We start from the raw sequence: 56,773 nt of genomic DNA, 5'->3' as shown, positions 1-56,773 counted from the left end.
CAGCTTGTCCGTCGGCCCGCAGTCTGCCGACGCCGACGGCTTGCTGGTCACGACCGGGACGCCGTCGCCGCTCTCGCCGCCGTCGCCGGAGCAACCGGCGGCCACCGCCAGGAGCAGCACCCCGCCGGCGGCCAGCAGCCTGGCACGCAGCCGCCCGCCGCGCGCTCGCTCGACCCCCGGCTGTCCGGCGTTTCCTGCTGACAAGGCCCGGTGCCTCCACTCCGCGTACGGATGCTGCCGGCGCCCACCCGGGACGAGCCGGGGGAGTCACACGCCGATGACGTCGACGGCGCCCGCTGTACGACCCCGTCGATGACGACTATAGGAGCACGAAGCCGCAGCCTTGGACCGTGCCACCTGCGGGGTTCCTGTGAATCGGCGGGCGGCCCCGCCGGCCCCCGGCCGCGCCCCGCCGCGTGTGGCCTGCGTGAACCGCCGCAAGCCGGCATCAAACGGCGACCTGCCCGCGCGGCCGCCGGGGACACGTTTTACTGGCCCACGGAACCAGCCCCCGACGTTGATCGTTCAGCGGGTGGCTGACATATGCCATCGACGGAAGCAACAGGGAGAACATGCCGTGGTCTTCAAACGGATGCTGGGCGCGCTCGGTGTGGGGGCGCCTTCGGTGGACACCGTCCTGGCCACTTCGCGAACCCGGCCGGGCGGCACGCTGACCGGCGAGGTGCGACTCAAGGGCGGCGACTTCGACGCCGAGATCGAGCACATCACCCTCGGCCTGGTGGCCAGGGTGGAGGTCGAGTACGGCGACGGCGAGGGCGCGGGGATCGGCGAGTTCGCCCGCGCCCAGGTCTCCGGGCCGTTCACCCTGCGCAAGGGCGAGGACCGGGTGATCGACTTCCGGATCGACGTGCCATGGGAGGCGCCGATCAGCGAGATCGCCGGCCGGGGCCTGACCGGCATGGCCCTCGGCGTGCGCACCGAGCTGGCCATCGCCAAGGCTGTCGACAAGGGCGACCTCGACGCGTTCGCCGTGGAGCCGCTGCCGTCCCAGCTGCGCATCCTGGACGCCTTCCCGCAGCTCGGGTTCCAGTTCAAGTCGGCCGACCTGGAGGCGGGCCACATCCACGGCTCGCGCCAGGAGCTGCCGTTCTACCAGGAGATCGAGTTCTACCCGCCGCCGCAGTACGCGGGGTCGGTCGGGGAGGTCGAGGTGACCTTCGTGACCAACCCGGGTGGGCTGGAGGTGATCCTGGAGGCCGACAAGAGCTCCGGGCGCTACTCCGGTGACGCCGTCGGGCGTTTCACGATCAGCCACGACGACGCGATGCGCACCGACTGGGCCGGCGAGATCGGCCGCTGGCTGTCCGGCCTCGCCCAGTACGGCGGCGGCTTCCAGGGCGGTGGCTTCCACGGCGGCGGTCACGAGTACCACGGCGGGCATCACGGCGGGCATCACGGCGGACATCACGGCGGACACGGCGGGCCGGGGCTGGGCATGGTGGCCGCCGCCGGGGCTGCGGGCGTCGTCGGCGGGCTCGTGGCGGGCGAGATCGTGGAAGAGGTCTTCGAGGACGTCTTCGAGGGCGACGAGGAGTGACGGCGGCCCGCCGGCCGGTCCGCCATCCCAGCGGGCGGGCCGGTCCGGCGGGCGCAGCATCGGCGGTCCGCTCCGGCGGGTGCGGGTCAGCGGGCCGTCCCGTGGCCGTGCGGGAGCGGGTCGCCGGCCGCGAGGGCGGCGAACAGCTCCTCCCACATCGGCATGACCGCCTGCGGTGTGTAGTCGCCCGCCGTGCGGGCGGCGCCGGCCCCCAGCCGGAGCCGCAGCTCGCGGTCGGCCATCAGCCGCCGCAGCGCCCCGGCCAACGCGTTCACGTCGCGCGGGGGCACCAGCAGGCCGTCCTCGCCGGGGGTCAGCACGTCGCCGGGCCCGGTCGGGCAGTCGAAGGCGGCCACGGCCAGGGCGTGGCCCATCGCCTCGATCATGGCCATCGGCAGCCCCTCGATCCGCGAGCTGAGCGCGTACACGGATGCCTCGGCGAGCTCCTCGTGGACGCGGTCGCTGCGCCCCATCAGCCGGGCCCGCCCGTCCAGCCCGTGCTCCGTGATGAGGCGACGCAGCCGCTCCTTCGACGGACCGGTGCCGAAGACGCGCAGCCGCCAGTCGGGGAACTCCGGCGCGACCGCCGCGAAGGCGGCGAGCAGCATGTCGAAGCCCTTCTGCGGCACCAGCCGGCCCACGGCGACCACCACGGGCCGAGTCTGGTCCGAGTGCCGGCGGCCGGCCAGGTGGACCGCGTTGGGGATGCGGACGATCGGCGTGTCGTCGAGCAGCGCGCGGTACTCGGCCCGGCTCGTCTCGGTCAGCACCGCCACCGCGTCGAAGCACCCGTAGTGGCGGGCGATCTCGTCGCGCACGGTGTGCGGGTACGCGGCCAGGTTCATGTGCTCCTGCGCTACGCGCACCACGCCCTCGGCGGCGCGGCGGGCGGAGATGAGGTTCAGCGCCGGCCGGGTGGTGACGAGGATGCCGCCGTCGAGCGAGGACACGTACTCGATGACGGCCCGTTCGACCCGCATGGTGAAGTAGCCGGCGGCGAACTCCCCGTACGGGACGATCTTGCCGCGTGCCCGGCGCCACACCTTGCGGGCCAGCGAGTCGGTCGCGATCCCGTCGCGCTGGTCCACCAGCGTGGCCAGGCGGACCCTGCCGTCGATGCCGAACTGCGGCGTGTCCCGGCGCCGGACCACGCTGACGATCTCGACGTCGTGCCCGGCCTCGGCCATCGCGTTGGCCTGGTTGACCACCGTCCGGATGGTGCCGCCCATCCCGTACGCGTGCAGCAGCATGTACCGGATCTTCACGGCAGGTACTCCCACGTGCGGCACATGGCCCGGAGCGGTTCGGGGACCTCCTCCTCCGAGGGGAGGTCGCGTCCCGGCTGGACGGCGCCGGAGCGGATCTTGTCCTTCCAGTCGCCGAGGCCCTTGGTCACCACGTCGGGGGTGCCGTAGCGGAGCATCTGGGGCGTCCAGTCGACGCCGAGGAACTCGCAGATGCGGCGGCAGGTCGTCTCAGGTTCGGCCGTCAGCTCCTCGTAGCGCACGGTCAGGCCGGGCAGTGCCTTCCTGGCGCGCTCGACCGCCTTCATGTAGCGCAGGGCGTCGAGGGCCGCCTCCTCGGGGGTGCGCTTGTCCGGGCTCGCCTCGTGCCAGGACGCCGCGATGGAGGCTGGGTGGCGCAGCAGGAAGACGTAGCGCGCGTCGGGCCAGCAGGCGGCGATCCGCTCGTGGGCGAACGCGTTCGCCGGTGTCTTGTCCACGATGTATTTCTTGCCGCTGCGGACGAGCTCCCGGTGCAGGACCCTGTCCCACAGCAGGTGTTCCAGGTCGGCCCGGTTGTGCCCGAGCGCCTCCATCGCCTTCTCGGCCAGCGAGGTACCGAATTCCACGGTGAGGCGGCGAACGTGCAGTTCGTGGGGAGCGTGCAGGTCGGGATGGGCGTTCAGCACCGACCGCAGCAACGTCGAGCCCGATCGGACCGGTGACATCACGAACACCGGAGCCGTCAGCAGGCGGTCGGCCGCCGGATCCGCCGGTGGCCGGAACGCCGTCTCCGCGCGCTTGCGCGGTTGCGGCGTCCGTTTCTCCGATTTTCCTACTCGCTCAATATGGAATCCTGTGTACCTGGCCAGCGCTCCGTTGATCCTGCGCTGCCATGCCATGCCGTGGGAGGCTACACACCTTTTCTTGGAGTTCTCTGGGAGCCGGCCACAGCGCGGTGACCGGTTGCTCGGGCTGGTGGTGTGGCGCGTCGGACCGGTGTCGTAGAGTCTCCCGGCGCCGCTCTCCGTGTCCATCGGCGGAGGGCTCACGTCACAGGAGGCTGACCCGACATGCCCAAGCGCGTCGTCAACACCCCCGAGGCCGCCCCGCCCGGCGGCCCGTACTCGCAGGCCGTGGTCGCCGGCGACCACGTCTACCTGGCCGGCGCCTGCCCGGTGCTGCCCGACGGCACGTGGGTGCGCGGCTCGTTCGCCGAGCAGGCCCGTCAGGCGTTCACGAACCTCGCCAAGGTCGCCGAGGCCGCCGGCGCCGATCTGTCGCAGGCCGTCCGGGTGGGGATCTACGTGAGCGACTTCGCCCACTTCGCGGAGCTGAACGAGATCTACGTGGAGTTCTTCGGCACCGAGAACCTGCCGGCCCGCACCACGATCCCGGTGGCGCTGAGCGGGTTCGACATCGAGATCGACGCCGTCCTCTACACCGGCTGAGCGGCGAGGGGCGCCAGGGAAGCAGGGTGAGCGGCGGGGGAGCGTTCTGACCGGAATCGCTTGCGCGGTTGTCAGAAATGATTAACTCTTAGGAAGGTTTCCTTTTTATTCCCGTACACCCCCCAGGGAGTAACAGGTGCGCAAGACGACGATCGCCGCGGCCATGGCCGCCGGCGGCGTGCTGGCCCTGCTTCCCGCCTCGGCGGCGAGCGCCCACGGCACGATGTCCAACCCGCCCAGCCGCGTCTACGTCTGCAAGAACGAGGGCCCCGAGGCGCCCAGGTCGGCCGCCTGCAAGGCCGCCGTCGCGGCCGCCGGCTCGCAGCCGTTCTACGACTGGAACGAGGTTTCGCTCCTCGAAGCGGGCGGGCGGCACCGCGAGCTGATCCCCGACGGCAAGCTGTGCAGCGCCGGGCGCGACAAGTATCGCGGCCTGGACCTGCAGCGGGCCGACTGGCCGGCCACCCAGGTCAGGCCGGGCGACTTCACGCTGACCTACCACGCCTCGGCCCCGCACGCCAACAGCAACTTCGAGTTCTACCTCACCCGTGAGGGCTGGAACCCGACCATGCCGCTCAGGTGGTCGGACCTGGTCCACATCAGGACCTTCAACAACCAGAACCCCACCACGTTCACCAACTGGACGATCAACCTGCCACAGCGCAGCGGCCGGCACGTCCTCTACTCGATCTGGCAACGCGTCGTCGGCAGCAACGAGGCGTTCTACACCTGCTCCGACGTGGACTTCGGCGGCGGAGGCGGCAACCCCATCCCCACACCGACCCCCACCCCCACAGCCACACCGACCCCCACGCCGACCCCGACCCCGACCCCGACGTCACAGCCGGGCGGCACCTGGAAGGCCGGCACCGCCTACGGGCCGGGCGACCAGGTGACGTACGGCGGCGTGAGCTACACCTGCCAGCAGGCGCACACCGCCCTGGCCGGATGGGAGCCGCCGAACGTGCCCGCTCTCTGGAAGCGCGCCTGACGCTGTGCGGCGCGTAGCGGCGCTGCTCGGCCTTTTCGCGGCAGCCCTGCTGGCCGCCTGCGGGCCCGCCGAGCCTGCGGGCGGCGACCCCGTCAACGCGCAGGACGTGATGTTCGTGCAGATGATGGTGCAGCACCACCGGCAGGGCATCGAGATCGCCCGGGTGGGCGCCGACCGGGGCGCGACGCCCGAGGTGCGGACGCTGGCCTCGGCCGTGGCGGCCACGCAGCAGAGCGAGGTCGAGATGATGCTGCGCTGGCTGCACGCCTGGGACCAGCCGCTGACACCCGCCTCGGACGCGCACGACCACCACGGCGGCATGCCCGAGACCGACAGGGAGCGCATCGCCGCGCTCAGGAGGTCGAAGGACGTGGAGCGCGACTTCCTCAACCTGCTCATCGCCCACCAGGACGACGCCGTCCAGATGGCCGGGTCCGAGGTGGCCGGCGGGGCCAGCCCGGAGGTGACGCGCTGGGCGGCCCAGGTTCAGGCGTCGCGCCGGGCGCAGATCCAGCAGATGCTCGACCTCCTGGAGCGGGCGGGCCGCTGACGGCCGGCCGACTTCCGCATCACTCCGGGCATAGACGGGCGTGCCGGTAAGTGATTAGATGACTTGATATGTCCGAGGTAACGCGGCCGACCCTTTCCGACGCCCTGACCGAGCGCATGCTCGACCTCATCCGCACGGGCGGGCACCGACCGGGCGACCGCCTGCCCTCGACCAGGGAGCTGTCCCAGCGCTTCGCCGTCACCACCCCGACGCTGCGCGAGGCGCTGCGCCGGCTGGAGGCGACCGGCGCCATCGAGATGCGGCACGGGTCGGGCATCTACGTCGGCCCCGCCATCGAACGCATCGTGCTGCCCAACCCCAACATGCGCGAGATGGCGGGCGCCCAGCTCCTCGAACTGCTGGACGCCCGCATCGTCATCGAGCCGCCGCTGGCCGCCATGGCCGCCCGGCGGGCGCGGGGCGACGACCTCGCGGCGCTGGAACGGGTGCTCGCCGAGGCCGCCACCCACCTGCGTGGCGAGGACGCCGAGCTGCACGAGGCGAACATGACCTTCCACCGGGCCACCGCCCGGCTGGCCGGCAACAGCGTCCTGCACGAGGTCGTCGACTCGCTGCTCACCGTGCACGGGCCCGAGCAGCGGGAGATCCTGCAGATCTTCGACGACCGGCGCCGCGACCACGACGAACACCACGCGATCCTGCGGGCCATCGTGGCGGGCGACGCCACGGCGGCCGAGGAGCGTATGCGGGCTCACCTGGCGGACGTCAAGACGGTCATCGAACAGAGGTTGCACCACCCCCCCAAGTGAAACAAGGAGGCCGGGGCATGATCCGGTCACGCATGGCCACGTTCGGCGTGCTCGCCCTGCTGGTAGCCGCCTGCGGCGGCAACGGAGCCGCCACCCAGCAGAAGAAGACCGAGCTGACGCTCTACAACGACAAGGGCGCCTGGACCGCGTTCTTCGACGAGATGGGCGCGCTGTCCAAGCAGAAGATCGGCCTGGGCATGAAGCCGACGGGCTACACCGACTCCGCCCAGTACCAGGCGTTCATCAAGGCGTCGTTCCGGACGAACGTCAAGCCGGACCTGTTCACCTGGCAGACCGGGGGCATGCTGGAGGAGGTCGTCAAGCAGGGGCAGGTGGCCGAGACCACGGCAGTCTGGCAGCAGGCGATCAAGGGCGGTGACCTGTCGCCCGACCTGATGCCCTACTACACGATCGGCGGCAAGCAGTACTGCGTGCCGATGAACGTCGCGTACTGGGGCATGTTCTACAACAAGAAGATCTTCGACGAGCACGGCCTGCAACCGCCCGCCACCTGGGAGGACCTCGTCAAGGCCGCCGCCACGCTGAAGAAGGCCGGTGTCACGCCCTTCTACCACACCAGCGTGCTGTTCTCCTTCGTCTGGTTCGAGCAGCTCATGGCCGGCATGGACCCCGACCTGTACGACCGGCTGTCCACGGGCAAGGCCAAGTACACCGATCCGGGCGTGGTCCAGGTGATGGAGAAATGGAAGGAGCTCATCGACGCCGGATATTTCATGAACCCGGGTGACAAGACGGACCCGGGCGACGTGATGAAGACCGGCAAGGCCGCGATGGTCTCGTTCGGCACCTGGTTCAACACCAGCATGACCCAGCGCGACCTCAAGGCCGGCGCCGACTACGGCTTCTTCGTGATCCCCAACGTCAACCCCGCCCTGCCCAAGACCTCCGTCATCTTCGAGAGCGGCCCGCTGTGCTCGCTCACCAAGGCCGCCGACCCCGAGGCGAGCGCGAAGTACCTCGCGTGGTGGACCACCGCCGAGGCCCAGGACAAGTGGGCCAGCACCCGCGGGGACGTCAGCGCCAACCCCAAGGTCACCATCAAGGACGAGGCGCTCGGCCAGATCACCAAGGACGCGGGCGGCGGCAAGTACCGCCTCGTCAACCGGTACTTCGAGGCCACCCCGCCGCCCATCCTGACGGCCGCGCTCGACGGCTTCGGCAAGTTCGTCACCGAGCCCGGCACCTACAAGGAGGTCCTGGAGACGATCCAGAAGGAGGCCGACGAGTACTGGAGCACGCACCAGTGACCCGTGCGCCGATGCTGGGCCGGTTCCGGTACGGGTACGTCGCTCCCGCCGCGCTGCTGGTCGCGGTGCTGCTGTACGCGCCGTTCGTGTGGACGGCGTACCTGAGCCTGACCCGCTACGACGGGCTGGCCGCGCCCGAGTGGGCCGGCCTGGCCAACTTCGCCAAGCTGCTCGACGACCCGGCGCTGCTCACCTCCACCCGCAACACCCTGCTCTGGGTGGCCGGCACCATGATCCTGCCGGTCGGCCTGGGCCTGCTGGTGGCGGTGCTGTCCTACGACATCAGGGGCGGCGCGTGGTACCGGGTGCCGTTCATGCTGCCGTACGCGCTGAGCGGCGCCGGGCTCGCCATGGTGTGGAGCCCGGTCCTGTCGCACGGCGGCGTCGCCAACGCGCTGCTCGGCGTCGACACCGCGTTCCTGCAGGAGGCGCCGGCCAACACGCTGTCCATGCTGCTGGTGTGGACCTGGCAGCAGCTCGGCGTCAACACGCTGCTGTTCGTGGTGGGCCTCCAGTCGATCCCCAAGGAGCCCATCGAGGCGGCCCGGCTCGACGGCGCGGGCGGGTGGCGGCTGTTCCGGCACGTCATCTGGCCGCTGATGAGGCCGCTGACCGCCGTCGTGGTCGGGCTGGCGCTGGTGGCGAGCCTGAAGACGTTCGACATCGTCTGGGTGATGACGCAGGGCGGGCCGGGCCGCAACTCCGAGACGCTCGCGGTGACCATGTACAAGGAGACGTTCGTGGCCAGCGACTACGGCTACGGCTCGGCGGTCGCGGTGCTGCTGACGGTCGTCACCGGGCTCGCCTCCTACCTCTACCTCAGGAGGCAGGTGCGATGATCCGGCGTGCCGTGCTGATCGTGCTCGGGCTGGTCTGGCTCGGGCCCACCTACCTGCTGCTCGTCAACGCCTCCCGGCCGGCGGCGTCCTACGACCCGTCCCGGGCGTGGGCGCCGCCGGGGGACTTCGCGCTGTTCACCAACTTCGCCACCGCCCTGGACCGCGCGGACCTGGGTGACAGCCTGGCCAGCACCGCCCTCTACAGCGTCGTCTCGCCGCTGCTCGGGGTCATGATCGGGGCGCTGGCCGGGTACACCATCGTGGTGCTGCGGCTGCGCCACGGCTTCTGGTGGTTCCTGCTCCTCTTCGGCGGCACCGTCTTCCCGTCGCAGATGCTGCTCGTGCCGCTGTTCGTCGGCTACAGCGACGCCGGCCTGTACGACACGCGCCTCGGCATGATCCTCGTCTACACGGCGATCAACGTGCCGCTGGCCGCGTTCGTGCTGCGCAACTTCTACAGCGGGGTCGCGTTCTCGATCTTCGAGGCGGCGCGGATGGACGGCGCCTCCACCTGGCGGATCTTCTGGCGCGTCTACCTGCCGATCTCCACCAGCGCGCTCGCCGCCGTGTTCATCCTGGAGTTCACCTTCATCTGGAACGACCTGATCTTCGGCCTGACGCTGACCACGACCGCGGACGTGCGGCCGGTCATGACGGCGCTGGCCGGCCTGATGACCGACGTGTACGCGGGCACCCCGGTGCCCGTCGGGCTGGCCGCGGGGCTCGTCTGCTCGCTGCCCACGGTCGTGCTGTTCCTCGCCACCCAGCGCCTCTTCGCCAGGGGCCTGTCCCTAGGGAGTGTCTGAATTGACCAGCCGGTTGCTGCAGCGGAGCCTGGGCTCCCCCGACTACGACGGGATCAGGCAGGCGCTGCGCGACGACACCTCGACCCCCGTGATCCGCCTGCGCGGGCTGGAGGTACGGGTCGCGGTGCTGCCGCTGTTCACCCACGACGGCCGCCAGGCGGTCCGGGTGTCCAGCACGCGGCCGCTGACGCACGTGCTGGTCGGCGTGGACAGCGCCACCGGCGACGACGTCACGCTGCTCGTGCCGGAGGTGACGGCGCCGCGCACGTACACGCTGGAGTCGCGCGACGACGAGGGGCTGGTCGGCACCGCCCAGGTCACGGTGACGCCGCAGCGCAAGTGGAACGTGTTCGTCGTCCACCACTCGCACCTCGACATCGGCTACACCGACCCGCAGGGCACGGTGCTGCGCCACCACCTCGACTACCTCGACGCCGCCGTCCGGCTCGCGGGGGAGACGGCCTCCTGGCCGGACGACGCGAGGTTCCGCTGGACGGTCGAGTCGTCGATGCCCGCGCTGCGCTGGCTCGCCGCCCGGCCCGCCGAGCAGGTGGCGGCGTTCGCCGCGCTGGCCCGCGAGGGGGTCATCGAGGTGACCGCGCTGCCGTTCCAGTTGCACACCGAGGCGTGCTCGACCGAGGAGCTCTACCGCCAGCTCCGCTTCACCACCGAGCTGCTCGACCGGCACGGCTTCGCCACCACCTCGGCCATGCACACCGACGTGCCCGGCGCCGTCGTCGGGCTGGTGGACGCGCTCGACGCGGCCGGGGTGCGCTACCTCGCCGCCGCGCACAACTGGGCCGGCCGGTCGGTGCCCTACCTGCACGGGGGCGACAAGCTGACCCGGCCGTTCCGGTGGCGGGCGCCCAGCGGCAACGAGCTGCTGGTGTGGTTCACCGACACGCCGCACGGCATGGCGTACATGGAGGGCAACACGGTCGGCCTGACCGACTCCTACGAGCTGGCCGACGACCTGCTGCCGCGCTACCTGGCCGCCCTGGCCACGCGCGGTTACCCGTACGGGCCGGGCACGTTCGGCTGGCAGGGGCCGGACGCGCCGCGCGAGCCGTACGAGCTGGACGCGCTGCACCTGCGGGTGCAGGGCGCGCACGCCGACAACGCCGGGCCGTCGATCATGCCCGCCTCGATCGTCCGCACCTGGAACGAGCGGTGGGCCTACCCGCGGCTGCGCTCGGCGGTCAACAGCGACTTCTTCCGGCACGTCGAGGAGCACCACCTCGACCGGCTGGCCGTGCACGAGGGCGACTGGACCGACTGGTGGGCCGACGGGCTCGGCTCGGGCGCCCGCCCGCTCGGCTACGTGCGGCGCGCGCAGTCGGCGCTGCGGGCCGCCGAGACGCTGCACACGCTGGCCGGAGCCGACGCCACCGGGCCGATCGACGCGGCCTACGACAAGGTGGCGCTGTTCAACGAGCACACCTGGGGCGCCGCGAACCCGTGGGAGGACGCCGAGGAGGCCGGCGACTCCGGCGGCCTGCAGTGGACCCGCAAGTCGTCGGGCGCCTACGACGCCCAGGACGACGCGGCCGACCTGCTGCACGCCGCCGCCCGGCGGTTCGGCGCGGCGCTGTCGGGAGAGCCGGTGGACGGGACGCTCGCGTCGTTCGCCGTGTTCAACCCGGGCACGGGCGGGCGGACCGACGTGGTCAGGGCGTTCCTGCCGCGGGACGTGGTGCCGGCCGACGTGCCGATCACGCTGGTGGACGCCCGGACGGGCCGGACCCTGGCCCACCACGAGGAGTACGTGCACCCCGACGACTGGCCGACCCGCCCGATCGGGCGGCACCTGCACGCCGTCGTGCCGGACGTGCCGGGCCACGGCCATGTCCGGGTGGACGTGGTGCCGGGCGAGCGCCGGGCCCCCGAGCCGGTCGCGCTCGACCTCGGCGGAGTGATCGAGAACGAGTTCTACCGGGTGACGTACGACGTCGGGGAGGGCTGCGTCGGCTCGGTCTTCGACAAGCGGGCCGGCCGCGAGCTGGTCAACGGCGAGGCGGCGGCCGGGTTCGGCCAGTACGTCTACGACCGCTACGCCACCGCCCCGCACTTCAACCACCTGTCCGGCCACGTCGGCGCGCACGACAGGACCCTGCTCGGCGACCGGGCCGTCGGCACCCACGCCACGATCGTCAAGGCCCAGCGCACGGCCGTCAGCGAGCGGCTCGTCGTCGAGCTGCGCGGCAAGGGGGTCGACTGGCTGCGCACCACCATCGAGCTGCACCGCGGCGTCCCCCGCGTCGATCTCACCTACCAGCTCGCCAAGCAGGGCACCCCGGCCAAGGAGGCCGTCTTCCTCGCCTTCCCCTTCGCCACCGGCCCGGCGACCGCGTGGGAACTGACCGGCGGCGTCGGCGGGCCCGACGTGCCCCAGGTGCCGGGGTCGGCCGCGTACATGCTGCCGATCCGGCACTGGATCGCCTTCGACGACCCGGAGCTGACCATCGCCTGGGCCACGCTGGAGGCGCCGCTGGTGCAGCTCGGCACCATCCACATGCCGTACGCGCCGTTCCCGCCGACGCTCGACCAGGAGGACGGCACGGTCTACTCGTGGGCGCTGAACAACATCTGGGACACCAACTTCCCGGCGCAGCAGCAGGGCGAGACGACGTTCCGCTACGCGGTCACATCGGCGGCCGGCGCCGACGGCAGGCGGCTCGGCGTCCAGGCTGCCGCCGGGCTGACCGACCCGTTCGCGGGTGTCCTGCTCCGCGGCCCGGCCGCCGACCCCACCCGGACCTACGCCTCCGTCGACCACCCCGACGTGCTGATCACCTCGATCGGCCGGGCCGGGGAGGAACGGGTGGTGCGGCTCCAGTCGCTGGCCGCCGAGCCCGTCGAGGCGACGGTGACCGTCCCCGGCCTGCGTTCGGCCGAGGTCAGCCCGGGACTGCACCGCGGCCGCCGGCCGGTCGAGGTGGCCGGCGAGACGGTCACCGTACGGCTGCCCGCGTGCGGCGTGGCCGCGATCTGGGGGACGTGCCAGTGAAGATCGTCGACATCCGGGCCACCACGGTCGCCGTCCCGCTGGAGGCGCCGCTGCGGCACAGCAACGGCGCCCACTGGGGCCGGTTCATCCGCACGCTCGTCGAGGTCGAGGCGGACAACGGGCTCGTCGGCCTGGGGGAGATGGGCGGCGGCGGCGAGAGCGCCGAGGCGGCCTTCCGGGCACTCGTGCCGTACCTGAAGGGCCACGACCCGGTCCAGCTCGAAACGCTCCGCTTCAAGATCGCCAACCCGACGGCGTCGCTGTACAACAACCGCACCCAGCTCCTGGCCGCCGTCGAGTTCGCCTGCATCGACCTCGTGGGGCAGCACCTCGGCGTGCCCGCCTGCGACCTGCTCGGCGGACGCGTCCGGGACGCCGTGCCGTTCGCGTCCTACCTGTTCTTCCGCTACCCGGCCGACGGGCAGGCCGAGATCCGCACCCCCGGCCAGCTCGTCGAGCACGCCCGGACGCTGAAGCGGGAGCACGGATTCACCGTGCACAAACTGAAGGGCGGCGTGTTCCCGCCGGACTACGAGCTGGAGTGCTACCGGGCGCTGGCCGACGCCTTTCCCGGCGACCGGCTGCGCTACGACCCCAACGCGGTGCTGTCGCTGGCCGAGGGGCTGCGGTTCGGCCGGGCGATCGAGGGGCTCGACAACGACTACCTGGAGGACCCCGTCTGGGGGCTCGAAGGGCTGCGCGCGGTGCGCGAGCAGGTGCGGGTGCCGCTCGCCACCAACACCGTCGTCGTCAACTTCGAGCAGCTCGCCTCCAACGTGCTGCGCCGCGCCGCCGACGTGGTGCTGCTGGACACCACCTTCTGGGGCGGCATCCGACCGTGCGTGAAGGCGGCCGGGGTGTGCGAGACGTTCCAGCTCGGGGTGGCCGTGCACTCCTCCGGCGAGCTGGGCGTCCAGCTCGCCACCATGCTGCACCTCGGCGCGGTGCTGCCCAACCTCACCTACGCGGCCGACGCCCACTACCACCAGCTCCGCGACGACGTGATCCAGGGCGGCAAGCTGGCCTACACGGACGGCGCCATCCCGGTGCCCACGGGGCCGGGGCTCGGCGTGCGGCTCGACCCCGACCGGGTGGCCCGCTACGCCGAGCTGTACAAGGAGGTGGGCGGCTACCCCTACGACCGCGACCCGGGGCGGCCCGGCTGGTACGCCGGCGTCCCCAACGAGCGCTTCGCCGACCCCACGGTCAGCGGCGAGGTGTAGGCGGTCACTCCGGGAGGGCGGCCGGGTTGCGCGCCAGCAGCCCGCCGTCCACCCGGTGCTCCGCTCCGGTGATGAACGACGAGCGGGGCCCCGCCAGGAACGCCACCAGCTCGGCCACCTCCGCCGCCCTGGCCACCCGGCCCAGCGGATGGGCGGCGCCCCACCGCGCCACCTGCTCCTCCTGCGACAGCGGCCCCCGCCACAGGTCGGCCGCCCAGCGCAGCATCGGCGTGTCCACCGAGCCGGGACACACCACGTTCACCCGGATGCCGTCGGCCGCGTGGTCGAGGGCCATGGCCCGGGTCAGGCCGTTCAGCGCCGCCTTGCTCGCGGTGTAGGCGGCCACCCGTGCCTGCGAGGCGAACGCCTGCACCGACGACATCAGCACGACGGACCCGCCGCCGCGCGCCCGCAGATGCGGGACGGCCGCCTTGCAGGCCAGGTAGACGCCCTTGAGGTTGATGTCGAGCACCTCGTCCCAGACGTCCTCCGGGGTGTCCTCGACCGTGCCGTACCGCTGCACGCCGGCGCACGTCACCACGATGTCCAGCCCGCCGTACCTGGTGACGGCCAGGTCGGCCAGGTCGCGCATGTCGCCCGCCCGCCGCACGTCGGCGACGACGCCCGCCACGTGCTCGCTGTCGAACGCCGCCTCCGCGTCGGCGCCGCAGAACACCACGGACGCCCCGCCGCCCGCCAGCCGGTCCACCACCGCGCGCCCGATCCCCATCGAACCGCCTGTGACCAGCGCCACCTTCCCGGCGAACTCCGTCATGCCAGCACCTCCGCCCTCAGCCACATCCGTCTCGTCCCGCGCGGGCCCAGGGTGAGCGCGGTGCCGTTGGCGACCGCCTCCGCCAGGCCGTTCGTCGGCATGCCGGCGAACGGCTCCAGCCCCACCGTCCAGGCCCGCCCCCACCAGGGGTGGCCGGTGGAGGCGCCCAGCTCCTGCCACATCCACAGCCAGGGCATGACCGTGGCGTCCCACTCCACCCGCAGGCCGGGGCCGTCTCCGGTGACCTCGTACCAGCCCTCGGCGGCGAACCCCGTCAGGTAGACGATGTCACTCGGCGTCCCCGGCTCGGGCACCACGCTCAGGTCCACCTCGCCGCCGCCGTGGGCGGGCACGACCGGCCACCGCCACGGCCCGCCGGCCAGGACCCTGCGCTCCGGCGGGGTGATCGCGCCGTCGTGCGGGACGACGGTGAGGCCCTCGGGCAGCCGGATGCGCGCGCCCGGCCGCAGGAACGGCCGGCCGTACACGAGGTGCTGCCCCCACATGGCGTGCAGCGGGACGTCCGACTCGTTCGTGGCGCGTCCCTCCACCTCCAGCACGGCCGTGCCCGACCGCAGCCGGAACGTCTTCTCCAGCAGGTACGGCATCCGCCGGGTGCGGACGCTCAGCCGGACCGCCACCTCGTCCTCGCGGTCGGCCACCACCTCGGCCGCCCAGGGCAGCCCCGCCACCTCGCCGTGCTGCGCCAGCCGCGCGCCCCGGTACTCGCTGGGCGCGCCGCCGTTGGGGAAGCACTCCTGCCAGCCGCCCTCGTAGTCGTCGGTGAACAGCGCCACGTCGTCGCCGGCGCCCCGCAGGTGCCCGGCCGGGTCGCGCAGGCCCTGCGGGGAGAGCCAGACGAAGTCGGTGTCGCTCCGCTTGTCCAGGAACTCGACGACGTCGCCGCCCTTGCCCGGCACGACGGTGACCCGCAGCCGCTCGTTCTCCAGCACGACCGCCCGCAGCCCGTCGAGCACGACGGGCCGCAGGCGGGCCGCCCAGTTGCGGCTCACTCGAACGTCACGTCGAGGAAACGCGGCCGGTAGATGGAGACGTCACGGTAGTGGTCGGTGTTGACGAAGCTGTTGACGTTGTAGGACACGACCAGCCCGGCGCCCGAGATCTGCGGGTGGGCGTGGGCGTTGTAGGTGAAGATGTTCCCGCCCGTCTCCGGGGTGGTGTAGACGTGCTGCTTGCCGGTGAACGGCCCGGCCGGGGAGCACGAGAAGTAGGCCACGATCTTCGCGCTCAGCGGCTCGGTCGTGTCATGGGTGATGAGCACGTAGCCGCCGCCCATCCTGGTCACGCTGTATTCGTTGGCCACGCCGCTCATGACGCGGGCCGAGTCGGTCTCGTTCGCCGACCAGGTGCCGTCGGCCTTCAGATACTCCCACCGGCCGAGCAGGCTGCGCCCCTTGACCCGGGCGACGTGCATGTACTTGGGCGAGCCGTGGTCCTCGACGCCGTACACGTAGGTGTGGCCCCGGTGCTCCAGAATGCCGGAGCCCCAGGCCACGCCGTGCCCGGAGGGCAGCGGGTGCACGCCGATCGGCCGTTCGAGCCGGCCGGGCGCGAACCTGGCCACCACGTTGCGGTGCCAGCGCCAGTCCCACGCGCCGGTGCCGAAGCGCTCGTACTCCTGGTAGGTGACCTCCACGACGTTGCCGGCCAGTGTGGCGTCGCCGGCCCAGTACCAGTGGTCACGGTCGCGCGGCGGCATGACGGCGGTGGGGGCCGCGGGTGTGCCGTCGTGGATGGTGGACAGCCGGCCCTTCTTCTCGACGGCGAAGCTGTTGTTGAGGAAGACGGTGTCGCCGCCCTCGCCTACCACCGGCGGCCGGGAGCCGTCGGGGTTGACCCGGCCGAGGAAGGTGTCGGAGAAGATCCACAGCTCGCGGCCGCTCGGCAGGCGCAGCGAGTAGGTGCCGTCGGCTCCGGTCCAGTCGTCCGTCCGGCTGTTGTCGTTGCCGTACGCGGTGAACAGGCTGGTCAGCCGGGTGTTGACGGCGGCGCCGCGCACGGTGCGCGCGCACGAGGACGGGGGCCGCGCGTCGGCGGGCTGGGTCTGGGCGGGCTGGGTCTGGGCGGGCTGGGTCTGGGCGGGCTGGGTCTGGGAGGGCTGGGTCTGGGAGGGCTGGGCCGCCGCCGACGGCACCGGCTTGGGCGGGGCGGCGACGGCCTGCTGCGGTAAGGCGGTGAACGTGGTGAGCGTGAGGGTGAGCGGGATGAGGGCGGACCGGAAGCGTGTCATCGCGTGTCCTTAAGCGGGGGTGTTGCGTACAGTTCTAGTCATCAGATGACTTGATGTCCAGCCCGCCCCGCCGATCGGTTCAGGCGCGCACCCTCCTCAGCACCACCAGGTCGCTGCGGTAGTCGGCGCCCACCGGTTCCCAGGCGGCGGGCCGGACGCCCACGGCCATGAGCGCCGAGCCGTACCAGTGCGATCCCCGGACCAGCCGGCCGGGCGCCGCGTCCGGCGCGTCGCCGCCGTGCACCACCTCGTACCGGGCCTCGGGGTCGAGACCGGCCAGCCGCAGCCGGCGCGGACCCCGCTTGGCATCGCTCGCCGGGTTGTAGACGAGGGCCACGACGTCGTCGCCCAGCACGTACTGCACGGCCGAGCGCTCCCGCCCCGGCGTGCCGGCCAGCCGGTACAGCCGGCCGTGCTGGATGACCCGGCGCACCGACTTGTACTGCTCGACCAGCTCCGCCGCCTCGGCCAGCTCGGCCGCCGACCAGGTGGTGAGGTCGCCGCCGACGCCGAGCACGCCCGCCATGGCCACGTGGAAGCGGTAGCGGAGCGGCATCAGCCGGTCGGTGGTGGGGTTGGGGGAGTCGGTGACCCAGGCCGACATCGTGTTCGGCGGGTAGAGCTGGGAGAAGCCGTGCTGGATCGCCTGCCGGTCACGGGCGTCGGTGTTGTCGGACGGCCAGAACTCGTCCGTGTGCCGCAGGATGCCGAGGTCCACGCGGCCGCCGCCGCCGGAGCAGGACTCGATCCGCAGCCCGGGATGGGCCTGCCGCAGCTGGGCCATCACCTGGTAGACGTTGCGCGTGTAGTCGATCCACAGCCGGTCCTGGCCCGCGCCCAGCTCGGGCCAGCCCGCCTGGGTGAACGGCCGGTTCATGTCCCACTTGAGATAGTCCAGGTCGAGCTCGGTGACCAGCTCGTCGAGCCAGCCGAACGCCCACTCGCGCACGTCGTCGCGGGCGAAGTTCAGCACGAGCTGCTGGCGCTTCTCGTCGCGCCGCCGCCGGTCCATGCGCAGGATCCAGTCGGGGTGGGCGCGGTACAGCTCGCTGTCGGCGTTGACCATCTCCGGCTCGACCCAGAGGCCGGCCCGCATCCCGAGGCCGCGGATCCCGTCCATCAGGGAGCGCAGGCCGTTCGGGAACCGCTTGCGGTGCGGCCACCAGTCGCCCAGGGACCGCGTGTCGTCGTCACGGTCGCCGAACCAGCCGTCGTCGACGACGAACAGCTCGACGCCGATCGCGGCCGCCTGTTCGGCGAGGGCGAGCTGGCCGGCCTCCGTGACGTCGAACCAGGTGGCCTCCCAGGAGTTGTAGAGCACCGGCCGTTCCTCGTCGGTGACGGGGAGGACGTGCCGGCGCGTGTAGTCGTGCCAGGACCGGCTGGCCGCGCCGAACCCGCCCGCCGTGTACAGCCCGAGCACCGGCGGGCTGCTCAGCTCCGCGCCCGGTTCGAGCGTCCAGCGCAGTCCCTCGTGTCCGAAACCGGCCGAGATCGCGACGCCGCCCTCCGGCCGGTGCGTGGTGGTCAGCCGCCAGCTCCCGCTCCAGGCCAGGGCCACGCCCCACACCTCGCCGTGCTCCTCGACCGCCTCACCGGCGTCGATCATCACCCAGGGGTTCGCCTGGTGGCTGGTGATGCCCTGGCGGCTGGTGAAGACGAGCTCCCCGACGGGCAGCGGTCCCCGCTGGAGCTGGAACTCCTCCGCCCAGGCGCCGAAGGCGCCGCTGTAGCGGTAGGCGGACGCGTCGGGAACGAACCAGCTCCCGGAGTCGAGCCGGGTGATGCCGATGGCCACGGGCTCCGCCCCGGCCAGGTGCCGGACGGTGGTCCAGCGCTCGATCACGTCGGTGTCCTCGCGGGCGCGGATCGACAGCACCACCTCGAACGGGTGGCAGGCGTCGCGCAGCACGACGTCGAGCCGTTCGGCGCCGGCTCCCTCGTCGTGCACGCTCGACCCGGCGTGGCGGAGTTCGAGCGAGCGCGTGTGGTCGAAGGAGACCTGCAGCGACGGCGACCCCCACCGCTTGCCGCCGTCGACCGGCAGCAGCTCCTCGACCTCGACAGGGGCGGAGAAGCTGGAGACGTGCCGGCGCGCCCCCTGCGGGGTGGCCGGGCCGCCGCTCGCGGTCACGGCCTGGCGGGCGGCCTCGACCGACAGCCTCGGCCCCCAGTACTTCTGCAGGGGCGCCGCCTCCCCGGTCGCCGGGTCGATCTCCACGCCGATCAGGTAGGTCGAGGCGGGCGTCGTGACCGGGGCCCGATGTGCGAGCTGGGCCACCGCGGCTGCGCGCGCGCCTACGTCAGCTCACCCGCCATCCGCCGCTCCGTGGCCGGCACGCTCGACCGGCCCGAGCTCACCTTCGACGACTGCCTCGCCCTGGCCCGCGACGGCCACCCGGTCGCCCGCCGCGTGCTCGACGAAGCCGGGTCCGCGCTGGGGCAGGTCGTGGCCACCGTCGCCAACATCACCGGCCCGGAGCTGGTCATCCTGTCCGGCGAGGCCGTCCACATGTACGCGGTGTGCGCCGACGCCTTCCAGGCCGCGCTCGCCCGCCACACCCACTGGACTTCCACTCCCGTCCGGGTGGTGGTCAAACCGTTCGCCTTCAACGAATGGGCCAGGGGAGCGGCGGTCACCGCTCTCCAGCACCAACTGCTGCACGGCTGATCGGGCCCGGCCGGGGCCCTCCGGTATCGTCGACCCTTCCTGCCGTCTGCCCGAGGCGTCCCCCTTGCTTCCACGTACGGCGCGCATGCTCACGGTGTGCGCGGTGCTCGCCGCAGCGGCGCCGACGCTCGCCGCCCTGCAGCCGAACGAGGTCTCCTTCGGCTGGTTCGCCGACGCGCCGCCGCCCGAGCCGCCCTGGCCCTGGCGCGCCGTCGGAGCGGTTCACCTCTGGGGCGGCATCCTGTTGCCGGCCGCGCTGGCGCTGCTCGCCCTCTGGCGGCCGGCCCGGCTGCGGAGCGCGGGCCTGGCGCTCACCCTGCCCCTCCTCCTGGCCGCCCTCCTCGTCGAGCTCGCCGACCCGCTCCCCGCCTTCATGACCCGGCCGGCCGGCCTCACGATCGCCGCGTTCGCCGTTACGGCCGCCCTGCTCCAGGCCGCCCGCCCGGCGGCCGGACCACCCCGCCCGCCTGTCCCCCTCGCCTTCGTTCCCGAGAGCCCTCGCCTGCCGCCGGCAGCCCTGACCTGGACGGTCGCGCTCGGGGCGGTCCTGTGGCCGCTGCTCCACAGCCGTCTCGACCCCGCCTCGCCCTCCCCGGCCTGCGGCCCGCTCATGCCCGTGCCGCTCCATCAGGCGTTGACGCTGGACGCTCTCGGTGTGCCGGTCGTGGCCGTCGCCTGCGCGGGCGCCGTCGCCGCCACCACGGGCATCCTCGCCACCCGCCTGACGGCTCTGGCCGCGGCCGTCCTGCTATGCCTGCCCGCACTCGCCGTGGCGGGGGAGGGCGCCTGCTTCGCGCCGCGCGCCGGCTGGCCGTACCTGCTCGCCGCCGCGCTCACCCTGCTCGCGTCCGTGCCCCGGGTCAGCAGGGCGGCGTGATCTTCGACGCCTTCCCGAGTTGTTCATGGAACCCTTCCGGGTCGGGAGCATGTGGTCGCCTGCGGTTACCGTCCGCCCCCGGAATGGTTCACGCGCCCGTGCGGCGGCTTCACCGCGGGCCGCCGCGCCGGTAGGGAGAGGGGATGCCCTTCGCGGCGGGGAGGCGGCCGTCGCGGCTGACGGTGATCCTGGTGCTGCTGACCGGCGTCACCGGAGTGGTGGAGGCCGTCAGCTTTCTTGGGCTGGGCCGGGTGTTCACCGCGGTGATGACCGGGAACGTGCTGTTCGCCGGGTTCGGGGTGGTCACCGACGCCGCCCCGCTGGCCGGTCCGGTCGTGGCGCTGGGGGCGTTCGCGGCCGGGGCCGTCGCCGGGCACGCGGCGCACGGCGTGCTGGTCCGGTGGCGAGGGGACGGGTGGCTGGGGTTCGCCGTCGCGGGTGAAGGGCTGATCCTGCTGGTCGCGGCGCTGCTCGCGGTCGGCCTGCCGGCGACGGCCGCCGACAGGGAGCCGCACCGGTTCACCGTCATCGTGGTGCTCGCGGTCGCGATGGGCGCGCGCAACGCCACCGTGCTGCGGGTGGCGGCCAAGGACCTGCCCACCACGGTGGTGACCCGGTCGCTGGCCGGGCTGTTCATGGCGGCGCCGCTGGAGACGGCCGGCCGGCGCTTCGCCACCGTCGCCGCGACCTTCGCCGGCGCCGTGCTCGGGGCGCTCCTGCTCCGCCTGCATCCGGCGGTTCCGCTGCTGGTCGCGGCGGTTGTGGAGATCTTCGCGGGGCTGTTGTGCCCCCGCCGGGCCGCCTGATCGCGGGCTTGGCCGCCCCGTGCCGGGGCCACTAGGGTGTGGGGCTTCCGGAACCGCTGTGAAACAGGAGTATTCCTGATATGTCGCCATCCATCACCCGGCGCGGTCTGCTCGTGGCCGGCGCGGGAGCCGCAGCCACGGCGTTCGTCGGCGGCGAGCCCGCCGCGGCCGCCGCCGGCCGGTTCGACCTGACGGCGCCCGCCACCAGCCTCATCTGGAAGAAGGCGCTGCGCGACGAGACCGTCCTGCAGTCGTTCGCCTTCGACAACGCGCACGGCCACATCTACGCCGTGCAGGTCAAGAACGGGTCCGGCTCCGCGGCGGCGGGCCACCTGTGCCTCACCAAGCTCAGCCTCGGCGGCGCCGTGCTCGGCCACATGTACCTCATGGGCTTCGGGCACGGCGTCCAGATCGGCGTGGAACGCTCAGGCGGCACGACGTACCTGTGGACCGAGACCAACGCGATCCGGGACGGCGCGAACGCCTGGGGCAACAGACTGGCCAGGTTCGCCTTCACCAACGGCCGGACGATCATTCCCTCGTCCGGCGGCGTGACCCGCTACGCCCCGGTGACCGGCGCGACCAACACCACCTGCGCGATCGACCCCTCCACCAACCGGCTCGTCATGCGCTACCGCAAGAACGGCGGCTTCCGCTACGCGGTCTTCACCCTGTCGGCGGTCAAATCGGGCTCCCACCGGCCCCTGTACGACGTCGCCCAGCCGACCGGCCTCGGCGTCTTCCAGGGCTACGCGGCCTACGGCGACCACCTCTACCTGCTGGAGGGCAGCGCCTACGGTCCCTCCAACCCGGCGCCGGGCAACACCTACATCACCAGCGTGGACCTGCGTACCGGCCGCAAGGTGCAGCGCGCGCTGACCCAGGCGGGCAAGTCGCTCGACTACCGCGAGCCCGAGGGCATGGCGATCCAACTCGCCGGCGGCAGGCCCCGGCTCTGCCTCGGCCTCGCCTCCGGCGCCGCCGGGGCCAGGAAGGTCAGCATCTTCTACAAGACCGCCCTCGTCTGACACCCGTTCCGATCACGGCTGGAACGTAGACTGCTCAGGAGGTCCAGCAGGGGTTCCTGAGCGGCCGGATCCGGTTGGAGACGGCGGACTTCGCACGCATTGAGGTGGCTGGGGTCCTGCGACTCGCTACGCTGACCCGGCTGATCAGCGAGGAGCGATGGCCGGCAGCTGTGTCAGACCTCAGGGGCGGCGTCGGCCAGGAGCCGGGCGAGCTCGGCAGGCCGTGTGATCATGGGCCAGTGGCCCGAGTCGATGTCCACAAGGTCGAGGTGTTTGGCCTTGGCCAGCTCGGGCACGTCACCGGCGGCTATCCACTCCTGAGCCTGGGCGGGGGTGAACTCGGGGCACACGACGAGAACGGGTACGTCGAACCGTCGCTCATCCGCCATGCGTACCACGCCCTTCGTCACTCCGGCGGGGACGGCAATCGCCGCGGACGTGAAGTCGCTCCTTGCCTCCTCGCCGAGGTCAGCTGAGTCCGGTCCTTCGAACGGACCCCAGCCGGGGAAGGGCATGACGCCGTCCTTCACCTCGAAGAAGTCGGCGTAGGGCTGCCCGTCTGCGGCCGGGAAGCCGCCGATGAACGCGACCTTGGCCACCCGCTCCGGGAACGCGTCGGCGGCCAGCCAGGCCAGGGTGCAAGCGGCGGAATGCCCCACTACCATGGGCTTTCCTGACGCCGACTCCACGGCGGCGAGCACTGCTGCCACCTGGTCGTCGAGAGTGGCCGAGGCGGATCCGTCACCCTGGCCGGGCAGGGTGACCGGTATGGGGCGGTGGCCGAGCGCCTGAAGGACGGGCACGACGTCGTCCCATGCGGATCCGTCGAGCCACAGGCCGGCGATGAGCAGGATATCCATGGTCAGTTCTCTTTCTTCAGCGCGTTCCGGCGAGGACGGAACTCGGTCAGGACGTCAGGCTAGGACCAGTTCCGGACGGTCTACTTCCTGTTCATTACGTGACCTCGTAATGTGCTCGTGTGCCGACCGATCTCAGTCCCACCGCACGAGCTCTGCGCGCCATGGAGATCCTCCAGGCCCGCCCTGGCGTGACGGCCGGCGAGCTCGCCGCTTGTCTGGGCGTCACCGAGCGGGCCGCGCGCCGGTACGTCGGGATCCTCCGCGAGGCGGGCATCCCCGTCGAGTCGGTCCGCGGCCCGTATGGCGGGTACCGGCTCGGGCGCGGGACGCGGCTGCCTCCGGTCGCCTTCACAGAACCCGAGGCGCTTGGCCTGGTCATGGCGGTGCTCAACGGCCAGCCGGCGGCCACCGACGTCGGCGACCTCGTCGGCGCCGCCCTGGGCAAGGTCATCCGGGCCCTGCCCGAGAACATCGGACGGCAGGCGGCGGCGCTGCGTGAGTATGCGTCGGCGGCGCCCGACCGGTTCTCGGCCCGTCCGGATCCCGCCACCACCAGCGCGCTCGTGTCCGCCATCGCAGACCGGCGGCGCGTGGTGGTCGCCTACCGGAGCGAGTCCGGCAACCAGTGGGAGGCTGAGGTGGACCCCTGGGCGGTCGTCGTCCGTCACGGGCGCTGGTACCTGCTGTGCTACTCCCACCACGCGGACGCCGTCCGCACCTACCGGGTCGACCGCGTCCGCCAGGTTCAGCGGAGTACGCACGCGTTCGAGCCGCCCGACGACCTCGACCCGGTGGCAGCGCTGGAGGAGAACTTGGGCACCGGGTGGGAATTCGCCACGCGCGTCGTGTTCGACGCCCCCCTGGCCGAGGTGGCGCCTTGGATCCGGCCGCCGATGGGAAGGCTCGAACCGTCGAGGGACGGGTGCGTGCTCGTCGGCAGCACGAGCAATCCGACGATGTACGCGCAGGAGTGGCTGCCGAACGTGCCGTTCCCCTTCCGCATCGAGGGCGGGCCGGAACTGCGTGCCGCCGTCGCGAGGCTCGCTTCACGTCTCGCCACCGCCCTGGGGGCCAGCCCATGGACGACGTCACGCCCGGGCCGGGGTCTTTAGGGATGCGGCTGAGCGAACAATCCCGGCTCGGTCTCCACGAGGATGCCCTGGCTGACCAGGCGTTTGAGCTTGGAGCGGATGTTCTCGGTGTTCTTCTTGACGATGGGCAAGTCCAGGGCCTGGCACAGGTCGCGAACTCGTAGCGGTCGGCCGAGGTCGGCGAAGCTGTGCAGAATGTGACGGTAGGCGGGATGGTCGGGGAGTTCGGGAGCCGAGGAGGCGTGCGTGATCTCGACCCCGGGTTCGTCGGCGAGTCGGTGTTCATAGTCGCGGACCAGTCGGCGGTGCAGGGCGAGGATGCCGTAGCTCTGCTCCACCACCCATCGCTTGGGCTGGGGGATGAATCCCGTGTCCGCGGGGTTGCGTTCGACGATCTCCAGCAGATGCAGAAAGACTTCTCCGAGGGGAGATCACGGGGGGTGATGCAACGCCGTAGCAGCGAAAATGGGATGTCAGTCCCCGAAACCGGCGTGTACCCTTCGCGAGGACCGCAGGAGGGGAAGAACCGTGGCACACGTCGAGATCGCCCATCTGACCTACGTGCTGCCTGACGGGCGGCCGCTGCTCAACGACGTGTCGTTCCGGATCGGCGAGGGCGTCAAGGCGGCGCTCGTCGGACCCAACGGAGCCGGCAAGACCACGCTCCTGCGGCTGATCGCGGGCGATCTGCAGCCCGTCGAGGGGTCCGTCACCAGCTCCGGCGGCCTGGGCGTGATGCGCCAGTTCGTGGGCGGGCTGCGCGACGGCAGCACCGTGCACGACCTGCTGCTCAGCGTGGCGCCGCCGGCGGTGCGGGAGACCGCGGCGCGGCTGGAGCAGGCCGAGCTGGTCATGATGGAGCGCGACGACGAGAAGGCGCAGATGCGCTACGCGCAGGCCATCACCGACTACACCGACGCCGGCGGCTACGACATCGAGGTGCTCTGGGACACCTGCACCGTCGCCGCCCTCGGCGTGCCGTACGACCGGGTGAAGTACCGCGAGGTGTCCACGCTGTCGGGCGGCGAGCAGAAGCGGCTCGTCCTGGAGGCGCTGCTGCGCGGCCCCGACCAGGCGCTCCTGCTGGACGAGCCCGACAACTACCTCGACGTGCCCGGCAAGGAGTGGCTGGAGCAGCAGCTCAGGGAGACGCCCAAGACGGTCCTGCTGGTCAGCCACGACCGCCAGCTCCTGGCGAACGCCGCCGACCGCATCGTCACCGTCGAGGCGGGCAACGTGTGGATCCACGGCGGCGGGTTCGCCGGCTACGCCGAAGCGCGCCGGGCGCGCAACGAACGCCTCGACGAGCTGCGCAGGCGCTGGGACGAGGAGCACGCCAAGATCAAGGCCCTGGTCAACATGCTGAAGAACAAGGCCCGCTACAACGACGGCATGGCCGCCGCCTACCACGCCGCCCAGACCCGGCTGCGTAGGTTCGAGGAGGCCGGGCCGCCCGAGACGGCCCCCGCCGACCAGCACATCAGCATGCGGCTCAAGGGCGGCCGCACCGGCAAGCGCGCGGTCATCTGCGAGGGGCTGGAGCTGACCGGCCTGATGCGGCCGTTCGACCTGGAGGTCTGGTACGGCGAGCGGGTCGCCGTGCTCGGCTCCAACGGCTCGGGCAAGAGCCACTTCCTGCGGCTGCTCGCGGGCGAGCCCGTCGCCCACGGCGGGGTCGGCAGGCTGGGCGCGCGCGTCGTGCCCGGCCACTTCGCGCAGACGCACGCCCGGCCCGAGCTGCTCGGCCGGACGCCGGTCGACATCGTGATGTCCGAGCACGCCCTGGACAAGAGCCAGGCCATGAAGCGGCTGGCCCGCTACGAGCTGGCCGGGCTGGTCGCCGAACAGCGCTTCGACACGCTGTCCGGCGGGCAGCAGGCGCGCCTGCAGATCCTGCTGCTGGAGTTGTCGGGCGCGACGCTGCTGCTGCTCGACGAGCCGACCGACAACCTCGACCTGGCCAGCGCCGAGGCGCTGCAGGCCGGACTCGACGCCTTCGACGGCACGGTGCTGGCCGTGACCCACGACCGGTGGTTCGCCGCCGACTTCGACCGCTACCTCGTGTTCGGCTCCGACGGCAGGGTCTACGAGTCGCCACATCCGGTCTGGGACGAGTCCAGGGTCGTCCGCGCGCGTTAAAGAGTTGGTACGGCTGGCGCGTGTCCCGTGCCAGCCGTGCCCATGCAGGAGCTATCACGGCAAAGTGATCCCGCGTAGCCTTACCGTCGGCCTCCTCGCACTCGGCGCGATCTGCCTGGCCGGGTGCTCGACCGAGGAGCAGCCCAAGCAGCAGCTCAAACCGCTCGCGCTCAAGGAGCAGGTGTCCAACGTCGTCAAGTCGTCCGACGGGTACGTCGTCAACTGGGCGGGCGTCCTCGCCAACGGCAACCCGTGGCACTTCGGCGAGCACGTGGTGGCGACCGTGGTCGCCCGCGACGCCGGCGGGCGCGAGGTCGTCCGGCTGGACCAGCCTCTGGACGCCGTGCCCCCGGGCGGCTCGCTGCCCTTCACCGGGCAGGCCACGGCCGCGCAGAAGCCCGCCAAGGTGACGATCGACTACCGGCCCGCCCAGTGGCGGCCCGCGGCGCGCATCGCCTCGGCCTTCCAGCAGTTCCCCGTCACACGGGTGCAGACGCTGCGCCAGAAGGACGGCTCCTACCTGGTCACCGGCTACGTCGCCAACCCGTACCAGCTCCCGGCGAGCAGCCTGGTGGTGAACGCGCTGCTGCGCGACACGGCGGGCAAGCTGCTGGGCGGCGCGAGCACGTTCGTGGACGATGTGCAGGCCGGCCGGCCGCCGCGGTTCATCCTGACCGTCGAGGGCCTGCCGGACGGGGCCAAGGTGGCCAGGACGGACGTGACGGCCCGCACGTGGGGTTCGACGGCTCGGCCGTACGAGGAGCTGGCCCTGGGCGGTGCGGTGCCGCTGCACACGGTCAAGCCCACCACCCAGCCGTTCGCCGTGGACCGGGGCAGCCAGATCCTGACGGGCCGCCAGCAGTGACCGTACAGACCTGAAAATAATTCAAATACGCCGATAAAGTCGGGCAGACTATGAATTTCCGCAGCTTGTCGCTGGTCGAGGCATGGCGTTATCGCGCCGCCTGGCGGCAAGCGATGGCATTCACGCAGAATCGGTAGAACTACTAGTTACTAATCCATTACATTCGGTCACATGAATGACCGCGTCCTGGTCCAGGCGCTGCGCGCCGACGACCCGGGTGCCCTCGCCGCGCTGTTCGACTCGCACGCCGAGAGCATCTATAGATACTGCTGGTCCCTTCTTCGCCACTCCGACAACGCGCAGGTGGCCCTCCGCGACACATTCATCGCGGCGCACGCCCACGCGGGTTCGCTGTCCGACCCCAGCCGCCTGCGGCCATGGCTCTACGCGCTAGCCAGGCGCGAATGCCTGCGCCGCCGGCTGGCCGCACCCGCCGGCGACGCCGGCGACGCCGGCGCCGAGGAGGCGCGGCCGGGCACCGGCGCCGACGCCGATCTGTGGGCCGACGCCCACCTGTGGGCCGGCGCCGACGCCGACCTGCGCGTCATGGCCTGGAACGCCACGCGGAGCCTGCCCGCCGCCGGCCGCGAGATCCTGGAGCTGTCGGCCGTCCACGGCCTGTCCGCCCGGGACGTCGCGGCGGTGCTCGGCATGCCTCCCCGCCAGGTGGAGACGGCCCGTGACGAGGCCCGCCGGCGGCTGCGCGACGCGGTCACCGCCGAGGTCCTGGCCGCCAAAGGGCCCTACGACTGCAAGGTCCGGGCCGCCGTCCTCACCGGCTTCACCGGGCGGCTGACACCCCGGATGCGGGAGGAGCTCGTCCAACACCTGCCGGAGTGCGCCACCTGCTCGCCGCACCACGCCCGCCAGGTCTCCGAGTCCAAGGTGTTCGAGCTGCTGCCCCCGGTCACCGTGCCCGGCGCGCTCAAGGTCAGGGTGCTGAGCTACTTCGCCGACCCCGAGCTGACGCCGTACCGGCGTTACGTGGCCCGGCGCTCGGGGGCGCTCGACGCCGGCGGGTTTCCCCTCGCGGCCGACCGGAAGGCGCGCCGGTGGCCGCACGCCCTGGCGTGCGCGCTTGCGGCGGTCGCGACGGTGGTGGCGCTGGGAGTGATCTTCACGAGCTTCGGCGGCGGGCCCGGCGGCCTGCCGGGCGTGGCCTCCGCCGCCCTGCCCACGGGCCCCGTCGTCCACCTCCCGAGCGGGCCGCCCACCGCCCCCGACGCCCGCGCGCCGGGGCAGCAGGCGCCCGACGGCTCGCGGGCCGCGGTCCAGCCCGTCGCCAACGCCTCGCCCGCCTACCCCGTCGGCATGGTGCACTCAAGCGTCCCCGCGAGTCCGCCCACGGCCTGGCCCACGCACGGCTCCGTCGCCACGTCCGCCGCCGCGACGCCGCCCCGCACCCCGCCGGGCAAGGGCACGCCGTCACTCACCCCGCCCGCCGACCCGGGCGGCCCACCGGACGGCCGCCCCCGCGAGCACCAGAGCCGCGGCCCCGGCGGCACGCCCTGCCCCACCGGCAAACCGACCCGGACGCCCCCGCCCCGGCCGACCCGGACGCCCCGCCCCACGCCCAGCGCCACCCCGCCCGTGACGGCCAAGCCGACCGCGACGCCCACCCCGACGCCCACCGCGACGACCACCGCAGGCCCGACGACCAGCGCCCCCGCGCCCACCTCGTCCGGCTCGACCGCCCCCTGACCCCGGATGCGGGCCTACGAGCTGCGCGAGGACCCGCTCCTCGGATGCCGCGTCTGCCCGCTGCCGGTCCGCGGCGAGTTGGCCGGCCTCGTGGCGCGGAGCCACCGCGTCGCCTGGCCCACCTGGCTCGACCGGGGGCCGCGCATGCTGCGCCACATGCTCGACCTCTGCCGGCTGCGCACCGCCCGCGGCCTCGCCCTGCTGTCCTGGCTGGCCGCGGGCGAGCCGCCCGGCGACCTCGACTGGTTCTGGACCGCCCGCCGCCTGACCGGCCCACGCCAGGACCGCATGTACGGCGCGGCCGCCGAAGTGCCCGACCCCGTGCTCGGCCTCGTCCTGGCCAACTGGACGTGGGCACTCGGCAGTTGCCACGCCGGCCGCGTCACCGCCCCCTACCTGGCCGGCACCGCCTACCCCGACGACGGCTACCAGGCGGCCGACGCCACCATGACCCTCTACCAGACCTACGACCGGCACCCCGAGGCCCGCCCGGCGATCGCCGCCGCCTGGGCGACGGCCCGCGTCTGCGCCGACTGGTGCAAGGCGGCCGACCTGCACGCCGCCTACGGGGCCGGGACGCCCGTCTTCACCTACCCGCGCGGCCCCCGGCCCGCCGCGACGGGCGTCCGGCCGTGGATCGAACGCCTACTCCGCCTCTGATGACTACGGTGCGTGACGGATAGGTGTGTGAACTGTAACTGCTGGGAAAGGTGTGCACAGAGTCACCTCTGTGAGGGGGATCCATGCGCACCGTCACCACGCGCACCGCACGGGCGGGCGTGGCCGCCTGGCTGGTCCTCGCCCTTTGCTCGCCCGCCCACGCCGATCCCGGCCGGCGCGACGGGCCGTCCAAGCACGACGTGCGCGAGGCGCGGCAGAACGCGCGCGAGCGCACCAAGGAGCTCGGCGTGGCCAGCGCCGCGCTCGCCACCGCCGAATCACGCCTCGACGACCTCACGGCCGGCGTCGAACGGCTGGTCGAGGCCTACAACGGCGAACAGGTCCGGCTGGCCCACGCCCAGCGCGCCCACGAGCAGGCCCAGGCCAGGCTCGCCGCGGCCGACGCCGAAGTCGAACGGGCCCGCCAGGCCGTCGCCGTCGTCGTCGCCGAGACCTACGCCGGCGTCGACCTGAGCCACCCGTACGCGCTGATGATCAGCGACTCCGGCGACCCCGACGGCTACCTGCACCGCGCCGGCGTGCTGGAACAGCTCGCCGACGAGCGCGCCGGCATCCTCGACCGCATGCGCGACGCCCAGGAGGTCTCCGCCATCCTGCGGCGGCAGGCGGCCGACGCCTACGCCGACCACCAGGCGGCAGCCGAACGAGCCCGCCTCGCCAAGATCGCCGCCGAGGAGGCCGTCGCCGGCCAGCAACGCCGGACCCACCTGCTCGAACGCCGGCGCGACGCACTGGAGGAACGGGTCGACGCCGCGCGCACCAGAGCCCAGCGCCTGGCCAGGGCGCGCGAGGAACGCCGGCAGGCCAGGCTCGAACGTCTCGAAGCGCTCGGCGGCTACAGCAAGGGCGAGCTGACCGCGAAGGGGTCGCTCGGCGGCGACCTCGCCGCCAACTGGGCGCTCACCCAGCTCGGCAAGCCGTACGTGTGGGCGGCCGACGGCCCCGGCAGCTACGACTGCTCAGGGCTGACCATGCGCGCCTGGGAACGCGTGGGCGTGCAGCTCGACCACTGGACCGGCACGCAGTGGACCTCGGGCCCGCACGTACCGCTCGACCAGCTCCGCCGCGGCGACCTCGTCTTCTTCGGCCACATCAGCGAAGACCCGGGCACGATCCACCACGTCGGCATCTACGTCGGGGAGGGCATGATGGTGCACGCCCCGCAGACCGGCGACGTGGTGCGGGTCGCCCCCATCCACCGGTCGGACCTGGTGGGCGCCACCAGGCCCGCCGCGTGACCCGTCAGTGGCCGTGGCCGTACCCCTGGTCCTTGGCCCGCTGGAACGACCGCTCGATCTCGGCCTCGGCCTCCGTGCGGCCCACCCAGTTGGCGCCCTCGACCGACTTGCCCGGCTCCAGGTCCTTGTAGACCTCGAAGAAGTGCTGGATCTCCAGCCGGTCGAACTCGGCGACGTGATGGATGTCGCGGATGTGCTCCATCCGCGGGTCCGTGGCGGGGACGCACAGGACCTTGTCGTCGCCGCCCTTCTCGTCGGTCATCCGGAACATGCCGACCGCCCGGCAGGTGATGTAGCAACCCGGGAACGTCGGCTCCTGCAGCAGCACCAGCGCGTCGAGCGGATCGCCGTCCTCACCGAGGGTGTTCTCGATGAAGCCGTAGTCGGCGGGGTACTGCGTGGAGGTGAACAGGAGCCGGTCAAGCCTGATCTTCCCGGTCTCGTGGTCCACTTCGTACTTGTTCCGTTGTCCCTTGGGAATCTCAACGACAACGTCGAACTCCACCGCGGTTCCTCCGCTCAACCCACCGGGCACCCCCGGCTGGGCGTTAATGTCTCGTAGGCGAACACCAGGAGAGAGGGCAGGCGACGTGGCGCGGCACGAGCGGTGGGTGATGCTGACCACTCTCGTCCTGCTGCAGATCGTCACCATCGTCACCGGCGTCTACCTGGTGAGCGACGACGCGACCCTGAGCGCGTTGACGAGGCAGTCGTCACCGAACGAGCCGGCAGCGTCTCCTGCGGAGCCTCCGTCCGCCCCCGTGGTCACCGCGGGCCCTGTGCTGGCCGGGCTGCCGGCGAGGGCCGGGGGAGGACCTCTCCCGACTAAGGGTACTTTGACGCGGCAACTCAGCGTCGCCCTGGGTGACAAAGCGCTCGGAAACCGGGTCGGCGCGATCGTCCTCGACGCCGCCACCGGCGAACGGATCTTCGCCTCCGACGCCGACACCGGCATCACACCCGCCTCCACCACCAAGGTCGTGACGTCCGTGGCCGCGCTCGCCTCGCTCGGTCCCGACGCCCGCCTCGCCACGCGGGTCCTCCAGGGCTCGACTCCCGGCGCCGTCGTGCTGGTCGGCGGCGGCGACCCGCTGCTGGCGGGCCCGTCCGCCAGGCCCGGCGGCTACCCCAAGCCGGCGTCGCTGGCCACCCTCGCCTCCCGCACCGCCGCCGCGCTGAAGGCCAAGGGCGTCACCAAGGTCACACTCTCCTACGACGCGTCCCTCTACACCGGGCCGTCGATCTGCCCCTGCTGGAAGCCCAACTACGTCCCCGACGGCGAGATCGCGCCGGTGTCCGCGCTGGCGATGGACGAGGGCCGCCGCTACCCCGGCCAGCCCGCCCCGCGCGTCTCCGACCCGCCGCGGTTCGCCGCCGCCGCGTTCGCCCGGCTCCTCGCCCGCCAGGGCATCGGCGTGGACAGGTCCGTACGCCCGGCCAAGGCCCCCGCCGGCGCCGCCGAACTGGCCCGCGTCGAGTCGGCCCCCGTGTACGCCCTCGTCGAGCAGACGCTGACGCACAGCCACGACGACCTGGCCGAGGCGCTGGCCCGGCAGGTGGCGATCAAGGAGGGGCAGCCCGCCTCCTTCGACGGCGCCGCCACCGCCACCCTGAAAGTGCTCGAACGGCTCGGCCTCGCCCGCGGCGTCCAGCTACGTGACGGCAGCGGCCTGTCCCCGCACAACCGCATCAGCGCCGACGCGATGGCCCGCGCCATCGCCGTCGCCGGCAGCGCCGCCCACCCCGAGCTGCACGCCGTCGCCTCCGGCATGCCCGTCGCCGGCTTCTCCGGCACGCTCGGCAACGGCAGACGCTTCACCGGCGCCGACAGCAGGGGCCAGGTGGGGCTGGTCCGCGCCAAGACGGGCACCCTCAACAACGTCAACACCCTGGCGGGCCTCGCCACCACCAAGGACGGCCGGCTCGTCACCTTCGCCTTCATGGCCGACCGCGTCCCGGTCAACGCCGAGCCCGTACTCGACCGCCTGGCCGCCATCGTCGCCCGCTCCTGACCACCGCACCTTCCCTCGTCGTCCGGTCGCTTCGCTCCCTCCCTCCTCAGGCCGGACACCGGCGCTCCTTCGCGTTCTTATGGCGATCCTGCGGATCGCGGCTCAGTCGCTGGACCCGGTGTCTTCCCTCGTCGTCCGGTCGCTTCGCTCCCTCCCTCCTCAGGCCGGACACCGGCGCTCCTTCGCCCCGACACCGGCGCTCCTTCGCGGGGCGGAGGCGGAGCACGTACGGTGGACGGTATGCAGGTGATCGACTGGGATCTGGCCGTCACGACCGGCACGCGCCTGGTGCGCTCCGGTCCTCAGGTGAGCCGAGAGGAGGCCAGGCAGGCCGTCACCGAGCTCCGCACCCTGTCCCGCGAGGCCGAGGGCCATGTGCGTGAGTTCACCAGGATTCACGCCGAGGCCGCACCGCAGCCGGCGACCATCGTCGACCGGCCGGGCTGGATCAGGGCCAACGTCGAGGGTTTCCGCGTCGTGCTGGAGCCGCTGACCCAGCGGGTCGGCAACGGCGCGAACCCGCCGCCGCCCATCGTGGCCGCCGTGGGGTCCCGCATCACCGGCGTCGAGGTCGGGGCCGTGCTGGCCTTCCTCGCCTCGCGGGTGCTGGGCCAGTACGAGCTGTTCCTGCCGCCCGACCCGACCGGCCGCGAGCCGACGGGCCGCCTGACGCTCGTCGCGCCCAACATCGTGCACGCCGAGCGCGAGATGAACGTCAACCCGCGCGACTTCCGGCTCTGGGTGTGCCTGCACGAGGAGACCCACCGGGTGCAGTTCACCGGGGTGCCGTGGCTGCGCGAGTACATCCGCTCGCAGATGACCGAGTTCCTGCTGGCGTCCGACCTCGACCTCACCACGCTCCTCGAACGGCTGCGCAGCGCCGCCGACACGGTGGCCGAGGTGGTGCGTGGCGGTGACGGCAACCTCATCGACGCCATCCAGACGCCCGAACAGAAGGAGATCCTCGACCGGCTGACGGCCGTGATGACGCTGGTGGAGGGCCACGGCGACTACGTCATGGACGCCGTCGGCCCGTCGGTGGTGCCCTCGGTGGCCGACATCCGCGCCAAGTTCGCCGCGCGCCGCGAGGGCGGCTCCCGCCTCGACCGCACGGTCCGCCGCCTGCTCGGCATCGAGCTGAAGATGAAGCAGTACGCCGAAGGGTCCGCCTTCGTGCGCACCGTGGTGGGCAAGGCCGGGATGGACGGTTTCAACCAGGTCTGGACCTCGCCGGAGACCCTCCCGACGATCGCGGAGATCTCCGACCCGGACGCCTGGATCCGTCGCGTCATCGGCTCGCCCGCGCTGCCCGCCACGGACCAGGCCCCCTCGGGCCAGCCCGTCACCGACTCGGGAACCACTGACTCGGGAACCACTGACTCGGGAACCACCGACTCGGGAACCACTGACCGGCCCTGACCGGCGAGCCCGAGCCGGGTGGCGGACGAACGCGGCCGGGCCGCGCCGTGGCCCGGCGCCCACGGGAACCCGGCGGTGTCCGACGGCCCGGTGGGCGGGCAAGCGGTGGACAATGGGGCCCGTGGGTCCGCATCCAGCCGTAGCCGACGTCCGCAGGGCCGTGCGTGAGGCACTGGCCGACGTCCCCGCAGGCGGGCTGGTGCTGGTCGCGTGCAGCGGCGGCGCCGACTCGCTGGCCCTGGCGGCGGCGCTGGCGTTCGTGGCCCCCCGAGCCGGGCTCCGGGCCGGCCTGCTGACCGTCGACCACCAGCTCCAGTCCGGCTCCGCCGAGCGGGCCGCCGGCGTGGCCGGCACGGCCGAGACACTGGGGCTCCGGCCGGCCGAGGTGCTCACCGTCGAGGTGGGCCGGGAGGGCGGCCCGGAGGCGGCGGCCAGGGACGCCCGCTACGGCGCGCTGTCGGCGGCGGCCGACCGGCTCGGAGCGGCGGCCGTGCTGCTCGGGCACACCAGGGACGACCAGGCCGAGACCGTCCTGCTCGGCCTGGCCAGGGGCAGCGGCCTCAGGTCGCTGTCCGGCATGGCGGTCACGGCCGGCCGCTACCGGCGGCCGTTCCTGCACCTGCCGAGGACGACCACCGTGGCGGCCTGCCACGCGCTGGGGCTCACCACGTGGGACGACCCGCACAACGCAGACCCCCGCTACACCCGGGTCCGCGTGCGCACCCGGGTGCTGCCCGTACTGGAGGCGGAGCTCGGGCCGGGAGTGGCCGAGGCGCTTGCCAGGACGGCGCGGCTGGCGCGGGACGACGCCGACGCCCTCGACGCGTGGGCCGGCAGGGCCTACCGGGATTGCGCTCTTAGCGATATCGCGGGCTCGGTGACCCTCGCCGTGGAGGGGCTGGCGGACCTTCCGGACGCCGTGCGCCGGCGGGTGCTGCGGCGGGCCGCCCTCACGGCGGGCGCTCCATCGGGCGGGCTGTCGGAGACCCATGTACGGGCCGTGGACCGGCTGGTCACGCACTGGCGTGGGCAGAAGTCCGTCGACCTGCCCGGGGGTCTGGTGGCCGTGAGGCGGTATGGCACCCTGATAGTCGCCACCAGTCCCATCCCGTAAGGAACCACACGTGGACGCTGCCGACATGGGCAAGGACCTCGAGAAGGTCCTCATTCCAGAGGACGAGCTCCAGGCCAAGATCAGAGAGCTCGCCGGGCGGATCGACGAGGATTACGCGGGCCAGGACGTGCTGCTCGTGGGCGTGTTGAAGGGCGCCGTCATGGTGATGGCCGACCTGGCCAGGGCGTTGCGCGTGCCCGTCCAGATGGACTGGATGGCGGTGTCGTCCTACGGCGCGGGCACCAGGTCATCGGGTGTCGTACGGGTGCTGAAGGACCTCGACACCGACATCATGGGCCGTCACGTGCTGATCGTCGAGGACATCATCGACTCCGGCCTGACCCTCCACTGGCTGCTGGAGAACCTCAAGTCGCGCAATCCCGCCTCGCTGGAGATCTGCACCGCGCTGCGCAAGCCCGACGCGGTGAAGGTGCCGATCGACGTGAAGTACGTCGGATTCGACATTCCCAACGAGTTCGTCATCGGTTATGGCCTCGACTACGCCGAGCGCTTCCGCAACTTGCCTTTCATCGGCACCCTGGCACCCCACGTCTATAAGTAGCAATCTCCCCAGGGGCCGGGAACACCGCGCGGCCTGACGTACGTTGGTAGGGCAGGACCGGTTTGGCGCGCGGTCCCTCCGCGCGTCGTGCCGGTGTACCTTCTGAATCCTGAAGGGTGACCCCGCGTCCCCTTCGGGTAGTCAGAAGTCGCGGCGCCGGATGCCGCGGCCCCGGGCCGCACCCGGGGTTCAAGGCCATGGTCAGGAAGGGACGGGCCCGCAAGGGGTTCCGCATCGGATGGATCTCAAGCGATTTACACGTGGGCCACTGCTGTGGATCCTGGGCATCGTCGTGCTGCTCCTGCTCGTCACTCAGCTTTGGAGCGGCGGGGGCAATTACAAGCAGGCCGACACGTCCACGGTTCTTCAGCAGATTCGTGCCGGAAACGTCAGCAACGCGAAGATTATCGACAAGGACCAGCGGATCGAGCTCTCGCTCTACAACGCGATCCCGGTCCGGGCGGGTGACGCCCCCACCAAGACGATCCAGGCCGACTGGGTCACCGGCTACGGAGCCAAGCTGACCGACGAGCTGCAGGCGCAGGTCGACGCGAAGAAGACCAAGAGCTTCACCATCGAGGTTCCCACGGAGAACTTCCTGGTCAGCCTCCTGGTGAGCTTCCTGCCGTTCGTCATCATCGTGCTGATCTTCCTGTTCATCATGAACCAGATGCAGGGTGGCGGCTCGCGGGTGATGAGCTTCGGCAAGTCGAAGGCCAAGCTGATCACCAAGGACACTCCCAAGACCACCTTCGCCGACGTCGCGGGGGCCGACGAGGCCATCGAGGAGCTCCAGGAGATCAAGGAGTTCCTGCAGGCCCCGGCCAAGTTCCAGGCGATCGGCGCCAAGATTCCCAAGGGCGTGCTGCTCTACGGCCCGCCCGGCACCGGCAAGACCCTGCTCGCCCGCGCGGTCGCGGGTGAGGCGGGCGTGCCGTTCTACTCGATCTCCGGGTCCGACTTCGTCGAGATGTTCGTCGGCGTCGGCGCCTCCCGCGTGCGCGACCTGTTCGAGCAGGCGAAGGCCAACGCCCCGGCGATCATCTTCATCGACGAGATCGACGCCGTCGGCCGCCATCGCGGCGCCGGCCTGGGCGGCGGTCACGACGAGCGCGAGCAGACGCTCAACCAGTTGCTCGTCGAGATGGACGGCTTCGACGTCAAGGGCGGCGTGATCCTCATCGCCGCGACCAACCGGCCCGACATCCTCGACCCGGCGCTGCTGCGTCCCGGCCGCTTCGACCGTCAGGTCACCGTCGACCGTCCCGACCTGGAGGGCCGCAAGGGCATCCTCAAGGTCCACGGTCGCGGCAAGCCGTTCGCGCCCGACGTCGACCTCGACGTCATCGCCCGGCGCACGCCCGGCTTCACCGGCGCCGACCTGGCCAACGTGGTCAACGAGGCCGCGCTGCTCACGGCGCGCGCCGACCAGAAGCTGATCACGATGGAAGTCCTCGAAGAGTCGATCGACCGCGTCATGGCAGGGCCCGAGCGCAAGTCGCGGGTCATGTCCGACAAGGAAAAGAAGATGATCGCCTACCACGAGGGCGGTCACGCGCTGGTGGCGCACGCGCTGCCCAACTCCGACCCGGTCCACAAGATCACGATCCTGTCCCGCGGCCGCGCCCTCGGTTACACGATGACGCTGCCCATGGAGGACAAGTTCCTGGCCACCAGGTCCGAGATGATGGACCAGCTCGCGATGCTGCTCGGCGGCCGTGCGGCGGAGGAGCTCGTCTTCCACGAGCCCACCACCGGCGCCTCCAACGACATCGAGAAGGCCACGGCCGTCGCCCGCCGCATGGTGACCGAATACGGCATGAGCGAGCAGCTCGGCGCCCGCAAGTTCGGCACCGGACAGGCCGAGGTCTTCCTGGGCCGCGAGATGGGCCACGAGCGCGACTACTCCGAGAAGATCGCCTCCACGATCGACGAGGAGGTCCGCCGGATGATCGAGACGGCGCACGACCAGGCGTGGGACATCCTGGTCCAGTACCGCGACGTGCTCGACAACCTGGTGCTGGAGCTCATGGAGAAGGAGACCCTCTCCCGCGAGCAGGTGCTCCAGATCTTCGCCCCGGTCGTGGTCAAGGAACACCGCCCGTCCTACGCGGGTTACGGCAAGCGCCTGCCGTCCGACCGCCCGCCCATCCTGACCCCGAAGGAGAAGCAGTCGGCCAACGGCTCGCTCACCACCGGGCAGCAGGGGGCGCTGTCGTCCGGAGACGGTGCGTGAAGCAGCACGAGGACACAGCGTGACACAGCACGACGTAGACCTGGGCCGGATCGAGAAGGCCGTCCGCGAGATCCTCTACGCCATCGGCGAGGACCCCGACCGTGACGGCCTGCTCGACACCCCGGCCCGGGTCGCCCGGGCCTACGCCGAACAGTTCTCCGGCCTCGGCCAGACGCCCGAAGACGTCCTCACCAAGGTCTTCGACGTCGACCACGACGAGATGGTGCTCGTCAAGGACATCGAGGTCTACTCGACCTGCGAGCACCACCTGGTCCCGTTCCACGGGTTCGCCCACGTGGGCTACATCCCCAACGACCGCGGCCAGGTGACGGGCCTGTCCAAGCTGGCCCGCCTGGTCGACGTGTTCGCCCGCCGCCCGCAGGTCCAGGAACGGATGACGTCGCAGATCGCCGACGCGCTGATGCGGGTCCTGGAGCCGCGCGGGGCGATCGTGGTGGTGGAGTGCGAGCACCTGTGCATGACCATGCGCGGGGTTCGCAAGCCAGGCGCCAAGACCGTCACCTCGGCCGTCCGCGGCGACTTCCGCACCAGCGACAAGACCCGCTCCGAAGCGATGGCCCTCATCCTCGGCCGCTTCTGACCGACCGTCCGCCCGGCGGCCCCTCCTCTTACGTCCGGGCTGTCCGCGCGGTGGCTCCTTCTCTCACGTTCGGACCGCTCGCGCGGTGGCTCCTTCTCGTGCGTCCGGGCTGTCCGCGCGGTGGCTCCTTCTCAGCCCTTCTCGTACGGCACGGCCGGCTGGGCCGCCACCCGCCGCACGTGGCTGAGGGCCTCCAGGAGGACGCCCGCTGACCGGACGGTGGCCGGCCGCCGTCACGCCGTCCCGGGGGCCGTGCCTTCCCGCTCCTTGCCCACCACCCATCGACCGCCCTGAGCCGGAGTACGAGGTCTCGTGACGGGCCCACCCACGGCCCGTGGCGCGTCGGCGGGTGGTGATGGGCTTGCCGGAAGGGGCGTAAAAAGGCGTCCAAGAGGAGAGGAACGGCGGCAAGAGCGGTCGCGCGGGATTCGTTATCCACAATGAGGGACCCATGACATCAACAGGTATGGGCAAGCGCCTAGGCTTGGCCCATGACTAGCGTGCCGGGTCTGTCCGCCGAGGAGCGGTGCCTCGTCATGGGCGTGGTCAACGTGACGCCCGACTCGTTCTCCGACGGCGGGCTGTGGTTCGACGAGCGGGCCGCCGTCGCGCACGGTCTGGAGCTGGTGGAGCAGGGCGCCGACCTCGTCGACGTGGGCGGTGAGTCCACCCGGCCGGGGGCCGCCAGGGTGTCGCAGGAGGAGGAGCTGGCCCGCGTGGTGCCGGTGATCCGGGCGCTCAGCGCGGAGGGCGTGGCCGTCAGCGTCGACACGATGCGTGCCGAGGTGGCCGAGGCCGCCGTCGAGGCCGGGGCGAGGTTGGTCAACGACGTGAGCGGCGGCCTGGCCGACCCCGCGATGCCTCGCGTGGTGGCCGCGACCGGCGTCCCCTACGTCGTGATGCACTGGCGAGGCCACAGCCACGACATGGCCAGCCGCGCGGTCTACGCCGACGTGGTGACCGAGGTGCGCGAGGAGCTGGCCAAGCGGGTCGATCTGGTGCTGGCCGAGGGAGTGGCCGAGGAGCAGATCGTGCTCGATCCGGGCCTGGGTTTCGCCAAGAACGCCGAGCACAACTGGGCGCTGCTGGCCGGCATGCCACAGCTGGCCGAGCTGGGCTATCCGCTGCTCATCGGGGCCTCACGCAAGAGGTTCCTGGGGCGGCTGCTGGCCGGCGCCGACGGCACCCCGCGCCCGTTCGACGAGTGCGACGACGCCACCCTGGCGGTCACCGCTCTCGCCGCGCGGGAGGGCGCGTGGTGCGTCAGGGTTCACCACGTCGGCCCCAACGCCGACGCCGTCCGCGTGGCCGCCGCATGGAAGAGAGCCGGAGCCGATACATGAGCGTCGACACTGCCGCCATCGAGACGGTCAACCAGGACTTCTACACCGCGATCGAGGCCGGTGACCTCGACCGGATGACGGAGATCTGGGCCGAGGACACCGCCGAGGAGCGGGTGACCTGCGTGCATCCGGGCTGGACGCTGCTGGCCGGCCGGTCCGAGGTCCTGCGCTCCTGGGCGCTCATCATGGCCAACACCACCTACATCCAGTTCGTGTTGACCGACGTCAACACGACGGTGCTGGGTGACGTGGCGGTGCTCACCTGCGTCGAGAACATCCTGACCGCCGGGGAGGAGGGCGAGTCCAGCTTCGCCGCCGGCAAGGTGGTGGCCAGCAACGTCTACGTGCGCACGCCGCAGGGTTGGCGGTTGTGGATGCACCATGGCTCCCCGGTGTTGCAGAGCGACGAGGACGAGGAGGAGGACGGCGAGCTTGAGCACTGACCGCATCGCGCTGAAGGGGCTGCGGGCCCGGGGCCGGCACGGTGTGCTGCCTGCCGAGCGCGAGCTGGGGCAGGAGTTCGTGGTGGACGCCACGCTGTTCCTCGACACCGCTCCCGCCGCGGCGTCTGACGACCTCACTTCGACGGTCCACTACGGCGAGCTGGCCGAGGCGCTGGTCAAGGTCGTGGAGGGTGAGCCCGTCCAGTTGGTCGAGACGCTGGCGCAGCGGTTGGCCGACGTGTGCCTGGCCTACGAGCGGGTGCTCTCGGTCGAGGTGAGCGTGCACAAGCCGGCTGCCCCGATTCCCCTGCCGTTCGACGATGTGATCGTGACGATCGAGCGGAGTCGCCCATGAGATGCGTTTTTTCCCTCGGCAGCAACCTCGGCCGGCGTTTCGAGACCTTGCAGGGGGCGATCGACACGCTCTTCGACGCGCCCGGCCTGGAGTTCGTGGCGGTGTCGTCGGTCTACGAGACCGAGCCGGTGGGCGGGCCCGCCGGCCAGCGGCCCTATCTCAACGCCATCGTCGTGGTCGAGACCAGCCTGCCGCCCCGCACCCTGCTGGAGCGGGCGCAGAGCGTCGAGAACGCCTTCGGGCGCGAGCGTCTGGAGCGGTGGGGGCCGCGCACGCTCGACGTCGACCTGATCATGGTGGGTGACGTGGTCTGCGACGACCCCGACCTGACGCTGCCGCATCCGCGTGCCCACGAACGGGCCTTCGTGCTGGTGCCCTGGGCCGAGGCCGATCCCGCAGGCCGGCTGCCGGGCCACGGCCCGGTCAGCGAGCTGCTGGCCGGTCTCGACCGGCAGGGCGTGTCGCTGCGCGACGACCTCAAGCTGCAGAGGCCGGATTGAGGGCCACCCGTCCCGGCGTGCTCGTCGGCATCGTGCTCGTCGTGACGCTCGTCACGTGGATCCTGGTCAGGCAGTTCTATTCGGCGCTGCCCATCATGCCGTGGACGGCCATCCCGACGGCGCTGCTGCTGGCGATCGGCGAGGCCTACAGCGCGTGGATGACCAAGGCTCGCCTCGACCGCAAGCCCGGCACCAAGCCGGTCGAGCCGCTGGCGGTGGCGCGGCTGGCGGCCCTGGCCAAGGCATCGGCCTACGCGGGGGCGGCGTTCGGCGGCGTCTTCGCGGGGTTCGCCCTGCACACGGTCCAGTTGTTCACGCGGGAGACGCCGCGCACGGAGTTCTTCGTCGCGACGGGCTCGTTCGTGGCGTTCGTGGCGCTCGTCTGCGCGGCCCTGTGGCTGGAGAACTCCTGCCGCATCCCGAAGGATCCGGAGGATCAGAGCCCGAGATAGCGCGCCACGGCGTGCTCGACCTCGGCCATCTCGTCCCGCCCGAGGTAGTTGACGGGTTCCCCACGGACGAACGAGGTGTCGATGGTGCCGGTCGGACCTCGGTGACGCCGAGCGAAGGCACGAGCAGTAGACCGCGCGCCGGATCATCAGGCGTCCGCTTCGGCCGACAGGTCTTCCGTCGCCAGGCGCCGGGCGTCGGCATGCGCCTGCTTGCGCCAGATCTCCCGCTCCAGTAGGCGGAGAGCGCGGCGGATCACGTCGCTGGGCTGCTCGCCGTCCTCCATGGCGGCCCTGATGATTCTCTCGTCCTCGGGCGTCGGCCGGAAGCCGATGTTCGTCATGCTTCCCAGGACGGGATCCCGTTCAGCGTTTGTCCGGCGTTTGTTCGGCGCGTGGGCGGCGGCGGCCGAAGAGGTAGATGACGGGGAGGGTGCAGATGAGCGGGCCCACGACGGCGATCGGGCGTTCGAGCCACCACCACAGGTCGGGCGGCACCTTCTGCCCCAGCGAGCCGAACAGCCACCACGAGATCCCGAGCGCGATCGCCATCCCGGTGGTGTGGAACAGGTAGAGCGGCAGCGCGAACCGGTTGATCGTCTCGTTGACCCGTCGCCAGCCGGGCTTGTCCAGCAGGCGTTCCATCGACGGACGCAGCACCTCGACGATGCCGATCTGGAAGATCAGCAGGGCCACGATGACGAACGTCGGAGGGGCCATGTTCGACCACTTGTCGCCCGGCACGCCCACCATGGAGCCGGGGTAGATGCCCGAGTACACCAGCCCGAACAGGGCGAACAGCCCCGTCCACAGCACTCCGACGTCGTAGCGGCGGGGCAGGGCCACGATCCGCTCGTAGAAGAACCCGGCCTGGTGGGCGAGGCCCCAGACGACGACCATGTTGAGCCAGCCGGCCCAGCCGACGCCGTACCGGAACCGCACGACGTCCACCACCAGCGCGGCGCCGCCGAGCCAGACGAGGGCCAGCACGTCGTAGCGGCGGTGCAGCCACAGCGCGACCGGCAGCAGCGCGACGAGGACGATGTAGACGCCGAGGAACCACAGCGGGCTGAGCACGAGCAGCACCACCCGCCACATCCAGTCGACCTCGAAGGCCCACGTCACGACGGCGCCGACGGCGGCCCACACGCCCGACAGGGCCAGCGCGGGCACGGCCAGCGCGCGGATGCGCCGCCAGACGAACGCCCCGATGCCGACCCCGCGTGCCTTGGCCCGGTGCCAGGAGAGCAGGTGCACGTGCCCGCCGACGTAGAAGAAGAGCGGCAGGACCTGCAGCAGCCAGGTGAGGATCCACAGGCCCGAGGTGAAGCCGAGCGGGCTGGTCGGCTCCGGGCCGCCGGGCCCCCACTCCAGGATGGTGAACGCCCAGTGCCAGGCCACGACGACGATGAGGCTGAGCGCGCGCAGCCAGTCGACGTAGCGGTCGCGCTGTGCCACGGCGGCGCCGGGGGGCTCCTGTCGGGTGGTCACTTGTCGATGTCGCCCACGACGAAGAACATCGAGCCCAGGATGGCCACCATGTCGGCGACGAGGTGCCCGGGCAGCATCTCCCGCAGCACCTGGATGTTGCCGAACGAGGCGGAGCGGAGCTTGAGCCGCCACGGCGTCTTGTCGCCCTTGGAGACGAGGTAGTAGCCGTTGATGCCGAGGGGGTTCTCGGTCCAGGCGTAGGTGTGGCCTTCGGGCACCTTCAGCACTTTGGGCAGGCGCTGGTTGATCGGGCCCGGCGGCAGCGAGCGCAACCGGTCGACGCATGCGTCGGCCAGGTCGAGGGAGACCTTGAGCTGGTCGAGCAGCACCTCGAAGCGGGCGTGGCAGTCGCCGGCGTCACGGGTGACGACCTTCACGGGCAGCTCGGGGTAGGCGAGGTACGGTTCGTCGCGGCGCAGGTCGATGTCGACGCCGGAGGCGCGGGCGATGGGTCCGCTGACGCCGTACTGCAGGATCTGCTCGCGGCGCAGGACGCCGACGCCCCGGGTGCGGGCGAGGAAGATCTCGTTGTGCAGGATGAGGTCCTCGATGTCGGGGACGCGCCGGCGGGTCTCGGCGACCGCCTGCGACACCCGGTCGAGCCATCCGTACGGGAGCTCCTCCTTCAGGCCGCCGACCCGGTTGAACATGTAGTGCATGCGCCCGCCGGAGATCTCCTCCATGACGGCCTGGATGCGTTCGCGCTCGTTGAAGGCGTAGAAGACCGGGGTGATCGCGCCCAGCTCCAGCGGGTAGGAGCCGAGGAACATCAGGTGGCTGAGCACCCGGTTGAGCTCGGCCAGCAGCGTGCGCGCCCAGACGGCGCGGACCGGCGCCTCCATGCCGAGCATGCGTTCGGCGGCGATCACCACGCCCAGCTCGTTGGCGAAGCCGGACAGCCAGTCGTGGCGGTTGGCCAGCATGATGATCTGCCGGTAGTCGCGCACCTCGAACAGTTTCTCGGCGCCCCGGTGCATGTAGCCGATGATCGGTTCAGCGGAGGTGATGCGCTCGCCGTCGAGGGTCAGCCGCAGCCGGAGCACGCCGTGGGTGGACGGATGCTGCGGGCCGATGTTGAGGATCATGTCCTCGGTCGCCAGCTCCTTGGCGCCGGCCCCGATGCCGACCACGCGTTCCGTCATAGGCCCATGCTGCCACCGGCCGGCAGGCCGATCCAGCGCGGGGGGAAGGTCAAGGAACGGTATGGACGTGCTTCCCGGATTCCGGCAGGGGGACATATAGCAGGAAACGGGGGGAGAAACCACCATGAAGAGGTTTGTGTTCGACGTCGCCGCGCTCATCGCGCGCGTGACGCTCGGCGTGATCCTCGTGGCGCACGGCTGGCAGAAGTGGCAGAGCGGCCTGGAGGCCACGGCGCAGCAGTTCACCCGGACCGGAGTGCCGCTGCCCGAGCTCGCCGCCGCGTTCACGATCGCCGCCGAGGTGATCGGCGGGATCCTGCTGATCATCGGCTTCCTGGTCCGGCTCGCGGCACTCGCCTGGTTCGTCGTGGGCCTCGGCGCCATCGCCTTCGTCCACGGCCCGAACGGCATGTTCGTCAGCGAGGGCGGCTGGGAGTTCGTCGCCGCGCTGTCGGCGTTGTGCCTGCTGCTCGTGGGGACGGGCGGTGGCCGGTTCGGGATCGACGGGCTCATCCACGGCGCCTGGTCGCGCCGGAGGGAGCGCCGCCGCCTGGACAGGGAAGGCATCCCGGCGGACGGGACCGGCAGCGTGCCGAGACAGGACGCCGCCACGAGGGGCGACCTGACCCGCGAGGACATGAGCGACATCGACTCGATGTTCACCGACGACCCCGCCAAACGCAGGCCGCCCAACCGCTGACCGCTACGCCCGGGCGGCGAGGTCGCGCACCGCCGCGACCAGCCGGTCCACGTGCTCGTCGGTGCTGCCGATGCCGATCGACGCCCGCACCGCCGAGGCCGTGCCGTCCTCGCAGCCGCCGCCGGACTCGCCCAGCAGGTGCCGCAGGAACGGGTGCGCGCAGAACTTCCCGTCGCGCACCCCGATCCCGTGCTCGGCGGACAGCACCTCGGCGACCTCACGCGCCGGGACGCCGTCCACGGTGAAGGCGACGATGCCCACGCGCGGGTGGTCCGGCCCCCACAGCGACAGCTCGCGCACCCCCTCGACGGCGGCCAGCCCGGCGCGCAGCCGGGCCACGAGCCGCTCCTCCTCGCGCACCAGCGCGGTCCAGCCGGTGGCGGTCAGCGCGTCGCACGCGGCGGCCACGGCGATGGCCCCCAGCACGTTCGGCGTGCCCGCCTCGTGCCGCGGCTCCGGGTCGTCGTGCCAGTCCACCCCCTCCGGCCCCTCGCCGGCGGTCCCCACCGCGCGGACCGCGCCGCCGCCCTTGAGGTACGGCTCGCCGGCCGCGAGCCAGTCGCGCCGTCCGATCAGCACCCCGGCGCCGAACGGGGCGTAGAGCTTGTGCCCGGAGAAGGCGACGTAGTCCAGGTCGAGGGCGGTCAGGTTGACCGGCCGGTGCGGCACGAGCTGGGCGGCGTCCACCAGGATGCGGGCGCCGTGGCGGTGCGCGATGTGCGCCAGCGCCGCGATCGGCCACAGCTCGCCGGTGACGTTCGAGGCGGCCGTGACGACGAGCAGCTTGGGCCCGTCGACGGCGGCCAGCGCCTCGTCGGCCGCGCGCACCGCCTCGCCGGGGAACGCGGGCGGCGCCAGCCGTACGGACCGCTCCCAGGGCAGCAGGGAGGCGTGGTGCTCGCTGTCGAACACCACCGCGGTGGTGCCCTCGGGCAGGCAGCGGGCGAGCAGGTTGGTGGCGTCGGTGGTGTTGCGCGTGAAGACCACGGCGTCGTCGGGACGGGCGCCCGCGAACGCCCGCACGGTGTGGCGGGCCTGCTCGTAGCGGGCGGTGGTGAGCTGGGAGGCGTAGCCCGCGCCGCGGTGCACGCTGGAGTAGGCCGGGAGCGCGGCGGCGACGGCGGCGCTGACCGGCTCCAGACAGGGGGCGCTCGCCGCGTAGTCCAGGTTGGCGTATCCCACCAGCCGACCGCCCTTGACCGGCACCTCCAGGTCGGCGCCCAGCACGGCGGGGATCGGCCGGGGCGCGGCCGGGCGGGCGTCGCCGGACGGGGCGGCCTGGGCGGGCACGGAGTTGAAGATCGTCAGAGTGGACACGGCGAAACCTCCTACGGGGCCATCGGGCCCCCGGAAGCAGCCATGGAGCCCGCGCTTGCCCGTCACACCTCGCGACGGACCAGGTCCTCACCCGGGGCACCCCGCCGCGGACGCGAGGGTTGCCGGCCAGCGAGCCGGGGCTTGGCGCTGGCACTCATGACCTACGAGCTGCACTATAACCGACACCCGCCCGTCTTTCGCAAGCGGCGAACTTTTGGGGCGCATCAAACGTTGCCCTCGGGTACACCCCCCGCAAGAGCAATGGAGGTAGGACATGTTGGACTGGGTGAGCGACCCACAGATCTGGATAGGGTTTTTCACCCTTGTCGCCCTGGAGATCGTCCTGGGCATCGACAACATCATCTTCATCTCCATCCTGGCCGGGAAGCTGCCGCCCGAGCAGCGCGACCGGGCGCGGGTCCTCGGCCTCGGCGCCGCGTTGATCTCCCGGCTGCTCCTGCTGCTGGCCCTGTCGTGGGTGGTGCGGCTGACGGAGCCGTTGTTCGAGGTGTTCGGCCAGGAGATATCCGGCCGCGACCTCATCCTCCTGCTGGGCGGGCTCTTCCTGCTCGCCAAGAGCGTGACCGAGATCGGGCACAGCATGGAGCTGAAGGACGAAGGCGGCAAGACGAAGGCCGCCACCTCCTTCGCCTCGGTCATCGTCCAGATCATGATCCTGGACGTCGTCTTCTCCCTCGACTCGGTGATCACCGCGGTCGGCATGGTGGACGAGCTGGGCGTGATGGTCGCGGCGGTGATCGTGGCGGTCATCGTGATGCTCGTCGCGTCCGGGCCGATCAGCAGGTTCGTCGACCGGCACCCGAGCATCAAGATGCTCGCCCTGGCGTTCCTCGTGCTCATCGGCGTGGTCCTCATCGCCGAGGGGCTCGACCAGCACATCCCCAAGGGCTACATCTACTTCGCGATGGCGTTCTCCGTCATCGTCGAGATGCTCAACATCCGGATGCGCAGCCGGCACGGCAAGCAGCGGCAGGCCACTCCGTAAGATGCAGGTGTGCGCTTCGACCCCTGGAATCCGGATTTCGTCGCCCATCCGTACGACGCCTACGCCGAGCTGAGGCGCGAGGCGCCGGTCAGCTTCTTCGAGCCGACCGGGCAGTGGTTGATCTCCCGGCACGCCGACGTCAACGCCCTGCTCAGGGACCGCCGGCTGGGCCGGGCCTACCTCCACGTGGCCACCCACGAGGAGTTCGGCAGGGAGCCGGAGCCCGACTTCCAGGAGCCGTTCTGGCGGGTGATCAGGGCCGGCATGCTCGACGTCGAGCCGCCGGTCCACACCCGGCTGCGCCGTCTGGTCTCCCGGGCGTTCACCCCGCGCATGGTCGAGTCGCTGCGGCCCCGGGTCCGGGCCGTCGCCGCCGGCCTGGTCGACACGTTCGTGGAGAAGGGCGGCGGCGACCTGATCGCCGAGGTGGCCGAGCCGCTGCCGGTGACGGTGATCGCCGACATGCTCGGCGTGCCCGAGGCCGACCGCCCGCTGCTGCGCCCCTGGTCGGCGGACATCTGCGGCATGTACGAGCTCAACCCGTCGGCCGAGGCGCAGCACACGGCGGTCCGGGCGGCCGGCGAGTTCGCCGGCTACCTCAAGGAGCTGGCCCGCGAGCGCGCCGCCCGGCCCGGCGACGACCTGATCTCGGCCCTCGCCCGGATCGACGAGCTGACCGAGGACGAGCTGGTCGGCACCTGCGTGCTGCTGCTCAACGCCGGCCACGAGGCCACCGTGAACGTGACCGGCAACGGCTGGTGGTCGCTGTTCCGCAACCCCGCCGAGCTGGCCCGGCTGCGCGCGGACCGGAGCCTGCTGCCCACGGCGATCGAGGAGCTGATGCGGTGGGACACCCCGCTGCAGATGTTCGAGCGGTGGGTGCTGGAGGACATCGAGGTGCACGGCACCCGGATCCCGCGCGGGACCGAGGTGGCGCTGCTGTTCGGCTCGGCCAACCGGGACCCCGAGGTGTTCGCCGACCCCGACCGGCTCGACGTGGGACGTGCCGACAACCCGCACATCTCGTTCGGCGCGGGCATCCACTTCTGCCTCGGCGCGCCGCTGGCCCGCATCGAGCTGATCGAGTCGTTCGGGGCGCTGCTGGACCGGGCAGCGCGGCTGGAGCTGCTGCGCGAGCCGGAGTGGAAGCCCGGCTACGTCATCCGCGGCCTCCGCTCGCTGGACCTCGCGGTCGCCTAGGCCGTGTCCCGTGATCATGCGAGGGGACGGCGAGTCTCCAGGGGGCGGGGTCGGGATGGGATCCGGAGAAGCTGCGGATGTGCGCGGGTGTTAGCTTCCCTTCTCGTGATGAAGCACCAGGACGAGACCAGGGCGGCCTACGACGGGGTCGTCGAGTTGTATGCGTCGATGTTCGCTAATCGGCTGGAGACGCAGCCGTTCTCGCGGAACATGATCGAGACCTTCGCCGAACTGGTGCGCGGGACGGGGAACCTGCGGGTAGTCGACGTCGGGTGCGGGCCGGGACATCTGACTGCAATGCTGCATGATCTCGGGCTGGATGCTTTCGGGCTCGACCTCTCCCCGGGCATGGTCGACCACGCTCGGCGGGCCCATCCGGCGCTGCGGTTCGACGAGGCGCGGATGGAGGCTCTACCGGTCGAGGACGGCACGCTCGGCGGTGTGCTGGCCCACTATTCGATGATCCACACCCCGTCTGAGGAATTGCCGGCCCTGCTCGCCGAGCAGGTACGTGTCCTGGCGCCAGGGGGCCTGCTCTTGGTTTCGTTCTTCGCCACCGATGGACCCGAGCCAGTCCGCTTCGACCACAAAGTGACGCCCGCCTTTAGCTGGCCGGTGGACCAGTTCGCCGAAGTGCTGGCCGGTGCCGGGCTCGTCACGTTCGCCCGGCTGCTCCACGACCCTGCCTCCGAGCGGGGCTTCCTCGACGCCCACTTGCTGGCCCGCCGCCGCTAGGGCGAATCCCGTGATCATGTGACGGTGTGTCGGAGCCAGATGCGGATCGAGGCGACGTCGATGGTGCCCTGGTAGATGGCTTCTCTCTTGTCGTAACGGGTGGCGACCGCGCGGAACTGGCGGAGCTTGCTGACGCAGCGTTCGACGCTGTTGCGTTCCTTGTAGGCCTGCCGGTCGAAGACCGGCGGCCGACCGCCCTTGGAGCCGCGATTGACGCGGTGGGCGGCCTGGTCTTTCTTGATCGGGATGACGGCCTTGATGCCGCGTCGCCGCAGGTAGCGGCGGTTGGCGCGGGAGGAATAGGCCATGTCGGCCAGCACGCGGGCCGGCTTGGTGCGAGGCCTGCCCACGCCGCGGCGGCGGATGCGGATCGACTCCATCAGCGCGATGAACTTGAGGCAGTCGGCGTGCTGGCCAGGCGAGGTGAGCCGGGCGATCGGACGGCATCGCCGGTCGGTCACCAAGTGAATCTTCGTGGTCAACCCGCCGCGCGACCGACCAAGCGCTTCACGGCCTTTCGTCACCCGCTCGTGATCCTTACCGGCCCCCTTTGAGGGATGTCCACCGCCGGAGCGCGCCGCGCTCCAGCCGCGTGCTGGTGCGCACGAACGATCGTGGAGTCGGCGCTGACCGTCCAGTCCTCGCCTTCGGCCTCGTCACAGGCCGCGCGCAACCCGTCCAGGATCTGTTCCCACGTCCCATCCAGCGACCAGCGGCGATGCCGGTTATAGACCGTCTTCCACCTGCCGTAACACGGCGGCAGATCACGCCAGGTGCAGCTCGTCCGAGCCCGGAAGAACACCCCGTTGATCACCGTCCGGTGATCGCTCCACCGCGCCCCATGAACATTCTGGGCAGGCAGCAGCGGCTCCAGCCGCTGCCACTCCTCATCCGTGAGGTCATGCCGCTTCAGACGCTCCTCATCCACACAGACGATCTACACCAAACCGCCACCAAAGATCACGGGACACGCCCTAGCGGGACCGGCGGGTCTGGGCGAGCCAGCCGAAGCCGCCCAGCCCGTTCGGGTCGATCAGCTCACCCTCCTGCGAGGCGCGTGCCAGCGCCCGCAGATAGCCGCGCGGATCCTGCCGGGCCAGCTCCAGCGGCGGGCGGCCGCCGGTGAGACCCAGCGCGCGCAGCGCCTCACGTTGTGTGGACAAGGTTGTGGATATCGCGCCGGCCCGCGCACCGGCCTCCGCGCAGGCGTCGAGCGCCACATGTGCGGTGATGTCGCAGGTGCCGTCCGGTATGGGCGTCACGACCGAGCCGTCACGGTAGCCGGTGAGGGTGCCGTGTGCCGGTCGGTTATCCACAGGGTGTGCATAATCGATGGCGATCGCGCGGCCCCGTACGAGCCGGGTCACGACGGACGCCCAGGCGGCGTCCCTCGGCCCGCCCAGTTCGGCGCGCGCGCCCAGGACGGTCAGCGGCCACCACCGGTCGAGCCACGCGCGGTCGGCCGGCCCCGGCGGGTCGCCGAGCCGCTCCTCTCCCGTGCGGGTGTCCACCATCACCAGGCGCGGCCCGTCGGGGGTCTGCTCGGCCACGTCGAGCGGGATGTTGTCCAGCCACTCGTTCGCGACGGCCAGCCCGTGGATCGCGGGCGGGACGGCGGCGCTCCAGGTGACCTGGCCGGGGAGGCCGGCGGGTCGCGGGGACAGCTCGACGGCCGTGACGCGCAGCCGCTCGCGCAGCTTCGGGTCGGCGGCCTCCAGCACGTGGACGGCCAGCAGGCCCTCGCCGGCGCCGATGTCGACCAGGTCGAGCGTGGGCGGCCCACCGAGCTCGGCGTCCACCTCCATCAACAGCTCGAGAACCGCACCGGCGAACGCGGGCGACGCGCTGACCGAGGTGCGGAAGTGACCGGAGGGGCGCTCGCGCAGGTAGAAGCCGTCCTCGCCGTAGAGCGCGCGCTCCATCGCGGCACGCCAGGTGAGCCACATGCCTGGACTATCTCATGATCGGCCGCGACGCGGAGCGCCCTCGCGTGACTACAGCGGGTGATATTCGTGCCGGGGCCTTTGCCTCGGGCCGGTCCAGTCGGCGCGGCAAAACCCCCGTCACGTGCGCAGTCGCACTCGGCCGTTACGCTGGGCGGCAGTGCCATCAGGTCGACAGGGGTGGGACGTCATGGACGCAAATGATCGGCCGGCACGGCTGGCCGTCGGGGTGCTGGGAGCGGGCCGCGTGGGCTCCGCGCTCGGGGCGGCGCTCGCCCAGGCCGGGCACCGGGTCGTCGCCGCGAGCGGGGTGTCCGACGCCTCGATCCGCTGGGCCGCCGAGCGGCTGGGGGTCGTCCCCGTGCGGCCCGAGGACGTGGTCGCCGCGGCGGAGCTGATCCTGCTCACCGTGCCCGACGACGCGCTGCCCGACCTGGTCAGCGGGCTGGCCGGCACCGGGGTGGAGCTGCGGGGCAAGCTCCTCGTGCACACCAGCGGCGCCTACGGCCTGTCGGTGCTGGAGCCGGCCTCCCGGATGGGGGCGCTGCCGTTCGCGCTGCATCCGGTCATGACGTTCACCGGCCGCGACGACGACCTCAACCGGATCACCGGCTGCTCGTTCGGGGTGACGGCGCCCGAGCTGCTGCGGCCCATCGCCGAGGCCCTGGTCATCGAGATGGGCGGCGAGCCGGTGTGGATCGCCGACTCCGACCGCGCCCTCTACCACGCGGCGCTGGCCGGCGCGGCCAACCACATGGTCACGCTCATCGCCGAGTCGTCGGAGCTGCTGCGGCGCATCGGCGTCGACCACCCCGGCCGGATGCTCGGACCGCTGCTCGGCGCGGCGCTGGACAACGTGCTGCGGCTGGGGATCTCCGGGCTCACCGGACCCGTGGTGCGCGGCGACGCGGGCACCGTGCGCAAGCACGTGGACGCGCTCATCCTCGCGGCACCCGAGGCGGCCGACGCCTACATCGCGCTCGCTAGGCTCACGGCCGACCGCGCGCTCGCCGCCGGGCTGCTCAAGCCCGAGGAGGCCGAGCGCCTGCTGGACGCGCTGGGAGGCAACATATGGACCTGATCGTCGCCGAGGACCGGGCCGACCTGGTCAAGGCCCGGGGAGAGGGGCGCGTGGCGCTGGTGCCCACGATGGGCGCGCTGCACGAGGGCCACCGGACGCTGATCCGGGCGGCTCGGGCCCGCGCCGACCAGGTCGTGGTGAGCGTCTTCGTCAACCCGCTGCAGTTCGGGCCGAACGAGGACTACTCGCGCTATCCCCGTACGTTCGACGCCGACCTGGAGGCGTGCCGGGAGGAGGGCGTGAGCGTGGTGTTCGCCCCCTCGGTGGAGACCATGTACCACCCCGACCGCCAGGTCACGGTCAGCTCGGGCGTCATGGGCACGCTGGTGGAGGGCGCGAGCCGGCCCGGCCACTTCGACGGCGTGCTGACGGTCGTGCTCAAGCTCTTCCACCTGGTCGGTCCCGACATCGCCGTCTTCGGCCAGAAGGACGCCCAGCAGCTCGCCCTGATCCGCCGCCTGGTCACGGACCTCGACCTGCCGATCGAGATCCTCGGCGTGCCCACGGTCCGCGAGCCCGACGGGCTCGCCCTGTCGAGCCGCAACCGCTACCTGTCCGCGGCCGACCGCCGGGTGGCCCTGTCCCTGTCCCGCGCCCTGCTGGCGGGGGCCGGGCAGGACACTCCCGCCGCGGTCCGGGCGGCCGCGCGGACGGTGCTGGACGAGGCGCCCCCCGCCCTCGACGTCGACTACCTGGTGCTGGTCGATCCGGCCACGTTCACCGAGGTGACCGACTCCTACGCCGGCGAGGCGGTGCTCGCGGTGGCCGCCAGGGTCGGCGCCACCCGGCTCATCGACAACGTCACGGTGACGCTGTAGCCCCTCCCCGGGGTCGGGGCACCCGGCGCCGGGCGTTATCGTCATTGTGACGAAATCGCTCCGACGAGGAGACCTCCATGAGTGCACCCGCGATCCCGCTGCGGTTGACCGCTCCCGATCCGGGCTGGGTCGTCGAGGCCGACGTGGTCGTCGTGGGGTCCGGCATCGCCGGGCTCACCGTGGCCCTGCGGTACGCCGAGCTCGACCCCGCCGCCAAGGTCCTGGTCGTCACCAAGGACGTGCTCTCCTCCGGTTCCACCCGGTGGGCGCAGGGCGGCATCGCGGCCGTCCTCGACCCCGACGACACCCCCGAGGAGCACCTGAACGACACGCTGCTCGCCGGCGTCGGCCTGTGCGACGTGCGGGCCGTGCGGACCCTCGTCACCGAGGGGCCCGGGGCGCTGCGGCGGCTGATGGCGCGCGGCGCGCGCTTCGACCGGACCGAGGCCGGCCGGCTGCAGCTCACCCGCGAGGGCGGGCACCGGCGCGACCGCATCGTGCACGCGGGCGGCGACGCCACGGGCGCCGAGGTGCAGCGCGCCCTGGCCGAGGCGGTGCGGGCCGGCGCGATCGAGGTCGTCGAGCACGCGCTCGTCCTCGACCTGCTCAAGGACGGCCGGGGCCGGGCCGCCGGCGTGACGCTGCACGTCATGGGCGAGGGGGCGCGCGACGGCGTCGGCGCGGTGCACGCCGGGGCCGTGGTGCTGGCCACGGGCGGCATGGGCCAGGTCTACGCCGCCACGACCAACCCTGTCGTCTCCACCGGCGACGGGGTGGCGCTGGCGCTGCGTGCCGGAGCGGTGGTCCGCGACCTGGAGTTCGTCCAGTTCCACCCCACGGTGCTCTGGCTGGGTGAGGGCTCGACCGGGCAGCAGCCGCTCATCTCCGAGGCGGTCCGGGGTGAGGGAGCGATCCTCGTCGACCACGACGGCGAGGCGTTCATGCGCGACGTGCACGAGCTTGCCGACCTGGCCCCGCGTGACGTGGTCGCCAAGGCCATCATGCGCAGGATGCGCGAGAGCGGGCGCGACCACATGCTGCTCGACGGCCGCCACTTCGGCGAGGAGCGGTGGCGGACCAGGTTTCCCACCATCTACGCCGTCTGCCGCGAGCATGGCATCGACCCGGCCCGCGAGCCCATCCCCGTCGCCCCGGCCGCCCACTACGCCAGCGGCGGCGTCCGTACCGACCTGGTGGGGCGCACCTCCATCGACGGCCTGTACGCGTGCGGCGAGGTGGCCTGCACCGGCGTGCACGGCGCCAACCGGCTGGCGTCCAACTCGCTGCTGGAGGGGCTGGTGTTCGCCGAGCGCATCGCCGAGGACATCCACGCCGCAGGCCGGCCGGAGCCGGGCGGGCCCGTCGCGAGCCCGCTGCCGGACGGCCTGGTCGACCCGCGCGCCAGGACCCGGATCCAGGCGCACATGAGCCGGGGAGCCGGTGTCCTGCGGGCCCGCGAATCCCTGGGCGGCACCGCCGGGGCGCTGCGCGACGCCCGCTGGACGCCCGTCCGGGTCGCGCCCTGCACCGAGTCCTGGGAGGCGACGAACCTGCTCACCGTCGCCACCGTGCTCACCGCCGCCGCGGCCGCCCGGCTGGAGACGCGGGGGTCGCACTGGCGCGAGGACCATCCTGAGCGGGACGACGACGAATGGCTGGGTCACCTGGACGTGACCCTGACCGAGGAGGGGCTGCAGATGACCTACACACCGCACGGCGACGCCCTGCCGGCGCGCCTGGCGCAGGAGCTCGCCGGGGCCGGGCTCGATCCGGACGAGGTGAACGCGATCCTCGACCGGGCGTTCGCCGAGGACCTCCAGGAGGCCGGCGACGTGACGAGCGTGGCGACGATCCCGGCCGGGCAGCGCGCGGTGGCCGACGTGGTCGCCCGCGCGGACGGCGTCGTGGCCGGGCTGGCCGTCGCCGAGGCCGTGTTCGTCCGGCTGGGCGCGGACCGTGCCGAGCGCCGGGCCAAGGACGGGGAGCGCGTCAGGAAGGGCGAGGTGCTGATGACCGTCGAGGGCCCCGTCCGCGGCCTGCTGACGGCCGAGCGCACCGCGCTCAACCTGCTGACGCACCTGTCGGGCGTCGCCACGCTCACCGCTCGGTGGGTGGCGGAGGTCGGCGGCACGAAGGCGCGCGTGCGTGACAGCCGCAAGACCCTGCCGGGGCTGCGGTCGCTGCAGAAGTACGCCGTGCGCTGCGGAGGCGGCGTCAACCACCGCATGTCGCTGTCGGACGCGGCCCTGATCAAGGACAACCACGTGGTGGCCGCGGGCGGCGTCGCCGAGGCGTTCCGCGCGGTCCGCGACCGCTACCCGGACCTGCCGATCGAGGTGGAGGTGGACCGGATCGACCAGCTCGAACCGGTGCTCGCCGAGGGAGCGGAGGAGATCCTGCTCGACAATTTCACTCTCGGGGACCTGTCTCATGCCGTTCAAATCGTGAAAAATCGGGCGCGGCTGGAAGCCAGTGGGGGGTTGACCTTGGAATCGGCCCGTGATGTGGCCGAAACTGGCGTTGACTACCTTGCGGTGGGAGCGCTCACCCACTCGGCGCCGGCCCTTGACATCGCACTGGACCTACGGGGGTAATCGGATGCTGCTCACGATCGACGTCGGCAACACGCACACGGTGCTCGGCCTGTTCGAGGGAGAGGACGTCATCGAGCACTGGCGCCTCGCCACCGACCCGCGCCGCACCGCCGACGAGATCGCCGTCGTGCTCCAGGGCCTGCTCGCGCAGTCCCCGCTGCTCAAGGGAGCCGACATCAGCGGCATCGCGATCTGTTCCACCGTGCCGAGCGTGCTCAACGAGATGCGCGAGATGTGCCGCCGCTACTACGGCGACGTGACCGCCGTCATCGTCGAGCCCGGCGTGCGCACCGGCGTGCCGGTCCGCATGGACAACCCCAAGGAGGTCGGCAGCGACCGCATCGTCAACGCGCTGGCCGCCATCGACCAGTACGGCGGGCCGTGCGTCATCGTCGACTTCGGCACCGCCACCTCCTTCGACGCGGTGTCGGCCAAGGGCGAGTACGTGGGCGCCGTCACCGCCCCCGGCATCGAGATCTCCGTGGACGCCCTGGCCGCGGCCGGCGCCCAGCTGCACAAGGTCGAGCTGATCAGGCCCCGCTCGGTCATCGCCAAGAACACCGTCGAGGCGCTCCAGGCCGGCATCATCTACGGCTTCGCCGGCCAGGTCGACGGCATCGTCGAGCGGATGACGGCCGAGCTGGCCGACGACCCCGACGAGGTGACCGTGGTCGCCACCGGCGGGCACGCGGGCCTGGTGATGGGCGAGTCCCGCTCCATCGACGTCCACGAGCCGTGGCTGACGCTGATCGGCCTGCGGCTCATCTACCAGCGCAACGTCACCTGACCCGCGACGTCCCCGACCCGCGACGTCCCCCGACCCGCGACGTCCCCCGACCCGCGACGTCCCCCGACCCGCGACGTCCCCCGACCCGCGACGCGGAACAAGCGGCCCCCCGCTCGGGAAGGGGGCCGCTTGCGGTCCGCGACGAGCTGGAGGGCTAGTCCCAAGGCCGTGAAGTTTGGGGGTTGTGGTGAGCGTCAAGGGTCTGCCGGAGCGAGGATGTCGATACTGACGGTGGCCTTGTAGCTGGTTCGGTCGA

At 71.9% G+C, this 56,773-nt stretch carries 55 protein-coding genes and 1 riboswitch (1 of these 56 cut by a window edge); of the genes, 39 read left to right on the top strand and 16 right to left on the bottom strand.

Going from position 1 to position 56,773, the window contains the following annotated elements:
* Nucleotides 1-204: the beginning of a glycoside hydrolase family 26 protein gene (locus ACGF0J_RS30055; RefSeq protein ID WP_393151115.1), read on the bottom strand. Its footprint begins 915 nt before the window's first position; the window shows 204 of its 1,119 coding nt (coding positions 1-204); the start codon lies at nt 202-204; the stop codon falls past the left edge of the window.
* Nucleotides 205-577: 373 nt separating this feature from the next.
* On the opposite strand from ACGF0J_RS30055, the gene ACGF0J_RS30050 reads away from it, so the two are divergent.
* Nucleotides 578-1,558 (top strand): sporulation protein, encoded by a 981-nt coding sequence (locus tag ACGF0J_RS30050; protein ID WP_393151113.1) that lies wholly within the window; start codon nt 578-580, stop codon nt 1,556-1,558.
* Between the two features lie 86 nt (nt 1,559-1,644).
* Here the strand turns inward: ACGF0J_RS30050 and ACGF0J_RS30045 are convergent, their stop codons facing one another.
* Nucleotides 1,645-2,823, bottom strand: coding sequence for a glycosyltransferase family 4 protein (locus ACGF0J_RS30045; RefSeq protein ID WP_393151111.1), 1,179 nt, complete (start codon nt 2,821-2,823; stop codon nt 1,645-1,647).
* Complete coding sequence (locus tag ACGF0J_RS30040; RefSeq protein ID WP_393151109.1) at nt 2,820-3,509, bottom strand: sulfotransferase family protein; 690 nt, start codon at nt 3,507-3,509, stop codon at nt 2,820-2,822. The genes ACGF0J_RS30045 and ACGF0J_RS30040 overlap by 4 nt, the downstream gene beginning before the upstream one ends.
* A gap of 345 nt (nt 3,510-3,854) precedes the next feature.
* On the opposite strand from ACGF0J_RS30040, the gene ACGF0J_RS30035 reads away from it, so the two are divergent.
* The 9 genes from ACGF0J_RS30035 (at nt 3,855) to ACGF0J_RS29995 (ending at nt 13,686) form a co-directional block, all read left to right on the top strand.
* Entirely contained in the window at nt 3,855-4,232 is a 378-nt protein-coding gene (locus ACGF0J_RS30035; RefSeq protein ID WP_393151107.1) for a RidA family protein, read from the top strand.
* 136 nt (nt 4,233-4,368) lie between these two features.
* Nucleotides 4,369-5,223, top strand: a complete 855-nt coding sequence (locus ACGF0J_RS30030) for a lytic polysaccharide monooxygenase (protein ID WP_393151105.1) — start codon at nt 4,369-4,371, stop codon at nt 5,221-5,223.
* 4 nt (nt 5,224-5,227) lie between these two features.
* Nucleotides 5,228-5,773, top strand: a complete 546-nt coding sequence (locus ACGF0J_RS30025; protein WP_393151103.1) for a DUF305 domain-containing protein — start codon at nt 5,228-5,230, stop codon at nt 5,771-5,773.
* 68 nt (nt 5,774-5,841) lie between these two features.
* Nucleotides 5,842-6,543 (top strand): FadR/GntR family transcriptional regulator, encoded by a 702-nt coding sequence (locus tag ACGF0J_RS30020; protein WP_393151101.1) that lies wholly within the window; start codon nt 5,842-5,844, stop codon nt 6,541-6,543.
* Between the two features lie 17 nt (nt 6,544-6,560).
* Nucleotides 6,561-7,811: an ABC transporter substrate-binding protein gene (locus tag ACGF0J_RS30015; RefSeq protein WP_393151099.1), complete on the top strand. Its 1,251-nt coding sequence runs from the start codon at nt 6,561-6,563 to the stop codon at nt 7,809-7,811.
* A complete protein-coding gene (locus tag ACGF0J_RS30010) occupies nt 7,808-8,650 on the top strand; it encodes a carbohydrate ABC transporter permease (RefSeq protein WP_393151097.1) in 843 nt (280 codons plus the stop codon). Before ACGF0J_RS30015 ends, ACGF0J_RS30010 begins: the two co-directional genes overlap by 4 nt.
* The gene (locus tag ACGF0J_RS30005; RefSeq protein ID WP_393151095.1) at nt 8,647-9,456 is read left to right on the top strand and encodes a carbohydrate ABC transporter permease; all 810 of its coding nucleotides are present in this window, start codon (nt 8,647-8,649) and stop codon (nt 9,454-9,456) included. The genes ACGF0J_RS30010 and ACGF0J_RS30005 overlap by 4 nt, the downstream gene beginning before the upstream one ends.
* Nucleotide 9,457: 1 nt before the next feature.
* On the top strand, nt 9,458-12,463 hold the full coding sequence (locus ACGF0J_RS30000) for a hypothetical protein (protein ID WP_393151093.1): 3,006 nt from the start codon (nt 9,458-9,460) through the stop codon (nt 12,461-12,463).
* Nucleotides 12,460-13,686 (top strand): enolase C-terminal domain-like protein, encoded by a 1,227-nt coding sequence (locus ACGF0J_RS29995; protein ID WP_393151091.1) that lies wholly within the window; start codon nt 12,460-12,462, stop codon nt 13,684-13,686. The genes ACGF0J_RS30000 and ACGF0J_RS29995 overlap by 4 nt, the downstream gene beginning before the upstream one ends.
* Nucleotides 13,687-13,690: 4 nt before the next feature.
* On the opposite strand, the gene ACGF0J_RS29990 is transcribed toward ACGF0J_RS29995, so the two are convergent.
* From ACGF0J_RS29990 to ACGF0J_RS29975, 4 genes are all read right to left on the bottom strand, one after another.
* Nucleotides 13,691-14,461, bottom strand: a complete 771-nt coding sequence (locus ACGF0J_RS29990) for an SDR family NAD(P)-dependent oxidoreductase (RefSeq protein WP_393151089.1) — start codon at nt 14,459-14,461, stop codon at nt 13,691-13,693.
* Nucleotides 14,458-15,474 carry a DUF4432 family protein gene (locus tag ACGF0J_RS29985; protein ID WP_393151087.1) on the bottom strand — a complete coding sequence of 339 codons (1,017 nt, stop codon included), beginning with the start codon at nt 15,472-15,474 and terminating at the stop codon, nt 14,458-14,460. The genes ACGF0J_RS29990 and ACGF0J_RS29985 overlap by 4 nt, the downstream gene beginning before the upstream one ends.
* Nucleotides 15,471-16,712 (bottom strand): DUF4185 domain-containing protein, encoded by a 1,242-nt coding sequence (locus ACGF0J_RS29980; protein WP_393151085.1) that lies wholly within the window; start codon nt 16,710-16,712, stop codon nt 15,471-15,473. The genes ACGF0J_RS29985 and ACGF0J_RS29980 overlap by 4 nt, the downstream gene beginning before the upstream one ends.
* A 79-nt stretch (nt 16,713-16,791) precedes the next feature.
* Nucleotides 16,792-18,993 carry an alpha-galactosidase gene (locus ACGF0J_RS29975; protein WP_393151083.1) on the bottom strand — a complete coding sequence of 734 codons (2,202 nt, stop codon included), beginning with the start codon at nt 18,991-18,993 and terminating at the stop codon, nt 16,792-16,794.
* On the opposite strand from ACGF0J_RS29975, the gene ACGF0J_RS29970 reads away from it, so the two are divergent.
* The 4 genes from ACGF0J_RS29970 (at nt 18,976) to ACGF0J_RS29955 (ending at nt 22,094) form a co-directional block, all read left to right on the top strand.
* On the top strand, nt 18,976-19,383 hold the full coding sequence (locus ACGF0J_RS29970) for an ROK family protein (protein WP_393151081.1): 408 nt from the start codon (nt 18,976-18,978) through the stop codon (nt 19,381-19,383). The genes ACGF0J_RS29975 and ACGF0J_RS29970 overlap by 18 nt on opposite strands.
* A gap of 64 nt (nt 19,384-19,447) precedes the next feature.
* Entirely contained in the window at nt 19,448-20,260 is an 813-nt protein-coding gene (locus ACGF0J_RS29965; protein WP_393151079.1) for a hypothetical protein, read from the top strand.
* A 143-nt stretch (nt 20,261-20,403) separates the two neighbouring features.
* A complete protein-coding gene (locus tag ACGF0J_RS29960) occupies nt 20,404-21,066 on the top strand; it encodes a DUF1275 family protein (RefSeq protein WP_393151077.1) in 663 nt (220 codons plus the stop codon).
* An 80-nt stretch (nt 21,067-21,146) separates the two neighbouring features.
* The gene (locus tag ACGF0J_RS29955) at nt 21,147-22,094 is read left to right on the top strand and encodes a teichoic acid biosynthesis protein C (protein ID WP_393151075.1); all 948 of its coding nucleotides are present in this window, start codon (nt 21,147-21,149) and stop codon (nt 22,092-22,094) included.
* Between the two features lie 173 nt (nt 22,095-22,267).
* On the opposite strand, the gene ACGF0J_RS29950 is transcribed toward ACGF0J_RS29955, so the two are convergent.
* Nucleotides 22,268-22,954: an alpha/beta fold hydrolase gene (locus ACGF0J_RS29950; RefSeq protein WP_393151074.1), complete on the bottom strand. Its 687-nt coding sequence runs from the start codon at nt 22,952-22,954 to the stop codon at nt 22,268-22,270.
* A gap of 119 nt (nt 22,955-23,073) precedes the next feature.
* Here ACGF0J_RS29950 and ACGF0J_RS29945 point away from each other — a divergent pair, with 119 nt between their 5' ends.
* A complete protein-coding gene (locus ACGF0J_RS29945; protein ID WP_393151072.1) occupies nt 23,074-24,066 on the top strand; it encodes a helix-turn-helix transcriptional regulator in 993 nt (330 codons plus the stop codon).
* On the opposite strand, the gene ACGF0J_RS29940 is transcribed toward ACGF0J_RS29945, so the two are convergent.
* Nucleotides 24,063-24,383, bottom strand: coding sequence for a hypothetical protein (locus ACGF0J_RS29940; RefSeq protein ID WP_393151070.1), 321 nt, complete (start codon nt 24,381-24,383; stop codon nt 24,063-24,065). The two genes, ACGF0J_RS29945 and ACGF0J_RS29940, sit on opposite strands and share 4 nt — an antisense overlap.
* Before the next feature lie 190 nt (nt 24,384-24,573).
* On the opposite strand from ACGF0J_RS29940, the gene ACGF0J_RS29935 reads away from it, so the two are divergent.
* The 5 genes from ACGF0J_RS29935 (at nt 24,574) to ACGF0J_RS29915 (ending at nt 30,669) form a co-directional block, all read left to right on the top strand.
* Entirely contained in the window at nt 24,574-26,184 is a 1,611-nt protein-coding gene (locus ACGF0J_RS29935; RefSeq protein WP_393151068.1) for an ABC-F family ATP-binding cassette domain-containing protein, read from the top strand.
* 64 nt (nt 26,185-26,248) lie between these two features.
* Nucleotides 26,249-27,049: a hypothetical protein gene (locus ACGF0J_RS29930; RefSeq protein ID WP_393151066.1), complete on the top strand. Its 801-nt coding sequence runs from the start codon at nt 26,249-26,251 to the stop codon at nt 27,047-27,049.
* A gap of 171 nt (nt 27,050-27,220) precedes the next feature.
* The gene (locus ACGF0J_RS29925; protein ID WP_393151064.1) at nt 27,221-28,750 is read left to right on the top strand and encodes a sigma factor-like helix-turn-helix DNA-binding protein; all 1,530 of its coding nucleotides are present in this window, start codon (nt 27,221-27,223) and stop codon (nt 28,748-28,750) included.
* Between the two features lie 6 nt (nt 28,751-28,756).
* Nucleotides 28,757-29,410, top strand: coding sequence for a hypothetical protein (locus ACGF0J_RS29920; RefSeq protein ID WP_393151062.1), 654 nt, complete (start codon nt 28,757-28,759; stop codon nt 29,408-29,410).
* An 83-nt stretch (nt 29,411-29,493) separates the two neighbouring features.
* Entirely contained in the window at nt 29,494-30,669 is a 1,176-nt protein-coding gene (locus ACGF0J_RS29915) for an NlpC/P60 family protein (RefSeq protein WP_393151060.1), read from the top strand.
* A 4-nt stretch (nt 30,670-30,673) separates the two neighbouring features.
* Here ACGF0J_RS29915 and ACGF0J_RS29910 read toward each other — a convergent pair whose 3' ends face one another.
* Nucleotides 30,674-31,174 carry an inorganic diphosphatase gene (locus tag ACGF0J_RS29910; RefSeq protein WP_393151058.1) on the bottom strand — a complete coding sequence of 167 codons (501 nt, stop codon included), beginning with the start codon at nt 31,172-31,174 and terminating at the stop codon, nt 30,674-30,676.
* Nucleotides 31,175-31,259: 85 nt separating this feature from the next.
* Between ACGF0J_RS29910 and dacB the strand changes: the two genes are divergently transcribed.
* From dacB to ACGF0J_RS29855, 11 genes are all read left to right on the top strand, one after another.
* Entirely contained in the window at nt 31,260-32,681 is a 1,422-nt protein-coding gene (gene dacB / locus ACGF0J_RS29905) for a D-alanyl-D-alanine carboxypeptidase/D-alanyl-D-alanine-endopeptidase (protein WP_393151056.1), read from the top strand.
* 240 nt (nt 32,682-32,921) lie between these two features.
* The gene (locus ACGF0J_RS29900; protein ID WP_393151054.1) at nt 32,922-34,100 is read left to right on the top strand and encodes a zinc-dependent metalloprotease; all 1,179 of its coding nucleotides are present in this window, start codon (nt 32,922-32,924) and stop codon (nt 34,098-34,100) included.
* Nucleotides 34,101-34,221: 121 nt separating this feature from the next.
* Nucleotides 34,222-35,214 carry a tRNA lysidine(34) synthetase TilS gene (tilS, locus tag ACGF0J_RS29895; protein ID WP_393151052.1) on the top strand — a complete coding sequence of 331 codons (993 nt, stop codon included), beginning with the start codon at nt 34,222-34,224 and terminating at the stop codon, nt 35,212-35,214.
* A 10-nt stretch (nt 35,215-35,224) separates the two neighbouring features.
* On the top strand, nt 35,225-35,776 hold the full coding sequence (hpt, locus tag ACGF0J_RS29890) for a hypoxanthine phosphoribosyltransferase (protein WP_393151050.1): 552 nt from the start codon (nt 35,225-35,227) through the stop codon (nt 35,774-35,776).
* Nucleotides 35,777-36,014: 238 nt separating this feature from the next.
* Entirely contained in the window at nt 36,015-38,012 is a 1,998-nt protein-coding gene (gene ftsH / locus ACGF0J_RS29885; protein ID WP_393151048.1) for an ATP-dependent zinc metalloprotease FtsH, read from the top strand.
* 19 nt (nt 38,013-38,031) lie between these two features.
* Entirely contained in the window at nt 38,032-38,613 is a 582-nt protein-coding gene (gene folE, locus ACGF0J_RS29880; RefSeq protein ID WP_393151047.1) for a GTP cyclohydrolase I FolE, read from the top strand.
* Nucleotides 38,614-39,149: 536 nt separating this feature from the next.
* Nucleotides 39,150-39,956, top strand: coding sequence for a dihydropteroate synthase (folP, locus tag ACGF0J_RS29875; protein WP_393151455.1), 807 nt, complete (start codon nt 39,150-39,152; stop codon nt 39,954-39,956).
* The gene (locus tag ACGF0J_RS29870) at nt 39,953-40,399 is read left to right on the top strand and encodes a nuclear transport factor 2 family protein (RefSeq protein WP_393151045.1); all 447 of its coding nucleotides are present in this window, start codon (nt 39,953-39,955) and stop codon (nt 40,397-40,399) included. The genes folP and ACGF0J_RS29870 overlap by 4 nt, the downstream gene beginning before the upstream one ends.
* Complete coding sequence (gene folB / locus ACGF0J_RS29865; RefSeq protein ID WP_393151043.1) at nt 40,389-40,754, top strand: dihydroneopterin aldolase; 366 nt, start codon at nt 40,389-40,391, stop codon at nt 40,752-40,754. Before ACGF0J_RS29870 ends, folB begins: the two co-directional genes overlap by 11 nt.
* Entirely contained in the window at nt 40,751-41,254 is a 504-nt protein-coding gene (gene folK / locus ACGF0J_RS29860) for a 2-amino-4-hydroxy-6-hydroxymethyldihydropteridine diphosphokinase (protein ID WP_393151041.1), read from the top strand. Before folB ends, folK begins: the two co-directional genes overlap by 4 nt.
* 17 nt (nt 41,255-41,271) lie before the next feature.
* Nucleotides 41,272-41,706 carry a DUF3180 domain-containing protein gene (locus ACGF0J_RS29855; RefSeq protein WP_393151039.1) on the top strand — a complete coding sequence of 145 codons (435 nt, stop codon included), beginning with the start codon at nt 41,272-41,274 and terminating at the stop codon, nt 41,704-41,706.
* 146 nt (nt 41,707-41,852) lie between these two features.
* On the opposite strand, the gene ACGF0J_RS29850 is transcribed toward ACGF0J_RS29855, so the two are convergent.
* From ACGF0J_RS29850 to ACGF0J_RS29840, 3 genes are read right to left on the bottom strand one after another with little or no spacing between them, the layout of a single operon-like run.
* Entirely contained in the window at nt 41,853-42,047 is a 195-nt protein-coding gene (locus ACGF0J_RS29850; RefSeq protein WP_393151037.1) for a hypothetical protein, read from the bottom strand.
* Nucleotides 42,048-42,069: 22 nt separating this feature from the next.
* Complete coding sequence (locus tag ACGF0J_RS29845; RefSeq protein WP_393151035.1) at nt 42,070-43,194, bottom strand: acyltransferase; 1,125 nt, start codon at nt 43,192-43,194, stop codon at nt 42,070-42,072.
* Complete coding sequence (locus tag ACGF0J_RS29840; protein WP_393151033.1) at nt 43,191-44,336, bottom strand: NADH-quinone oxidoreductase subunit D; 1,146 nt, start codon at nt 44,334-44,336, stop codon at nt 43,191-43,193. Before ACGF0J_RS29840 ends, ACGF0J_RS29845 begins: the two co-directional genes overlap by 4 nt.
* A 124-nt stretch (nt 44,337-44,460) precedes the next feature.
* On the opposite strand from ACGF0J_RS29840, the gene ACGF0J_RS29835 reads away from it, so the two are divergent.
* Nucleotides 44,461-45,036: a DoxX family protein gene (locus ACGF0J_RS29835; protein WP_393151031.1), complete on the top strand. Its 576-nt coding sequence runs from the start codon at nt 44,461-44,463 to the stop codon at nt 45,034-45,036.
* A 3-nt stretch (nt 45,037-45,039) separates the two neighbouring features.
* Here ACGF0J_RS29835 and ACGF0J_RS29830 read toward each other — a convergent pair whose 3' ends face one another.
* Nucleotides 45,040-46,353 carry an aminotransferase class V-fold PLP-dependent enzyme gene (locus ACGF0J_RS29830; RefSeq protein ID WP_393151029.1) on the bottom strand — a complete coding sequence of 438 codons (1,314 nt, stop codon included), beginning with the start codon at nt 46,351-46,353 and terminating at the stop codon, nt 45,040-45,042.
* Between the two features lie 46 nt (nt 46,354-46,399).
* Nucleotides 46,400-46,515: riboswitch (SAM riboswitch) on the bottom strand.
* Between the two features lie 112 nt (nt 46,516-46,627).
* Here ACGF0J_RS29830 and ACGF0J_RS29825 point away from each other — a divergent pair.
* The 3 genes from ACGF0J_RS29825 to ACGF0J_RS29815 all read left to right on the top strand — a co-directional run bounded on the left by ACGF0J_RS29825 (nt 46,628) and on the right by ACGF0J_RS29815 (nt 49,294).
* Nucleotides 46,628-47,359 carry a TerC family protein gene (locus tag ACGF0J_RS29825; RefSeq protein WP_393151027.1) on the top strand — a complete coding sequence of 244 codons (732 nt, stop codon included), beginning with the start codon at nt 46,628-46,630 and terminating at the stop codon, nt 47,357-47,359.
* Nucleotides 47,360-47,368: 9 nt separating this feature from the next.
* Nucleotides 47,369-48,559, top strand: coding sequence for a cytochrome P450 (locus tag ACGF0J_RS29820; protein ID WP_393151025.1), 1,191 nt, complete (start codon nt 47,369-47,371; stop codon nt 48,557-48,559).
* 105 nt (nt 48,560-48,664) lie between these two features.
* Nucleotides 48,665-49,294 carry a class I SAM-dependent methyltransferase gene (locus tag ACGF0J_RS29815; RefSeq protein ID WP_106236081.1) on the top strand — a complete coding sequence of 210 codons (630 nt, stop codon included), beginning with the start codon at nt 48,665-48,667 and terminating at the stop codon, nt 49,292-49,294.
* 14 nt (nt 49,295-49,308) lie between these two features.
* Here ACGF0J_RS29815 and ACGF0J_RS29810 read toward each other — a convergent pair.
* Together ACGF0J_RS29810 and ACGF0J_RS29805 are read right to left on the bottom strand one after the other, a co-directional pair.
* A protein-coding gene (locus ACGF0J_RS29810; RefSeq protein WP_393151453.1) for an IS5 family transposase occupies nt 49,309-50,207 on the bottom strand; the annotation gives its coding sequence in 2 pieces (ribosomal slippage) (nt 49,309-49,869 and nt 49,872-50,207; 897 coding nt in all).
* A gap of 61 nt (nt 50,208-50,268) precedes the next feature.
* Nucleotides 50,269-51,240, bottom strand: coding sequence for an SAM-dependent methyltransferase (locus tag ACGF0J_RS29805; protein ID WP_393151023.1), 972 nt, complete (start codon nt 51,238-51,240; stop codon nt 50,269-50,271).
* Between the two features lie 187 nt (nt 51,241-51,427).
* Here ACGF0J_RS29805 and ACGF0J_RS29800 point away from each other — a divergent pair, with 187 nt between their 5' ends.
* The 4 genes from ACGF0J_RS29800 to ACGF0J_RS29785 all read left to right on the top strand — a co-directional run bounded on the left by ACGF0J_RS29800 (nt 51,428) and on the right by ACGF0J_RS29785 (nt 56,517).
* A complete protein-coding gene (locus ACGF0J_RS29800) occupies nt 51,428-52,318 on the top strand; it encodes a Rossmann-like and DUF2520 domain-containing protein (RefSeq protein ID WP_393151021.1) in 891 nt (296 codons plus the stop codon).
* A complete protein-coding gene (panC, locus tag ACGF0J_RS29795; RefSeq protein ID WP_393151019.1) occupies nt 52,309-53,136 on the top strand; it encodes a pantoate--beta-alanine ligase in 828 nt (275 codons plus the stop codon). Before ACGF0J_RS29800 ends, panC begins: the two co-directional genes overlap by 10 nt.
* 77 nt (nt 53,137-53,213) lie before the next feature.
* A complete protein-coding gene (locus ACGF0J_RS29790; RefSeq protein WP_393151016.1) occupies nt 53,214-55,730 on the top strand; it encodes an L-aspartate oxidase in 2,517 nt (838 codons plus the stop codon).
* Between the two features lie 4 nt (nt 55,731-55,734).
* Entirely contained in the window at nt 55,735-56,517 is a 783-nt protein-coding gene (locus ACGF0J_RS29785) for a type III pantothenate kinase (protein WP_393151014.1), read from the top strand.
* Nucleotides 56,518-56,773: the final 256 nt, after the last annotated feature.

Origin of the sequence: Nonomuraea sp. NPDC047897, from assembly GCF_043204415.1 — a bacterium.
GTDB lineage: Bacteria > Actinomycetota > Actinomycetes > Streptosporangiales > Streptosporangiaceae > Nonomuraea.
Note: the sequence above shows the minus strand (reverse complement) of the source record. Positions and strands in the feature narration are given on the sequence as shown.

Bases quoted from the DNA above. Each gene is read 5' to 3' on its own strand.
- ACGF0J_RS30020 (WP_393151101.1), top strand. From the start codon at position 5,842: ATGTCCGAGGTAACGCGGCCGACCCTTTCCGACGCCCTGACCGAGCGC.
- ACGF0J_RS29925 (WP_393151064.1), top strand. From the start codon at position 27,221: ATGAATGACCGCGTCCTGGTCCAGGCGCTGCGCGCCGACGACCCGGGT.
- ACGF0J_RS29850 (WP_393151037.1), bottom strand. From the start codon at position 42,047: ATGACGAACATCGGCTTCCGGCCGACGCCCGAGGACGAGAGAATCATC.
- ACGF0J_RS29785 (WP_393151014.1), top strand. From the start codon at position 55,735: ATGCTGCTCACGATCGACGTCGGCAACACGCACACGGTGCTCGGCCTG.
- ACGF0J_RS29970 (WP_393151081.1), top strand. From the start codon at position 18,976: ATGTGCGAGCTGGGCCACCGCGGCTGCGCGCGCGCCTACGTCAGCTCA.
- ACGF0J_RS29915 (WP_393151060.1), top strand. From the start codon at position 29,494: ATGCGCACCGTCACCACGCGCACCGCACGGGCGGGCGTGGCCGCCTGG.
- ACGF0J_RS29980 (WP_393151085.1), bottom strand. From the start codon at position 16,712: ATGACACGCTTCCGGTCCGCCCTCATCCCGCTCACCCTCACGCTCACC.
- ACGF0J_RS29950 (WP_393151074.1), bottom strand. From the start codon at position 22,954: ATGGATATCCTGCTCATCGCCGGCCTGTGGCTCGACGGATCCGCATGG.
- ACGF0J_RS29955 (WP_393151075.1), top strand. From the start codon at position 21,147: ATGTCGCCATCCATCACCCGGCGCGGTCTGCTCGTGGCCGGCGCGGGA.
- ACGF0J_RS30035 (WP_393151107.1), top strand. From the start codon at position 3,855: ATGCCCAAGCGCGTCGTCAACACCCCCGAGGCCGCCCCGCCCGGCGGC.
- folP (WP_393151455.1), top strand. From the start codon at position 39,150: ATGGGCGTGGTCAACGTGACGCCCGACTCGTTCTCCGACGGCGGGCTG.
- ACGF0J_RS29870 (WP_393151045.1), top strand. From the start codon at position 39,953: ATGAGCGTCGACACTGCCGCCATCGAGACGGTCAACCAGGACTTCTAC.
- ACGF0J_RS29990 (WP_393151089.1), bottom strand. From the start codon at position 14,461: ATGACGGAGTTCGCCGGGAAGGTGGCGCTGGTCACAGGCGGTTCGATG.
- ftsH (WP_393151048.1), top strand. From the start codon at position 36,015: ATGGATCTCAAGCGATTTACACGTGGGCCACTGCTGTGGATCCTGGGC.
- ACGF0J_RS30005 (WP_393151095.1), top strand. From the start codon at position 8,647: ATGATCCGGCGTGCCGTGCTGATCGTGCTCGGGCTGGTCTGGCTCGGG.
- ACGF0J_RS29840 (WP_393151033.1), bottom strand. From the start codon at position 44,336: ATGACGGAACGCGTGGTCGGCATCGGGGCCGGCGCCAAGGAGCTGGCG.
- ACGF0J_RS29960 (WP_393151077.1), top strand. From the start codon at position 20,404: ATGCCCTTCGCGGCGGGGAGGCGGCCGTCGCGGCTGACGGTGATCCTG.
- ACGF0J_RS29800 (WP_393151021.1), top strand. From the start codon at position 51,428: ATGGACGCAAATGATCGGCCGGCACGGCTGGCCGTCGGGGTGCTGGGA.
- ACGF0J_RS30015 (WP_393151099.1), top strand. From the start codon at position 6,561: ATGATCCGGTCACGCATGGCCACGTTCGGCGTGCTCGCCCTGCTGGTA.
- ACGF0J_RS29825 (WP_393151027.1), top strand. From the start codon at position 46,628: ATGTTGGACTGGGTGAGCGACCCACAGATCTGGATAGGGTTTTTCACC.
- folK (WP_393151041.1), top strand. From the start codon at position 40,751: ATGAGATGCGTTTTTTCCCTCGGCAGCAACCTCGGCCGGCGTTTCGAG.
- ACGF0J_RS29920 (WP_393151062.1), top strand. From the start codon at position 28,757: ATGCGGGCCTACGAGCTGCGCGAGGACCCGCTCCTCGGATGCCGCGTC.
- ACGF0J_RS30040 (WP_393151109.1), bottom strand. From the start codon at position 3,509: ATGTCACCGGTCCGATCGGGCTCGACGTTGCTGCGGTCGGTGCTGAAC.
- ACGF0J_RS29790 (WP_393151016.1), top strand. From the start codon at position 53,214: ATGAGTGCACCCGCGATCCCGCTGCGGTTGACCGCTCCCGATCCGGGC.
- ACGF0J_RS29900 (WP_393151054.1), top strand. From the start codon at position 32,922: ATGCAGGTGATCGACTGGGATCTGGCCGTCACGACCGGCACGCGCCTG.
- ACGF0J_RS29805 (WP_393151023.1), bottom strand. From the start codon at position 51,240: ATGTGGCTCACCTGGCGTGCCGCGATGGAGCGCGCGCTCTACGGCGAG.
- ACGF0J_RS29835 (WP_393151031.1), top strand. From the start codon at position 44,461: ATGAAGAGGTTTGTGTTCGACGTCGCCGCGCTCATCGCGCGCGTGACG.
- panC (WP_393151019.1), top strand. From the start codon at position 52,309: ATGGACCTGATCGTCGCCGAGGACCGGGCCGACCTGGTCAAGGCCCGG.